General features: G+C 56.3%; 54 protein-coding genes and 1 tRNA gene (1 of these 55 cut by a window edge). 8 read left to right on the forward strand and 47 right to left on the reverse strand.

The genetic code is table 11. From position 1 onward, the window contains the following. Positions 1-342: the start of a DUF3182 family protein gene (locus tag PMI37_RS14175; RefSeq protein ID WP_008081889.1), read on the reverse strand. Its footprint begins 768 nt before the window's first position; 342 of the gene's 1,110 nt are visible here — the first part of the coding sequence; it begins with the start codon at positions 340-342; the stop codon falls past the left edge of the window. A 298-nt stretch (positions 343-640) separates the two neighbouring features. Continuing rightward, complete coding sequence (locus PMI37_RS14180) at positions 641-1,621, reverse strand: GlxA family transcriptional regulator (RefSeq protein ID WP_008081890.1); 981 nt, start codon at positions 1,619-1,621, stop codon at positions 641-643. Positions 1,622-1,722: 101 nt separating this feature from the next. Here PMI37_RS14180 and PMI37_RS14185 point away from each other — a divergent pair, with 101 nt between their 5' ends. From PMI37_RS14185 to PMI37_RS14215, 7 genes are all read left to right on the forward strand, one after another. Beyond that, the gene (locus tag PMI37_RS14185; protein ID WP_008081891.1) at positions 1,723-2,277 is read left to right on the forward strand and encodes a cysteine hydrolase family protein; all 555 of its coding nucleotides are present in this window, start codon (positions 1,723-1,725) and stop codon (positions 2,275-2,277) included. 243 nt (positions 2,278-2,520) lie between these two features. Continuing rightward, positions 2,521-3,102, forward strand: coding sequence for a YjfI family protein (locus tag PMI37_RS14190; protein WP_238552708.1), 582 nt, complete (start codon positions 2,521-2,523; stop codon positions 3,100-3,102). Between the two features lie 17 nt (positions 3,103-3,119). Further along, positions 3,120-3,818 (forward strand): PspA/IM30 family protein, encoded by a 699-nt coding sequence (locus tag PMI37_RS14195; RefSeq protein ID WP_008081893.1) that lies wholly within the window; start codon positions 3,120-3,122, stop codon positions 3,816-3,818. 175 nt (positions 3,819-3,993) lie between these two features. Continuing rightward, the gene (locus PMI37_RS14200; protein WP_008081894.1) at positions 3,994-4,632 is read left to right on the forward strand and encodes a DUF2491 family protein; all 639 of its coding nucleotides are present in this window, start codon (positions 3,994-3,996) and stop codon (positions 4,630-4,632) included. Positions 4,633-4,646: 14 nt separating this feature from the next. Then, positions 4,647-5,072 carry a DUF350 domain-containing protein gene (locus PMI37_RS14205; RefSeq protein WP_008081895.1) on the forward strand — a complete coding sequence of 142 codons (426 nt, stop codon included), beginning with the start codon at positions 4,647-4,649 and terminating at the stop codon, positions 5,070-5,072. A gap of 17 nt (positions 5,073-5,089) precedes the next feature. Continuing rightward, positions 5,090-5,779 carry a DUF1190 domain-containing protein gene (locus PMI37_RS14210; RefSeq protein ID WP_008081896.1) on the forward strand — a complete coding sequence of 230 codons (690 nt, stop codon included), beginning with the start codon at positions 5,090-5,092 and terminating at the stop codon, positions 5,777-5,779. 2 nt (positions 5,780-5,781) lie between these two features. Then, complete coding sequence (locus PMI37_RS14215) at positions 5,782-6,939, forward strand: glutathionylspermidine synthase family protein (RefSeq protein ID WP_008081897.1); 1,158 nt, start codon at positions 5,782-5,784, stop codon at positions 6,937-6,939. A gap of 171 nt (positions 6,940-7,110) precedes the next feature. On the opposite strand, the gene PMI37_RS14220 is transcribed toward PMI37_RS14215, so the two are convergent. Then, positions 7,111-7,635: a single-stranded DNA-binding protein gene (locus tag PMI37_RS14220; protein WP_008081898.1), complete on the reverse strand. Its 525-nt coding sequence runs from the start codon at positions 7,633-7,635 to the stop codon at positions 7,111-7,113. 9 nt (positions 7,636-7,644) lie between these two features. Next, entirely contained in the window at positions 7,645-9,042 is a 1,398-nt protein-coding gene (locus PMI37_RS14225) for an MFS transporter (protein WP_008081902.1), read from the reverse strand. 191 nt (positions 9,043-9,233) lie between these two features. On the opposite strand from PMI37_RS14225, the gene uvrA reads away from it, so the two are divergent. Then, positions 9,234-12,068 carry an excinuclease ABC subunit UvrA gene (uvrA, locus tag PMI37_RS14230; RefSeq protein ID WP_008081903.1) on the forward strand — a complete coding sequence of 945 codons (2,835 nt, stop codon included), beginning with the start codon at positions 9,234-9,236 and terminating at the stop codon, positions 12,066-12,068. Between the two features lie 69 nt (positions 12,069-12,137). On the opposite strand, the gene bfr is transcribed toward uvrA, so the two are convergent. The 43 genes from bfr to PMI37_RS14445 form a co-directional block, all read right to left on the reverse strand. Continuing rightward, positions 12,138-12,605, reverse strand: a complete 468-nt coding sequence (gene bfr / locus PMI37_RS14235) for a bacterioferritin (protein WP_007918444.1) — start codon at positions 12,603-12,605, stop codon at positions 12,138-12,140. Between the two features lie 149 nt (positions 12,606-12,754). Continuing rightward, entirely contained in the window at positions 12,755-14,209 is a 1,455-nt protein-coding gene (locus tag PMI37_RS14240; protein ID WP_008081904.1) for a catalase, read from the reverse strand. A gap of 240 nt (positions 14,210-14,449) precedes the next feature. Continuing rightward, positions 14,450-14,836: a 50S ribosomal protein L17 gene (gene rplQ, locus PMI37_RS14245; RefSeq protein WP_003176402.1), complete on the reverse strand. Its 387-nt coding sequence runs from the start codon at positions 14,834-14,836 to the stop codon at positions 14,450-14,452. Positions 14,837-14,878: 42 nt separating this feature from the next. Further along, positions 14,879-15,880 (reverse strand): DNA-directed RNA polymerase subunit alpha, encoded by a 1,002-nt coding sequence (locus PMI37_RS14250; RefSeq protein WP_003186012.1) that lies wholly within the window; start codon positions 15,878-15,880, stop codon positions 14,879-14,881. Between the two features lie 22 nt (positions 15,881-15,902). After that, entirely contained in the window at positions 15,903-16,523 is a 621-nt protein-coding gene (rpsD, locus tag PMI37_RS14255) for a 30S ribosomal protein S4 (RefSeq protein ID WP_003176404.1), read from the reverse strand. A gap of 18 nt (positions 16,524-16,541) precedes the next feature. Next, positions 16,542-16,931 carry a 30S ribosomal protein S11 gene (gene rpsK, locus PMI37_RS14260; RefSeq protein WP_002555466.1) on the reverse strand — a complete coding sequence of 130 codons (390 nt, stop codon included), beginning with the start codon at positions 16,929-16,931 and terminating at the stop codon, positions 16,542-16,544. Positions 16,932-16,961: 30 nt separating this feature from the next. Next, a complete protein-coding gene (gene rpsM, locus PMI37_RS14265) occupies positions 16,962-17,318 on the reverse strand; it encodes a 30S ribosomal protein S13 (RefSeq protein ID WP_003186020.1) in 357 nt (118 codons plus the stop codon). Between the two features lie 129 nt (positions 17,319-17,447). Further along, the gene (gene rpmJ / locus PMI37_RS14270; RefSeq protein ID WP_002555468.1) at positions 17,448-17,564 is read right to left on the reverse strand and encodes a 50S ribosomal protein L36; all 117 of its coding nucleotides are present in this window, start codon (positions 17,562-17,564) and stop codon (positions 17,448-17,450) included. Between the two features lie 28 nt (positions 17,565-17,592). After that, positions 17,593-18,921, reverse strand: a complete 1,329-nt coding sequence (secY, locus tag PMI37_RS14275) for a preprotein translocase subunit SecY (protein ID WP_003228718.1) — start codon at positions 18,919-18,921, stop codon at positions 17,593-17,595. Next, positions 18,922-19,359, reverse strand: a complete 438-nt coding sequence (gene rplO, locus PMI37_RS14280) for a 50S ribosomal protein L15 (protein WP_003228720.1) — start codon at positions 19,357-19,359, stop codon at positions 18,922-18,924. A 3-nt stretch (positions 19,360-19,362) separates the two neighbouring features. Further along, positions 19,363-19,539 carry a 50S ribosomal protein L30 gene (gene rpmD, locus PMI37_RS14285; protein WP_003176408.1) on the reverse strand — a complete coding sequence of 59 codons (177 nt, stop codon included), beginning with the start codon at positions 19,537-19,539 and terminating at the stop codon, positions 19,363-19,365. Between the two features lie 2 nt (positions 19,540-19,541). Beyond that, the gene (gene rpsE / locus PMI37_RS14290; RefSeq protein WP_007943782.1) at positions 19,542-20,042 is read right to left on the reverse strand and encodes a 30S ribosomal protein S5; all 501 of its coding nucleotides are present in this window, start codon (positions 20,040-20,042) and stop codon (positions 19,542-19,544) included. Between the two features lie 3 nt (positions 20,043-20,045). After that, complete coding sequence (gene rplR / locus PMI37_RS14295) at positions 20,046-20,396, reverse strand: 50S ribosomal protein L18 (RefSeq protein WP_003186037.1); 351 nt, start codon at positions 20,394-20,396, stop codon at positions 20,046-20,048. Between the two features lie 10 nt (positions 20,397-20,406). Next, positions 20,407-20,940: a 50S ribosomal protein L6 gene (gene rplF, locus PMI37_RS14300; RefSeq protein WP_003176412.1), complete on the reverse strand. Its 534-nt coding sequence runs from the start codon at positions 20,938-20,940 to the stop codon at positions 20,407-20,409. Between the two features lie 12 nt (positions 20,941-20,952). Further along, positions 20,953-21,345 (reverse strand): 30S ribosomal protein S8, encoded by a 393-nt coding sequence (gene rpsH, locus PMI37_RS14305; protein WP_007918458.1) that lies wholly within the window; start codon positions 21,343-21,345, stop codon positions 20,953-20,955. A gap of 209 nt (positions 21,346-21,554) precedes the next feature. Continuing rightward, entirely contained in the window at positions 21,555-21,860 is a 306-nt protein-coding gene (gene rpsN, locus PMI37_RS14310) for a 30S ribosomal protein S14 (protein WP_003228726.1), read from the reverse strand. A gap of 13 nt (positions 21,861-21,873) precedes the next feature. Beyond that, the gene (rplE, locus tag PMI37_RS14315) at positions 21,874-22,413 is read right to left on the reverse strand and encodes a 50S ribosomal protein L5 (protein WP_003176415.1); all 540 of its coding nucleotides are present in this window, start codon (positions 22,411-22,413) and stop codon (positions 21,874-21,876) included. Between the two features lie 20 nt (positions 22,414-22,433). Next, a complete protein-coding gene (rplX, locus tag PMI37_RS14320; protein WP_008081905.1) occupies positions 22,434-22,748 on the reverse strand; it encodes a 50S ribosomal protein L24 in 315 nt (104 codons plus the stop codon). An 11-nt stretch (positions 22,749-22,759) separates the two neighbouring features. Further along, positions 22,760-23,128 carry a 50S ribosomal protein L14 gene (gene rplN / locus PMI37_RS14325; RefSeq protein WP_002555479.1) on the reverse strand — a complete coding sequence of 123 codons (369 nt, stop codon included), beginning with the start codon at positions 23,126-23,128 and terminating at the stop codon, positions 22,760-22,762. A 23-nt stretch (positions 23,129-23,151) separates the two neighbouring features. Continuing rightward, positions 23,152-23,418 carry a 30S ribosomal protein S17 gene (gene rpsQ / locus PMI37_RS14330; protein ID WP_003176419.1) on the reverse strand — a complete coding sequence of 89 codons (267 nt, stop codon included), beginning with the start codon at positions 23,416-23,418 and terminating at the stop codon, positions 23,152-23,154. Between the two features lie 2 nt (positions 23,419-23,420). Beyond that, the gene (gene rpmC / locus PMI37_RS14335; RefSeq protein ID WP_002555481.1) at positions 23,421-23,612 is read right to left on the reverse strand and encodes a 50S ribosomal protein L29; all 192 of its coding nucleotides are present in this window, start codon (positions 23,610-23,612) and stop codon (positions 23,421-23,423) included. Beyond that, a complete protein-coding gene (rplP, locus tag PMI37_RS14340) occupies positions 23,612-24,025 on the reverse strand; it encodes a 50S ribosomal protein L16 (protein WP_007896757.1) in 414 nt (137 codons plus the stop codon). Before rplP ends, rpmC begins: the two co-directional genes overlap by 1 nt. A 12-nt stretch (positions 24,026-24,037) precedes the next feature. Continuing rightward, on the reverse strand, positions 24,038-24,724 hold the full coding sequence (gene rpsC, locus PMI37_RS14345; RefSeq protein WP_003176422.1) for a 30S ribosomal protein S3: 687 nt from the start codon (positions 24,722-24,724) through the stop codon (positions 24,038-24,040). 13 nt (positions 24,725-24,737) lie between these two features. Beyond that, positions 24,738-25,070, reverse strand: a complete 333-nt coding sequence (rplV, locus tag PMI37_RS14350) for a 50S ribosomal protein L22 (RefSeq protein ID WP_003103908.1) — start codon at positions 25,068-25,070, stop codon at positions 24,738-24,740. Positions 25,071-25,081: 11 nt separating this feature from the next. Next, the gene (rpsS, locus tag PMI37_RS14355; RefSeq protein WP_003228731.1) at positions 25,082-25,357 is read right to left on the reverse strand and encodes a 30S ribosomal protein S19; all 276 of its coding nucleotides are present in this window, start codon (positions 25,355-25,357) and stop codon (positions 25,082-25,084) included. Between the two features lie 16 nt (positions 25,358-25,373). After that, entirely contained in the window at positions 25,374-26,198 is an 825-nt protein-coding gene (gene rplB / locus PMI37_RS14360) for a 50S ribosomal protein L2 (RefSeq protein ID WP_003228734.1), read from the reverse strand. A gap of 14 nt (positions 26,199-26,212) precedes the next feature. Beyond that, positions 26,213-26,512 (reverse strand): 50S ribosomal protein L23, encoded by a 300-nt coding sequence (rplW, locus tag PMI37_RS14365; protein WP_002555488.1) that lies wholly within the window; start codon positions 26,510-26,512, stop codon positions 26,213-26,215. Continuing rightward, positions 26,509-27,111: a 50S ribosomal protein L4 gene (rplD, locus tag PMI37_RS14370; RefSeq protein WP_007918468.1), complete on the reverse strand. Its 603-nt coding sequence runs from the start codon at positions 27,109-27,111 to the stop codon at positions 26,509-26,511. Before rplD ends, rplW begins: the two co-directional genes overlap by 4 nt. Before the next feature lie 12 nt (positions 27,112-27,123). Continuing rightward, positions 27,124-27,759: a 50S ribosomal protein L3 gene (gene rplC, locus PMI37_RS14375; RefSeq protein ID WP_003228738.1), complete on the reverse strand. Its 636-nt coding sequence runs from the start codon at positions 27,757-27,759 to the stop codon at positions 27,124-27,126. Positions 27,760-27,839: 80 nt separating this feature from the next. Beyond that, complete coding sequence (gene rpsJ / locus PMI37_RS14380; protein WP_003186070.1) at positions 27,840-28,151, reverse strand: 30S ribosomal protein S10; 312 nt, start codon at positions 28,149-28,151, stop codon at positions 27,840-27,842. Between the two features lie 159 nt (positions 28,152-28,310). Then, the gene (gene tuf / locus PMI37_RS14385) at positions 28,311-29,504 is read right to left on the reverse strand and encodes an elongation factor Tu (protein WP_007918472.1); all 1,194 of its coding nucleotides are present in this window, start codon (positions 29,502-29,504) and stop codon (positions 28,311-28,313) included. A 31-nt stretch (positions 29,505-29,535) separates the two neighbouring features. Further along, positions 29,536-31,641, reverse strand: coding sequence for an elongation factor G (gene fusA / locus PMI37_RS14390; RefSeq protein WP_008081907.1), 2,106 nt, complete (start codon positions 31,639-31,641; stop codon positions 29,536-29,538). A 30-nt stretch (positions 31,642-31,671) separates the two neighbouring features. Then, positions 31,672-32,145 (reverse strand): 30S ribosomal protein S7, encoded by a 474-nt coding sequence (gene rpsG, locus PMI37_RS14395; RefSeq protein WP_007916467.1) that lies wholly within the window; start codon positions 32,143-32,145, stop codon positions 31,672-31,674. Positions 32,146-32,252: 107 nt separating this feature from the next. Next, a complete protein-coding gene (gene rpsL / locus PMI37_RS14400) occupies positions 32,253-32,624 on the reverse strand; it encodes a 30S ribosomal protein S12 (protein ID WP_003186084.1) in 372 nt (123 codons plus the stop codon). A 216-nt stretch (positions 32,625-32,840) separates the two neighbouring features. After that, a complete protein-coding gene (gene rpoC, locus PMI37_RS14405) occupies positions 32,841-37,040 on the reverse strand; it encodes a DNA-directed RNA polymerase subunit beta' (RefSeq protein WP_007916472.1) in 4,200 nt (1,399 codons plus the stop codon). A gap of 64 nt (positions 37,041-37,104) precedes the next feature. Further along, on the reverse strand, positions 37,105-41,178 hold the full coding sequence (rpoB, locus tag PMI37_RS14410; protein ID WP_008081909.1) for a DNA-directed RNA polymerase subunit beta: 4,074 nt from the start codon (positions 41,176-41,178) through the stop codon (positions 37,105-37,107). Between the two features lie 221 nt (positions 41,179-41,399). Continuing rightward, positions 41,400-41,765, reverse strand: a complete 366-nt coding sequence (rplL, locus tag PMI37_RS14415; RefSeq protein ID WP_003228750.1) for a 50S ribosomal protein L7/L12 — start codon at positions 41,763-41,765, stop codon at positions 41,400-41,402. A 74-nt stretch (positions 41,766-41,839) separates the two neighbouring features. Continuing rightward, a complete protein-coding gene (rplJ, locus tag PMI37_RS14420; RefSeq protein WP_008081912.1) occupies positions 41,840-42,340 on the reverse strand; it encodes a 50S ribosomal protein L10 in 501 nt (166 codons plus the stop codon). Positions 42,341-42,538: 198 nt separating this feature from the next. Continuing rightward, positions 42,539-43,234 (reverse strand): 50S ribosomal protein L1, encoded by a 696-nt coding sequence (gene rplA, locus PMI37_RS14425; protein WP_007916481.1) that lies wholly within the window; start codon positions 43,232-43,234, stop codon positions 42,539-42,541. Beyond that, a complete protein-coding gene (gene rplK, locus PMI37_RS14430) occupies positions 43,234-43,665 on the reverse strand; it encodes a 50S ribosomal protein L11 (RefSeq protein ID WP_003228756.1) in 432 nt (143 codons plus the stop codon). Before rplK ends, rplA begins: the two co-directional genes overlap by 1 nt. A 117-nt stretch (positions 43,666-43,782) precedes the next feature. Then, positions 43,783-44,316, reverse strand: coding sequence for a transcription termination/antitermination protein NusG (gene nusG / locus PMI37_RS14435; RefSeq protein WP_007916492.1), 534 nt, complete (start codon positions 44,314-44,316; stop codon positions 43,783-43,785). A gap of 9 nt (positions 44,317-44,325) precedes the next feature. Continuing rightward, a complete protein-coding gene (gene secE, locus PMI37_RS14440) occupies positions 44,326-44,694 on the reverse strand; it encodes a preprotein translocase subunit SecE (protein WP_008081915.1) in 369 nt (122 codons plus the stop codon). Positions 44,695-44,739: 45 nt separating this feature from the next. Further along, a tRNA-Trp gene (locus PMI37_RS14445) sits at positions 44,740-44,815 on the reverse strand. Positions 44,816-44,926: the final 111 nt, after the last annotated feature.

A 44,926-nucleotide genomic window follows, 5' to 3' on the forward strand; every position in this document is an offset into this window, starting at 1 on the left:
CAGCGGAGACCATCCTTGCGGCGCATGGGCCAGATGACTGCGCAGGCCGTGACTGATGGCTTTGGTGCAGATGAAATCGTGCTCGACAAAACCGCCCCACAAATCCTCCGGCCCCCTGATGCCCAATTCATGAGCGTGGGTAGCGCCGACGATGGTTTGTGTGGGCAACAGGTAGAGGTCCCGACCGCGGTGTTTTTCCGGGTCGTAACTACCACCGAATTTAAGCCCGAGGATCTGCGCCAGCCAACGGGCCAGGGCCTTGTTGGTCTGCACTTCGTGTTTCGGCGCGTCGGACCGCACGGAGTGGGCGACGACGATTTTCCTGCGGGGTGTCGGGGTCATGCGTCCCCCTTCCATCGGTTCGATGACTGTAGCGGTGAACGGTGCAGAGATCAGGCCAACGGCCGCTCTGCGAAAATCTGTGGCTAATCAAAAACTTGGCAAAATCATACTGGCACCACGCCTGCTTCAATCTGCACGACGCTCGATAAAACCTCGGCAATTTGCACGATTCTCCAACCCATGGAGAACCTTGTGGGAGCTGGCTTGCCAGCGATAGCGGTGGCTCAGTCACCGACGTATGAACTGAAAGACCCAATCGCGGGCAAGCCCGCTCCCACAGGGTAATGCAGTGTCTGGACTAACGCATCAAACCGAATCGCGCCCGGTAATCACTCGGCGCCAGCCCGGTGATCTTCTTGAAGATCGCCCGGAACGCGCCAGGGTCCTGATACCCGACCGTCCACGCAATATGGTCGATGGTGCCATTGCTGAATTCGAGCATCTCGCGGGCCTTGCCGACGCGCAAATGCTGGCAATACTCGGTCGGTTTCAACCCGCTCGCCGCGCGAAACCTGCGCAGGAACGTACGTTCCTCAAGCCCCGCCCGCTGCGCCATCGCCGTCAATGAAACATCCGTCGCGCCAGTGCTTTGCAACCAGTGCTGGACCTTGAGAATAGCCGCATCGCCATGATTTAGAATCGGCGCAAAATTGCTCCCGCACTCACTGGCGCTGTCGCTGTGTTCGATCACCAGAAACCGTGCCGTGCCGGAGGCAATGCTCGGCCCGAGCAACCTGTCGACGAGGCGCAACCCCAGCTCCGACCAAGCCATCAAGCCAGCGGTGGTAATCAGGTCGCCGTCATCGACGATTGGCGTATCGGCTTTCAATTTGATCTTCGGGTATTGCTCGGCGAACGCCTTGGCTGATGTCCAGTGGGTGGTGGCGCTCCGGCCATCGAGCAAACCGCTTTCCGCCAACATCAGCGAACCGACGCAGACGCCACCCAGCGTCGCGCCACGGGCATGTTGATCGCGCAACCATTGCGCGAGGCTGGCCGGCATTTGCGCGGCGTTGAAGCCGGCAATTGACGGCGGAATCAACACCGCCAGCAGCTCACTTTCGGTATCGGGATGACTGTCAAAGACCCGCGCCGGCGGTTGATCACCGTCGACCTGCCAATGGCTGACCCGCAGTACCGGCAATTGCGCCGCCTGATGTTCAGCGGCAATCCGGTTGGCCACGCCGAACAGATCGGTCAAGCCATGCACCGCCGCCATCTGCGCGCCGGGATAGATCAGCACGCCGAGTTCAGCGATGGCGGCTTTTTCTGCGCCCATTGTCAGTTTTCCCCTGTCTATTGTCGGTGCGGCCAATCCCCGAGTCGCTGACCAGCGCCAATACTGAAGCCACTTCCAGCCAACCTGTCGAGGACACCACCATGGCCAAGCAAGCGCTCATCGTAGTCGATATCCAGAATGACTACTTCCCTCAAGGCAAGTGGCCGCTGGCCGGCGCCGACGCCGCTGCGGACAACGCCGCACGACTGATCGAAACGTTCCGCACAGCAGGCGATTCAGTGGTGCATATCCGCCACGAATTCACCTCGCCCGATGCGCCGTTTTTCACCCCGGGTTCGGAGGGTGCCAAGCTGCACCCGAAAGTGCTCAATCGCGCCGACGAACCGGTAGTGCTCAAGCATTTCGTCAATTCCTTCCGCGAAACCGAACTGCAAGCGATCCTTGATGAACAAGGCATCAAGGAGCTGGTGGTGGTCGGCAGCATGAGCCACATGTGCGTCGACGGCATCACCCGCGCAGCGGCCGATCTGGGCTACAGCGTGACGGTGATTCACGATGCCTGCGCCAGCCGCGATCTGCAGTTCAACGGCCTGACCGTGCCGGCGGCGCACGTCCATGCGGCGTTCATGTCGGCACTCGGTTTTGCCTACGCCAGCGTAGTCTCCACCGATGAATTCATCAGCGCCCAGAGCTGATTGAGCGCACGGCAATACCTCGTAAACACTCAGGCCCGCCTCGCTGCGGGCCTTCTTTTTGGCTGCCATGAAAATCTCACGCGTGAGTCATTGATGGCCATTTGATTTGGTTGTAGTGTGGCTCACGCGTGAGAGGGTCATAACGGAGTCAGTGCCATGAAAAGCCGCTCGCCCACAACGAAGTCAGAGCGTCCAAAGGGAGAGCACTCGAAAGCGTCCGCGAAAAAACCGTCGAGTTTCTATATGAAGCAGATGCGCGCGGGCCTGGCGGCCGCCGGTTATGTGAAACACGAAACTTGGGTGCTTCCGGAAAACCGAAGCTTGCTCAAGCAGATGGAGCAACAGCTACGCCAACCGATTCTGGCTGGCTCATTCATGTCGGAGAATTACATGAGCGCAGGCAACAACTGGAACATCGATAGCCTCTTCAACGCCCTCAAGGCCCTGGACGAGGTGGCTTCGCAAGAGATCACGCTGTCGCTGATCCAGAGCTCCGAAGCCAGCATCAAGCTGGAAATGAACGAATTCGGCGGCCTGCCGATTCACATCGCCCTGGCCGGCGCGCAGATCATCGTCGACACCGTGCTGGTGGACATCGACTCGATCTCTGACGTGCACGCCTTCAACGACGCCGTGCTGCGCAGCCGGGAAATGTTCCCGCTGTCGTCGATCGGGATCGAGTCGATGCCGAACGGCCAGACCGTTTACAACATGTTTGGCGCCCTCAGCGCCGACTCGAGCCTGACCAACGTGGTCACCGAGGTGAAAACCCTGGTCGACAACGTGCAGCGCGCGAGCGAAGCCTTCGAACACTTCTTCAAGTAATCCACAGGGAAAATCCAATGACTCAGTCCATCTGGAGCAAATTGTTCACCGCACTGCGCGGCGGTGCCAATGAAGTCGGCGAAGCCATCGTCGACCAGCAAGCCCTGCGTATTCTCGATCAGGAAATCCGCGACGCCGACACCGCGCTGTCGAACGCCCGTCGTGAGCTGGTCACCATCATGGCCAAGCACAAACTGGCCGCCGACCGCGTGAGCGAGTACGACGCCAAGATCAAGGATCTCGAAGCCAAGGCTGTCGCGGCCCTCAACGCCGGCCGTGAAGACCTGGCGCTGGAAGTGGCGGAAGCGATTTCGACCCTGACCAACGATCTGGACACCGAGAAAAAACAAAGCGACGAGTTCGGCACCTACGCCGACAACATGCGCAAGGACATCAACAAGGCGGAAGCGCGGATCAAGAGCCTGCGCCAGCAAGTGGACATGGCCAAGGCCCGTGAAAGCGTGCAGAAAGCGCAGGTCAGCGCCTCGATCGCCAGCGGCGGTGCCAACGGCAAACTGGAAACCGCAGTGGGCACGCTGAACCGTCTGCAAGCCAAGCAGCAGCAACGCGCTGCCGAGCTGAGCGCGGCGGACGAACTGGCCGACGCCTCGAGCGGCAACGATCTGGATCGCAAACTGCGCGAGGCCGGCATCACGCCGAACGAAGGCAGCGCCAATGCGATTCTCGAGCGTCTGAAGCAAAAGTCCGCCCAATAACACCGCAACCTGGTCTGTGTAGGAACTGCCGCAGGCTGCGATCTTTTGATCTTGATCTCAAAAGACAAAATCAAAAGATCGCAGCCTGCGGCAGCTCCTACATGAGGGCTGGGCCGGTACACTGGCCGCGCTTTTTTGCCGACGAATACCTCCACCCGCTTCAAGGAATGTACCCATGGGATGGTTCAAAGATTTGCTGGGCAGCCACGCGGCGCCAACGCCAACCGTTGCCATCGGCCCGCTCGGGATGGCTCAGGGCAAAGGCCTCAGGTTCGATTCGACCCTGGCGCTGTTGCTCGACGGTTCTAGCTCGGTAAGGGTGCCTGTCGATCAGGCAATCTGGAGCGCCGGCTGGGTCGACCTCGGCCAGTCCAACAAACTGCACCGCTATTACACCAACGACGAGGATTTCTGGGTACAGATCCACGTCACCGGTGACGATCAGATCGAATCGGTGATCCTGTTCAATTACCTCAGCTACGTCACCGTCAACAGCGACGCTGAACTGCAGCGCCTGGCCGGCGCCAACAGCGCAATCGGCCTGCCGACGTATACCCACGAAGGTGTCGAGTACACCCGCGAATGGGGCACTGAACAAGGCCAGACCGAACTGGTACCGCTGACCGAGCACGTGGCCAATCCCGACGAGAGCTACACCGTCGAACATCGCTCGATGCTCTATGCGCGTGAAACCGGCTTGACCGATCGCCGTGAATTGCTGCTGTTCTCCGTCGAACAGGACGAAGAAGGCACCGTCAGCCTGAGCACTTCGCTGGGCATTTCGCTGTACACCACTGACTTGAGCACCATCTAAAAAGGAAGTTCTTCATGCTGGAAGTGCTGGCCGTTTCCCTGAACAAGACCGCTTTGGTCGGCTTCATCGTCTACCTGTTCGGCGCCGTAGTGCTGTTCATGCTGTTCCAATTCGTCTATACCCGCCTGACCCCGCACAAGGAGTTCGAGCTGATTCGCTCGGGCAACAACGCTGCGGCCATTGCGCTGTCTGGCGCAATCATCGGTTTCGCGATTCCGGCGAGCAATGTCATCGCCTTTTCGGCCAACGTCCTCGATTTCGTGCTCTGGGCCGTGATTGCTGCTGTCGTGCAGTTGCTGGCGTTCCTCGCGACCGGGCTGGTGCTCAAAGACACGTCCCAGCGCATCGCCAACGGTGAAGTCGCTTCCGGCATCTACGTTGCAGCGGTGGCGATCAGCGTCGGCATGCTCAATGCCGCGTGCATGACACCGTCCAACTGATCGGCAGGAAGCCTTAGATGAAACGAAGCAAATACGTTCAGTTGTCCCTCGCCGCATCGGTGGCCTTGGCCATCTCCGGCGAAGTGGCCGCCGTCGATCAGCCGCGCAGTTTCCAGAGCGTGGAACAGTGCATCGATGCCGAAGTGGCCGCCGATGCCTGCTCGAACGCCTACGTCGCCGCCCTGACCGAACACCGGCGCATTGCCCCGGCGTACGACGACAAGGACAAATGCGATGCGGACTTCGCCGCCGGCTGGTGTCAGAAAAATTCCGCCGGCCGTTTCGTGCCCAAGCTTGGCGGCTTCAAGGTTGCGCAAAACGCTGAAGCAACGCAGGACCTCGATGCCCTCGCCGACGCGCAAATGCCCGCAGGCGACGCGGCCGCGGCGCAAAATGTGCAAAGCACCTCGCACAGCTCCAGCGGCTCGAACAATGGTTTGCTCACCGGTTGGCTGATCGGCAACGCGATGAGCAACAACGCCAATCGCACGGTTTACCGCGATCGCGACACCCGGCAAACCTACGACACCTCGGCGCAGTACCGCAAAATCGAAAGCGCACCACGCAGTCAGCCGGATTACGAGAGCACGAAAAGCAAACCGGTGAATGTCGCAGCGTCGACCTCCCGTGGCGGATTCGGCAGCCAGTCCACTGCACGCAGTGGCTGGGGTGGCTGGGGCAGCAGTTCCGGTCGTTCGAGCAGCTGACCATGAAAAAGGTCCATTGCGCCGAGCGCCCCGACTGGAAACAGACTGCCGAGAGCCTCGGTTTCATGTTTCACACCATCGACGACGAGCCTTACTGGGACGAAAGCGCGTATTACCAGTTCACGCTCGCGCAGATCGAAAACGATCTGGAAGACCCGACCACCGAACTGCACGAGATGTGCATGGATCTGGTCGACCGCGTGGTCAATAGCGAGGAACTGCTGGATCGCCTGAGCATTCCGGCGCCGTACTACGACATGATCAGAACCTCCTGGCGCGAAGGTCATCCGCATCTGTATGGGCGCATGGACTTTTCCTACAGCGGCAACGGCCCGGCGAAATTGCTCGAGCTCAACTACGACACGCCCACCAGTCTTTACGAAGCGGCGGCGTTTCAATGGGGCTGGCTGGAACAATGCATCGAACGCGGGACCCTGCCGCCTCACGCCGACCAGTTCAACAGCATAGATACCCAACTGCATCAGGCGTTTGCCGAGTTGCAACTGAAGCGGCCGTTCTACTTTGCCTCGATGAAAGATTCGGTCGAAGACAAAGGCACCACGGATTACCTGCGGCTGATCGCGGAAAAGGTCGGCATCGAATCGCGGCACATCGATATTGAAGACATCGGTCTGACGAGCGAGGGTCGTTTTGTCGACCTGGAAGATCGCTGGATCCCGCACCTGTTCAAGCTGCATGCCTGGGAGTTCATCTTCCACGAACCGTTTGGCGCTGCGATTGCCGAGTGCGACACGCAGTTTTTCGAACCGGCGTGGAAGGCGATCCTGTCGAACAAAGGCGCATTGCCGTTGCTGTGGGAAATGCACAAGGGCCATCCGAATCTGCTGGCGGCGCATCTCGATCCGAACCCGGCCAGTGCGGTGCCCAAGGGCTGGGTGCGCAAGCCGTACTTTTCCCGCGAAGGTGCGAACATTGAGTTGCAGACGGCTGAAGGCCTGATCGTCAAAGAGGACGGGCCCTACACCGATGCGCCCTTTATCCTGCAGGAATTTGCGCCGTTGCCGAAATTTGGCGACAGCTACACGCTGATTGGCTCCTGGGTGATTGGCGACCAGGCGGCGGGGATTGGCGTGCGCGAAGACAACAGCCTTATCACCAAAGACTCCAGCCGCTTTCTGCCGCACCTGATCCTCGATTGAACCACGCGCCCTGTAGGAGCTGCGGCACGCTGCGATCTTTTGCCTTTGTTTTTAAGATCAAAAGATCGCAGCGTGCCGCAGCTCCTACAGGGATCGCGTGTTTTGCAGGCACAAAAAAGGCCCGTCGTATAAGCGACGGGCCTTTTTATTTGCAGCGGTTACAACAGCAAATCAGAACGGGATATCGTCATCAAAGCTGTCGAAATCCGGAGCCGGTTGCGGTGCGGCCTGCTGTGGAGCCGGGGCCGAACGCTGTTGTGGAGCCGACTGCTGCGGACGCGGCGCCTGCTGGCGCGGGGCCGGAGCGGACTGCTGGTAGTTGTTGCCACCGCCTTGTTGGTCGCCCTGTTGTGGACGGCCGCCGAGCAGTTGCATGGTGCCTTGCATGTCGACCACGATTTCGGTGGTGTAACGCTTGATACCGTCTTTTTCCCACTCACGGGTCTGCAGCTTGCCTTCGATGTAAACCTGCGAACCCTTGCGCAGGTATTCGCCGGCGATTTCGGCCACTTTGCCGAACATCGAAACACGGTGCCACTCGGTCTTCTCGACCTTCTGACCGGTTTGCTTGTCGGTCCACTGTTCGCTGGTTGCCAGACTCAGGTTGGTCACGGCGTTACCGTTAGGCAGGTAGCGAACTTCGGGATCCTGGCCGCAAGTGCCGACCAATATGACTTTGTTAACCCCACGGGCCATAACGTTCTCCTAAGCGCCGCAAGCAGCCTCGGCCGGGTTGTTCACCAGGCGTTCGAGGGTGTCGCGATCCACTAATTCTTTGTCCAGTTTGATGTAAACAGCCGCTTCGTCAGCAACTATCACTGCATCGGTTACCCCTACGAGGGCCTTGAGGCGCTCGACCAGACCCGCTTCGCGGATCGCCTCGGGCGACAACGGCAAGCGCAGGCTCGTCACGTAGGGAGGTTCGCGCATGGTAACAGCAAAGGCCAGCCAAAGTGCAGCCAGCCCGGCACATCCAAGGAACACAACCGACAGACCGCCATGCTGAAACAACCAGCCGCCGAGTATCCCGCCAAGAGCCGAACCGAGGAACTGACTGGTGGAATACACGCCCATGGCCGTGCCCTTCCCGCCCGCCGGTGAAACTTTGCTGATCAGCGACGGCAATGAAGCCTCCAGCAGATTGAACGCGGTGAAAAACACCACCGTACCGATCACCAGAGCCCGCAAGCTGTCACCGAACTGCCAGAAGAATAGCTCAGTGAGCATCAACGTCATGACGGCGCCGAGCAAAACTCGTTTCATTTTGCGTTTCTTCTCGCCATAGATGATGAACGGGATCATGGCGAAGAACGAAATCAGCAGCGCCGTAAGGTAGACCCACCAGTGCTGCTCCTTGGGTAGCCCGGCTTTTTCCACCAGCGCCAGAGGCAGCGCGACGAAGCTCGACATCAACATGGCATGTAACACAAAGATGCCCAGATCGAGGCGCAACAAGTCAGGATGCTTGAGCGTCGGCATCAGAGCCTGACGTGCCACACCGGACTCGCGGTGCGTCAGCGGTCCAGTGGACTTGGGCACCATGAACATCACGATGACGATACCCACCAGCGCCATGCCACCGGTGGCCAGAAACAACCCGGACAAGCCGAACGCACGGGTCAGCAAAGGCCCGACGACCATGGCCACGGCGAACGACAGGCCAATGGTCATGCCGATCATCGCCATGGCTTTGGTGCGGTGTTGCTCGCGGGTGAGGTCCGACAGTAATGCCATGACCGCCGCCGAAATCGCGCCGGCACCTTGCAGGATCCGGCCGGCAATCACGCCCCAGATCGAATCGGCTTGCGAGGCCAGCACACTGCCGAGGGCGAAGACGATCAGCCCGAGGTAAATCACCGGGCGACGGCCAATACGGTCGGAAATGACCCCGAACGGGATCTGGAAAATCGCCTGGGTCAGGCCGTAAGCGCCGATGGCCAACCCGATCAGGGCCGGGGTCGCTCCCGCCAGATCCATGCCATAGGTTGCCAGGACCGGCAACACCATGAACATGCCCAGCATACGGAAGGCGAACACCAGGGCCAGACCGCTCGCTGCGCGGGTCTCGCTGCCACTCATGCGTTCGCTGTGGGGATCATGCATGGAAAAACCTCGTGTGAACCGGCGGCGATTCTACCAGTCCCATCGAAAGACGGGGTAGATCGCGACGCTTTGACGCGTACAGATGAAACACTCTTCATTCAGGGCAAACAACGCTACGCTTGATAGTGTGCATCCATCCAGTATTTGCCCGTATACTCTTACGCTTTCGACGCCCGCCGAGCGAGGCCACTTTGGACAAGATCCTGATACGTGGGGCCCGTACCCACAACCTGAAGAACATCGACCTGACCCTGCCACGGGACAAACTGATCGTCATCACCGGCCTGTCCGGATCCGGCAAGTCGTCCCTGGCCTTCGACACACTGTACGCCGAAGGTCAGCGCCGCTATGTCGAATCGCTGTCGGCCTATGCACGCCAGTTCCTGTCGATGATGGAAAAACCCGACGTCGACACTATCGAAGGCCTGTCGCCGGCGATCTCCATCGAACAAAAGTCGACCTCGCACAACCCGCGATCCACGGTCGGCACCATCACCGAAATCTACGACTACCTGCGCCTGCTCTATGCACGCGTTGGTACGCCGCGCTGCCCGGATCACGACATTCCGCTGGAAGCGCAGACCGTCAGCCAGATGGTCGACCTGGTGCTGGCACAGCCCGAAGGCAGCAAACTGATGCTGCTGGCGCCGGTGATCCGCGAGCGCAAAGGCGAGCATCTCTCGGTCTTCGAAGAGCTGCGTGCGCAAGGTTTTGTCCGCGCCCGGGTCAATGGCCGGATCTGCGAGCTCGACGAGCTGCCGAAACTGGATAAACAGAAGAAGCACTCGATCGACGTGATTGTCGACCGCTTCAAGGTTCGCGCCGATCTGCAACAGCGTCTGGCCGAATCGTTCGAAACCGCGCTGAAACTGGCGGACGGCATTGCACTCGTGGCGCCGATGGACGACGAGCCAGGCGAAGAGATGATCTTCTCCGCGCGCTTCGCCTGCCCGATCTGCGGCCACGCGATCAGCGAGCTGGAACCGAAGCTGTTCTCCTTCAACAACCCGGCCGGTGCCTGCCCGACGTGCGATGGTCTGGGGGTGAAGCAGTTCTTCGACATCAAGCGACTGGTCAATGGCGAACTGACGCTGGCCGAAGGCGCGATACGCGGCTGGGACCGGCGCAACGTCTATTACTTCCAGATGCTGGGTTCACTGGCGTCGCACTACAAGTTCAGCCTGGAAAAACCGTTCAACGAACTGACCGCCGAGCAGCAGAAACAAATCCTCCACGGCAGCGGCTCGCAGAACGTCGACTTCAAATACCTGAACGACCGTGGCGATATCGTCAAACGATCGCACCCGTTCGAAGGCATCGTGCCAAACCTGGAGCGTCGCTACCGCGAGACCGAGTCGGCCAGCGTGCGCGAAGAGCTGGCCAAGTTCCTCAGCACTCAGTCGTGCCCGGATTGCCGTGGTACGCGTTTGCGTCGTGAAGCGCGACATGTATGGGTAGGCGAGAAGACCCTGCCTGCGGTAACCAACCTGCCGATCGGCGATGCCTGCGTTTACTTCGGCGAGCTGAAGATGACTGGTCGTCGCGGTGAAATTGCCGACAAGATCCTCAAGGAAATCCGTGAGCGTCTGCAGTTCCTCGTCAACGTCGGTCTCGATTACCTATCGCTGGATCGCAGCGCCGACACGCTGTCCGGTGGTGAAGCACAACGTATTCGTCTGGCCAGCCAGATTGGTGCGGGCCTCGTCGGTGTTTTGTACATCCTCGATGAACCGTCCATTGGCTTGCACCAGCGCGATAACGATCGGCTGCTTGGCACGCTCAAGCACCTGCGCGACATCGGTAATACGGTGATCGTGGTCGAGCACGACGAGGACGCGATTCGCCTTGCCGACTATGTCGTCGATATCGGCCCGGGTGCCGGTGTGCACGGCGGGCAGATTGTTGCCGAAGGTACGCCGGCCGAAGTCATGGCGCATCCGGATTCCCTGACCGGTAAATACCTGTCGGGCCGAGTGAAGATTGAAGTGCCGGCCAAACGTACGCCACGCAACAAAAAGCTGACCCTGTCGCTCAAGGGCGCACGCGGTAACAACCTGCGCAATGTCGATCTCGAAATCCCGATCGGCCTGCTGACCTGCGTGACTGGCGTGTCCGGCTCGGGCAAGTCGACGCTGATCAACAACACCCTGTTTCCGCTGAGCGCCACGGCCCTCAATGGCGCGACGACGCTGGAAGCCGCCGCGCACGACAGCATCAAAGGCCTGGAACATCTCGACAAAGTCGTCGACATCGACCAGAGCCCGATCGGTCGCACGCCTCGTTCCAACCCGGCGACGTATACCGGGCTGTTCACGCCAATCCGCGAATTGTTCGCCGGCGTACCCGAGTCGCGCTCCCGTGGTTACGGCCCGGGGCGTTTCTCGTTCAACGTCAAGGGCGGTCGCTGCGAGGCGTGCCAGGGCGACGGTCTGATCAAGGTCGAAATGCATTTCTTGCCGGACATCTATGTGCCGTGCGACGTGTGCAAGAGCAAGCGCTACAACCGCGAAACCCTTGAGATCAAATACAAGGGCAAGAACATCCACGAAACTCTCGAAATGACGATCGAGGAAGCCCGGGTGTTCTTCGACGCGGTGCCGGCGCTCGCGCGCAAGCTGCAAACCTTAATGGATGTAGGTTTGTCGTACATCAAGCTCGGACAGTCGGCGACCACGTTGTCCGGCGGTGAAGCGCAGCGGGTCAAGTTGTCCCGCGAACTGTCCAAGCGCGATACCGGCAAGACCCTGTACATCCTCGATGAGCCGACGACTGGCCTGCACTTTGCGGATATCCAGCAGTTGCTCGATGTGCTGCATCGCCTGCGCGACCACGGCAACACCGTGGTGGTGATCGAACACAACCTCGACGTGATCAAGACGGCCGACTGGCTGGTGGATCTCGGGCCGGAGGGTGGTTCCAAGGGTGGACAGATCATTGCCGTGGGTACGCCGGAGCAAGTGGCCGAGATGAAACAGTCTCACACCGGCCATTACCTCAAGCCGTTGCTGATCCGCGATCGGGCGTAAACGCCTGGCATGAAAAAGCCCCTGTCACTTCAACAGTGACAGGGGCTATTTTTTTTGTCTCTACTGCGATCAGGAGGTGTGCGATTGTAGGTAGTTCTCGAGACCGATCAGTTTGATCAGGCCCAACTGCTTTTCGAGCCAGTAGGTGTGATCTTCTTCGGTGTCATTCAACTGAACCCGCAGGATCTCACGGCTGACGTAGTCTTTGTGCTGCTCGCAAAGTTCGATGCCTTTGCACAGCGCAGCGCGAACCTTGTACTCAAGGCGCAGATCCGCTTCGAGCATCTCCGGCACGGTGGTGCCGACATCCAGGTCATCCGGACGCATGCGCGGCGTGCCTTCGAGCATCAGAATCCGGCGCATCAATGCATCAGCGTGACCGGCTTCTTCTTCCATCTCGTGGTTGATTCGCTCGTAGAGCTTGGTGAACCCCCAGTCCTCATACATCCGCGAATGAACGAAATATTGATCACGCGCGGCCAGTTCGCCGGTCAGCAACGTGTTGAGGTAATCGATTACGTCTGGGTGGCCTTGCATCGCCCTACATCTCCCTACTTGAAAGTCTGTAGTTTGAACCAACCTGACTGGAAGGTCACCCGCTTAGCGCAATAAAAGCGAAGATATTCTGAGAAAAGCAGCCTAAATAACGCAAAAACCGCCCAAATGAGGGCGGTTCTGCTTCTCGTTTAGACTTCGTTAAGCTGTACGTTGAGCAGCTTTGCGATTGCTTCTCCATACGCCGGGTCGGCTTTGTAGAAATGCTGCAGTTGGCGATCGACCACATCAGTCGAAACTCCGCCCATCGCACCGGCGATGTTGCTGACCAGCAAGGATTTCTGCTCGTCGCCCATCAAACGGAACAGCGCGCCTGCATGGCTGTAGTAATCGGTGTCTTCGCGATGATCGTACCGATCAGCCGCACCGCTCAGGGCCAACGCCGGCTCAGCGTAATGCGGAGCCTGTTTCGGCGATTCGATGTAGCTGTTCGGCTCGTAATTCGGTGCTGCGCCGCCATTGCTGCCGAACGCCATCGAACCGTCGCGCTGGTAAGTATTCACCGGGCTGCGTGGCGCGTTCACCGGCAGTTGCTGGTGATTGGTGCCTACGCGGTAGCGATGCGCATCGGCGTAGGCGAATACGCGACCTTGCAGCATGCGATCCGGCGAAAGACCAACGCCTGGCACCATGTTGCTTGGGCCGAACGCGGCTTGCTCAACTTCAGCGAAATAGTTCTGCGGGTTGCGGTTCAATTCCAGTTCGCCCACCTCGATCAGCGGGAATTCCTTCTGCGACCAGGTCTTGGTCACGTCGAACGGATTCTCGTAATGCGCTGCCGCCTGGGCTTCAGTCATGATCTGAATGCATACGCGCCATTTCGGGAAGTCACCGCGCTCGATTGCCTCGAACAAATCGCGCTGGGCGTAATCCGGATCGGTCCCGGCAAGACGGGCTGCATCCGCTGGCGCGAGGTTCTTGATCCCTTGCTTGGTCTTGTAGTGCCACTTCACCCAGTGACGCTCGCCTTCAGCGCTGATCAGGCTGTAAGTGTGGCTGCCGAAGCCGTGCATGTGACGGTAGCCGTCTGGAATACCGCGATCGGAGAAGAGGATGGTCACCTGGTGCAGCGCTTCAGGCGAATGCGACCAGAAGTCCCACATCATCTGCGCGCTTTTCAGGTTGCTTTGCGGCAGACGTTTTTGCGTGTGGATGAAATCAGGGAATTTCAGTGGATCGCGAATAAAGAATACCGGCGTGTTGTTGCCAACAATGTCCCAGTTACCTTCTTCGGTGTAGAACTTCAGCGCAAAGCCGCGCGGATCACGCTCAGTGTCGGCAGAGCCGCGCTCGCCACCCACTGTGGAGAAGCGCAGGAAAGTCGGAGTTTGTTTGCCGACCGTTTCGAACAGCTTGGCGCTGGTGTACTCGGTAATGTCACGAGTCACTGTAAACGTGCCGTATGCGCCCGAGCCCTTGGCGTGCACGCGACGCTCAGGGATGTTTTCACGGTTGAAATGGGCGAGCTTCTCGATGAGGTGAAAATCGTCGAGCAGCAGCGGGCCACGTGGGCCGGCGGAGCGAGAATTCTGGTTATCAGCGACAGGTGCGCCACTGGCGGTCGTAAGCGTTTTGATCTGGCTCATACGGTCTTCTTCCTCTGTCAGTCTTGAAACTGCCGGCTAATCGGCTTGCTGGGAAGTATTGATCATCCATGTGACAGCCACAAATTCATTAACTTGCAGACATCGATAGATAATTACTAATTATGATTCCCAGCGCATAGTGACAACAGAACAGGGTCAGATACTTGTACGAACAGCGCATTTTCTTGCGGACACAAAAAACCGGGCACTAGGCCCGGTTCTTCGTTTCAGACTGACGTCTTACTCGGCGGATACAGCTTCGCCAGCAGTAGCACGATCAACCAACTCGACGTACGCCATAGGCGCGTTGTCGCCAGCGCGGAAACCGCACTTGAGGATGCGCAGGTAGCCACCCTCACGGGTAGCGTAACGCTTGCCCAGGTCGTTGAAGAGCTTACCAACGATAGCTTTCGAACGAGTACGGTCGAAAGCCAGACGGCGGTTAGCCAGGCTGTCTGTCTTGGCCAGAGTGATCAGCGGCTCAGCAACGCGACGCAGTTCTTTGGCTTTCGGCAGTGTAGTTTTGATCAGCTCGTGCTCGAACAGCGACACCGCCATGTTTTGGAACATGGCCTTGCGGTGCGAGCTGGTGCGGCTCAGGTGACGACCACTTTTACGATGACGCATGGTTCATTCCTTACCAAACACTACGTTCGGTGATTACGACGATCAGGCAGTCGCCTTGTCGTCCTTCTTAAGACTTGCAGGCGGCCAGTTGTCGAGGCGCATGCCGAGGGACAGACCGCGGGAGGCCAGAACGTCCTTGATTTCAGTCAAGGATTTCTTGCCCAGGTTCGGAGTCTTCAACAGCTCTACTTCGGTACGCTGAATCAGGTCACCGATGTAGTAGATGTTTTCCGCCTTAAGGCAGTTAGCCGAACGTACAGTCAGTTCCAGATCGTCAACCGGGCGAAGCAGGATCGGATCGATCTCGTCTTCCTGCTCGACAACCACTGGCTCACTGTCACCTTTGAGGTCGACGAACGCAGCCAACTGCTGTTGCAGGATGGTTGCAGCGCGGCGAATAGCCTCTTCAGGATCCAGAGTACCGTTGGTTTCCAGATCAATAACCAGCTTGTCCAGGTTGGTACGCTGCTCGACACGGGCGTTTTCCACCACGTATGCGATACGGCGAACCGGGCTGAACGAAGAGTCAAGCTGCAAGCGACCGATGCTGCGGCTTTCGTCTTCATCGCTCTGACGCGAGTCGGCTGGTTCATAACCACGACCACGAGCTACGGTGAGCTTCATGTTCAGGGCGCCGTTAGACGCCAGGTTAGCGATTACGTGATCGGGATTAACGATCTCGACATCATGATCCAGCTGAATATCGGCAGCGGTAACCACCCCCGAACCCTTCTTCGACAAGGTCAGCGTAACTTCGTCACGACCGTGCAGCTTGATGGCCAGACCTTTAAGGTTCAACAGGATTTCAATTACGTCTTCCTGTACACCTTCGATGGCGCTGTACTCGTGGAGCACACCGTCAATCTCGGCCTCGACTACTGCGCAGCCGGGCATTGAGGACAACAGGATGCGTCGCAGCGCGTTGCCCAGGGTGTGGCCAAAACCACGCTCGAGAGGCTCGAGAGTGATCTTGGCGCGGGTTGGACTGACAACCTGCACATCAATATGGCGGGGTGTCAGGAACTCATTTACCGAAATCTGCATGGATGCACCTATTTTCTAGCCCTTACTTGGAGTAGAGCTCGACAATCAGGCTTTCGTTGATGTCGGCGGACAGATCACTGCGAGCAGGAACGTTCTTGAAAACGCCCGACTTCTTCTCAGTGTCTACTTCTACCCATTCTACGCGGCCACGTTGGGCACACAGATCGAGAGCTTGGACAATGCGAAGTTGGTTTTTTGCTTTCTCGCGAACTGCAACCACGTCACCAGCACGAACCTGATACGACGGAACGTTTACGGTCTGACCGTTAACGCTGATCGACTTGTGCGATACCAGCTGACGGGATTCGGCACGAGTCGAACCAAAGCCCATACGGTATACAACGTTGTCCAGACGGCATTCGAGCAGTTGCAGCAGGTTTTCACCGGTTGCACCTTTCTTGCCAGCAGCTTCTTTGTAGTAGCCGCTGAATTGACGCTCGAGAACGCCGTAGATACGACGGACCTTCTGCTTTTCACGCAGTTGGGTGCCGTAATCGGACTGGCGACCGCGGCGTTGGCCGTGGATACCAGGTGCTGCTTCAATGTTGCACTTCGATTCGATCGCGCGCACGCCGCTCTTCAGGAAGAGATCGGTGCCCTCGCGACGAGCGAGTTTGCATTTTGGACCAATGTAACGAGCCATTCTTTACAATCTCCTGGATTACACGCGGCGCTTCTTCGGCGGACGGCACCCGTTGTGCGGGATTGGCGTCACGTCGGTGATGCTGGCGATCTTATAGCCACAGCCGTTCAATGCACGGACAGCAGACTCACGACCTGGACCTGGACCTTTGACGTTAACGTCGAGGTTTTTCAGGCCATATTCCAGCGCAGCTTGACCAGCACGTTCAGCAGCTACTTGAGCAGCAAACGGGGTGGACTTGCGGGAACCGCGGAAACCCGAACCACCGGAGGTAGCCCAAGAAAGCGCGTTACCTTGACGGTCGGTGATGGTCACGATGGTGTTGTTAAAAGAAGCATGGATGTGGGCGATGCCATCAACCACTGTCTTTTTAACTTTTTTACGAGGACGAGCAGCAGGTTTTGCCATGATTAATTTCCTGTCGATTCGCGTGGGCGATTACTTGCGGATCGGCTTACGCGGACCTTTACGGGTACGCGCGTTAGTCTTGGTACGCTGACCGCGTACTGGAAGACCACGACGATGACGCAGACCACGGTAGCAACCGAGGTCCATCAAACGCTTGATTTTCATGTTGATTTCGCGACGCAGGTCACCTTCAGTGGTGAACTTCGCCACTTCGCCACGCAACTGCTCAATCTGCTCGTCGCTCAGATCTTTGATCTTTGCGGCTGGGTTTACCCCAGTCACTGCGCAAATTTTCTGCGCAGTAGTGCGACCAACACCATAGATGTAGGTCAGCGAGATAACAGTGTGCTTGTTATCTGGAATGTTAACGCCTGCAATACGGGCCATTCAGTGGGACTCCAATTGACAGCTACCTACGCCCCGGAAGCCAAGAAATAGGGCGCGAGATAATATCGCTGTAATAACAAATAATCAACCCGGCAGCGCACTAGCTGCCGGGCTTCAAGCGGATCACACTCAGCCTTGGCGCTGTTTGTGACGCGGTTCCGCGCTGCAAATTACTCGAACAACACCTTCGCGGCGAATAATCTTGCAGTTACGGCACAGCTTTTTCACCGATGCACGAACTTTCATCACCAACTCCTCGAACCTTATGGGGTACTCAGCGCAACATGCCGCTGCCGTAGCCCTTCAGGTTGGCTTTCTTCATCAGGGATTCGTACTGGTGCGAAACGAGGTGCGATTGTACTTGGGACATGAAGTCCATCACAACCACGACCACGATCAGCAACGAGGTCCCGCCAAGGTAGAACGGTACGTTTGCTGCGACCACCAGGAACTGGGGAAGCAGACACACGGCCGTCATGTAAAGAGCACCGAACATGGTCAAGCGAGTCAGAACGCCATCAATGTAGCGCGCAGACTGCTCACCTGGACGGATGCCCGGAATAAAGGCACCGGACTTCTTCAGGTTTTCCGCTACGTCTTTCGGATTGAACATCAACGCCGTATAGAAGAAGCAGAAGAAAATAATCCCTGCACTAAACAGCAGAATATTCAACGGCTGACCAGGAGCGATCGACTGCGAGATGTCCTGCAACCAGCCCATACCTTCAGACTGACCAAACCAGGCACCCAGCGAAGCCGGGAACAGCAAAATGCTGCTCGCGAAAATAGCCGGAATAACACCAGCCATGTTCACTTTCAGCGGCAAGTGGCTTGTCTGCGCAGCAAAAACCTTGCGGCCCTGCTGACGCTTGGCGTAGTGAACAGCGATACGACGCTGACCACGCTCAATGAACACCACAAAACCGATAATCGCTACTGCCAGCAAACCGATGGCAACCAGGGCGAAGATGTTGATATCACCCTGACGCGCAGACTCAAAAGACTGCCCGATTGCTCTCGGAAGACCGGCGACGATACCCGAAAAAATCAACATCGAGATACCGTTACCTACACCGCGCTCAGTAATCTGCTCACCCAGCCACATCATGAACATCGCGCCAGCCACAAACGTGGATACCGCAACGAAATGGAAGCCAAAGTCACCAGTGAACGCAACGCCCTGCCCCGCCAGACCAATGGACATGCCAATAGCCTGAACGAGAGCGAGAACGACGGTGCCGTAGCGGGTGTACTGGCTGATCTTGCGACGGCCAGCTTCACCTTCCTTCTTCAACTGCTCCAGCTGCGGGCTGACGGCGGTCATCAGTTGCATGATGATCGATGCCGAAATGTACGGCATGATCCCCAGTGCAAAGATGCTCATCCGTTCCAGCGCGCCGCCGGAGAACATGTTGAACAAGCTAAGAATGGTCCCCTCATTCTGTCGAAACAGGTCTGCGAGTCGGTCCGGGTTGATACCTGGAACCGGGATGTGTGCGCCTATTCGGTAGACGATAATCGCCAGGAACAGAAAACGCAGACGAGCCCAGAGTTCAGACATACCGCCTTTGCCGAGCGCAGAGAGAGCACCTTGCTTAGCCATTTATTCCTCGAACTTGCCGCCAGCTGCTTCGATAGCCGCACGCGCACCTTTGGTGGCGCCGATTCCCTTGCCGATAGTGACAGCGCGAGTCACTTCACCGGACAGCATGATTTTCACACGCTGTACGTTGACGTTGATCACGTTGGCATCTTTCAGGGATTGCACGGTGACGATGTCGCCTTCCACTTTAGCCAGCTCGGACAGACGCACTTCTGCGCGATCCATGGCTTTCAGGGAAACGAAACCGAACTTCGGCAGGCGACGATGCAGCGGCTGTTGACCGCCTTCAAAGCCTGGAGCAATGGTGCCACCGGAGCGGGAGGTTTGACCTTTGTGGCCACGGCCACCAGTCTTACCCAAACCGCTACCGATACCACGGCCCGGACGATGCTTTTCGCGACGGGAACCCGGCGCTGGACTCAGATCATTGAGTTTCATCGATTAACCCTCGACACGCAGCATGTAGTAAGCCTTGTTGATCATCCCGCGATTCTCGGGAGTATCCTGGACTTCTACAGTGTGACCGATGCGACGCAGACCCAGACCCTTAACGCACAGTTTGTGGTTAGGGATGCGGCCGGTCATGCTTTTGATCAGCGTTACTTTAACGGTAGCCATGATCAGAAGATCTCCTTGACGCTTTTGCCACGCTTGGCGGCAATGGATTCAGGAGATTGCATAGCTTTCAAACCTTTGAAAGTGGCGTGAACCACGTTTACCGGGTTAGTCGAGCCATAGCACTTGGCCAGAACGTTCTGAACGCCAGCAACTTCGAGGACAGCACGCATAGCGCCGCCAGCGATGATACCGGTACCTTCAGAAGCAGGCTGCATGTACACCTTCGAAGCGCCGTGACCGGACTTCATTGCGTACTGCAGAGTGGTGCCGTTCAGGTCAACTTGGATCATGTTGCGGCGAGCAGCTTCCATTGCCTTCTGGATCGCAGCAGGCACTTCACGCGACTTGCCACGGCCGAAGCCAACACGCCCTTTACCATCACCAACCACGGTCAACGCGGTGAAAGTGAAGATACGGCCGCCTTTAACGGTTTTGGCTACGCGGTTAACTTGAACCAGCTTCTCAATGTAGCCTTCGTCGCGCTTTTGGTCGTTATTTGACATAACTTAGAACTCCAGCCCAGCTTCACGAGCAGCATCAGCCAGCGCTTTAACGCGGCCGTGGTACTTGAAGCCAGAGCGGTCGAAAGCCACTTGCGAGACGCCAGCGGCCTTAGCACGCGTAGCGACCAGCTGGCCAACCTTTGTGGCCGCGTCGATGTTGCCAGTGGCGCCATCACGCAGTTCTTTATCCAAAGTCGAGGCAGATGCCAGGACTTTGTTGCCGTCGGCCGAGATGACCTGGGCGTAGATGTGCTGCGACGAGCGGAACACGCAGAGACGCACGACTTCTAGTTCGTGCATTTTCAGGCGTGCTTTGCGAGCGCGACGCAGTCGAGTAACTTTTTTGTCGGTCATTTGCTATGCCCTACTTCTTCTTGGCTTCTTTACGACGGACGACTTCGTCCGCGTAGCGCACACCTTTGCCTTTGTACGGCTCTGGTGGACGGAAGTCGCGGATCTCAGCGGCCACTTGACCTACCAGCTGCTTATCGATGCCCTTGATCAGGATATCGGTCTGGCTAGGAGTCTCAGCGGTGATGCCTTCCGGCAGTTCGTAATCCACTGGGTGCGAGAAGCCAAGGGCAAGGTTCAGAACCGTGCCTTTTGCTTGCGCTTTGTAACCAACACCGACCAGCTGGAGCTTACGCTCGAAGCCTTGGCTTACGCCTTGGACCATGTTGTTTACCAACGCACGCGTGGTACCGGCCATTGCGCGAGTTTGTTGATCGCCATTGCGAGCAGCGAAACGCAGCTCACCAGCTTCTTCAACAATCTCAACGGACGAATGGATGTTCAGTTCGAGAGTGCCCTTGGCACCCTTCACCGAAAGCTGTTGGCCTGCGAATTTTACTTCGACACCGGCTGGCAGCTTAACGGGGTTCTTAGCGACGCGAGACATGCTTATCCCCCCTTAGAACACAGTGCAAAGAACTTCGCCGCCGACACCGGCAGCGCGCGCAGCACGATCCGTCATCACACCTTTGTTGGTGGAGACGATAGACACGCCAAGACCGCCACGAACTTTCGGCAGATCTTCAACGGACTTGTACTGACGCAGGCCTGGACGACTAACGCGCTTCACTTCTTCGATAACCGGACGGCCTTCGAAGTACTTCAGCTCGATGGACAACGACGGCTTAGCGTCGGTGGTGATCTGAAAATCCGCGATGTAACCTTCGTCCTTCAGGACTTTTGCTACAGCCACCTTCAACGTGGAAGACGGCATGCTTACGACAGACTTTTCAGCCATCTGGGCATTACGGATTCGAGTTAGCATGTCCGCTAACGGGTCCTGCATACTCATGGGCTAGACGCTCCTAATACAGAAAAATTAGCCTTGCGGCTACTACTTGTCGCCGAGAACTTCCGGGCATGAAAAACACGGGCTCAGGCGAGCCGGTCATTCTAGACACACCCCAGAAATGAATCAAGCCCCAAAAGGGGCTTGATTCAGATTCAAGGCCACCGATGGTCAGGTTCTTGCGAACCCGAGCATCGAGACTTTGACAGCAATTACCAGCTGGCTTTAACCAGACCTGGCACGTCACCACGCATTGCAGCTTCACGCAGCTTGTTACGGCCAAGGCCGAACTTGCGGTAAACGCCGTGCGGACGACCAGTCAGGCGGCAACGGTTACGCATGCGCGAAGCGCTTGCGTCACGTGGTTGCTTCTGCAGAGCTACGGTAGCTTCCCAACGTGCTTCTGGACTTGCGTTCAGATCAACGATGATAGCTTTCAGCGCTGCACGCTTGGTGGCGTACTTGGCAACAGTGAGCTGACGCTTCAGCTCACGGTTTTTCATGCTCTTCTTGGCCATTTTCCTACTCCAATCAGTTGCGGAACGGGAATTTGAAAGCACGCAGCAGAGCGCGGCCTTCATCATCGTTCTTGGCAGTGGTGGTCAGGGTAATGTCCAGACCGCGGAGAGCATCGATCTTGTCGTAGTCGATTTCCGGGAAAATGATCTGCTCTTTCACGCCCATGCTGTAGTTACCACGACCATCGAAGGACTTGGCATTCAGGCCGCGGAAGTCGCGAACCCGAGGCAGGGAGATCGACAGCAGACGATCCAGGAACTCGTACATACGCTCACGGCGCAGAGTCACTTTGACGCCGATCGGCCATCCTTCACGGACTTTAAAGCCAGCGATGGATTTACGAGCGTAGGTCACAACGACTTTTTGGCCGGTGATCTTTTCCAGGTCAGCAACAGCGTGCTCGATGACTTTCTTGTCACCAACAGCTTCGCCCAGACCCATGTTCAGGGTGATCTTTGTAACGCGTGGAACTTCCATCACGTTCGAAAGCTTAAGTTCTTCCTTAAGCTTCGGTGCGATTTCCTTCCAGTAAATCTCTTTTAGTCGTGCCATGGTCTTCTACCTAGCAGTGTTCAAGCATCAACCGCTTTTTGGGTCGACTTGAAGACACGAATTTTCTTGCCGTCTTCTACTTTGAAACCAACGCGGTCAGCCTTGTTGGTTTCGCCGTTGAAAATGGCGACGTTAGAAGCGTCCAGTGGAGCTTCTTTTTCGACGATACCGCCTTGCACGCCCGACATCGGGTTAGGCTTGGTATGACGCTTTACCAGGTTCAGACCGCTGATAACCAGACGGTTATTAGCAAGAACCTTAAGCACCTTACCGCGCTTACCTTTGTCTTTGCCGGCGATCACGATGATCTCGTCGTCACGACGAATCTTTTGCATGTCGGATCTCCTTACAGCACTTCTGGGGCGAGCGAGACGATCTTCATGAACTTCTCAGTACGAAGTTCACGGGTCACTGGCCCAAAGATACGGGTGCCGATCGGCTCTTGCTTGTTGTTCAGAAGAACAGCAGCGTTGCCATCAAAGCGGATAATGGAGCCATCAGCACGACGTACGCCGTGACGAGTGCGGACTACAACAGCAGTCATCACTTGGCCTTTTTTCACTTTACCGCGAGGAATTGCTTCCTTGACGGTAACTTTGATGATGTCACCGATACCAGCGTAACGACGATGGGAGCCACCCAGCACCTTGATGCACATAACACGGCGAGCGCCGCTGTTATCGGCCACATCGAGCATGGATTGAGTCTGAATCATATAATTTCTCCGACCCCTAGTCCTTAGACTTCCACAGCGCGTTCGAGAACATCAACCAGCGCCCAAGACTTGGTCTTGGCCAAAGGACGAGTTTCACGAATAGTGACTTTGTCGCCGATGTGGCACTGATTGGTTTCGTCGTGCGCGTGCAGCTTAGTCGAACGCTTAACGTATTTACCGTAGATCGGGTGCTTAACGCGACGCTCGATCAGAACGGTGATGGTTTTGTCCATCTTGTCGCTGACAACACGGCCAGTCAGCGTACGGACAGTTTTTTCGGCTTCAGCCATGATCACTTACCTGCCTGCTGGTTGAGCACAGTCTTCACGCGAGCGATGTCACGCTTAACTTGCGAGAGCAGATGAGACTGCCCCAACTGGCCAGTTGCTTTCTGCATACGCAGATTGAACTGGTCGCGCAGCAAGCCGAGCAGTTGCTCGTTCAGCTGCTGTGCGGATTTTTCACGAAGTTCATTCGCTTTCATCACATCACCGTCCGTTTAACAAAGGCGGTGGCGAGCGGCAGCTTTGCAGCAGCCAGGGCAAAAGCCTCACGCGCCAGCTCTTCAGAAACACCCTCGATTTCATACAGGACTTTGCCTGGCTGAATCTGGGCAACCCAGTACTCCACACTACCCTTACCTTTACCCATACGAACTTCGAGGGGCTTTTTGGAAATAGGCTTGTCCGGGAATACACGGATCCAGATCTTGCCGCCACGTTTAACGTGACGGGTCAGTGCACGACGCGCTGACTCGATCTGACGAGCGGTGAGACGACCACGAGCTACAGACTTCAGCGCGAACTCGCCGAAGCTGACTTTGCTACCGCGCTGAGCCAGACCACGGTTGTGGCCTGTCATCTGCTTGCGGAACTTCGTACGCTTAGGTTGCAACATTTGGCGTACCCCTTACTTAGCAGCTTTTTTACGAGGCGCTGGTGCTTGTGGTTTCAGCTCTTCTTGGCGACCACCAATTACTTCGCCTTTGAAGATCCAAACCTTTACACCGATCACACCGTAAGTGGTGTGAGCTTCGTAGTTGGCATAGTCGATGTCGGCACGCAGGGTGTGCAATGGCACACGACCTTCGCGATACCATTCAGTACGTGCGATTTCAGCACCGCCGAGACGACCGCTCACTTGGATTTTGATGCCCTTGGCACCAATGCGCATGGCGTTCTGTACTGCGCGCTTCATCGCGCGACGGAACATTACACGACGCTCCAGCTGCTGAGCTACGCTCTGCGCAACCAGCATACCGTCGAGTTCCGGCTTGCGGATCTCTTCGATATTGATGTGCACAGGCACACCCATTTGCTTGGTCAGGTCCTGACGCAGTTTCTCAACATCTTCACCTTTCTTCCCGATAACGATACCTGGACGAGCGGTGTGGATGGTGATACGTGCAGTTTGGGCCGGACGATGGATATCGATACGGCTTACGGACGCGCTTTTTAGTTTGTCTTGGAGATACTCACGCACTTTCAGATCTGCGAACAAGTAGTCCGCATAAGTCCGACCGTCTGCGTACCAGACGGAGGTGTGCTCCTTGACGATTCCCAGGCGAATGCCAATGGGATGTACTTTCTGACCCATCTCTTCGACTCCGTTACTTGTCAGCAACCTTGACAGTGATATGGCAAGACCGCTTGACGATGCGATCAGCACGGCCTTTGGCACGTGGCATGATGCGCTTCAGCGAACGCCCTTCGTTGACGAAAACGGTGCTGACCTTCAGGTCATCAACGTCTGCGCCTTCGTTATGCTCGGCGTTGGCTACGGCCGACTCCAGCACTTTCTTCATGATCTCGGCGGCTTTCTTACTGCTGAAAGCCAACAAGTTGAGCGCTTCGCCCACCTTCTTCCCGCGGATCTGGTCGGCGACCAAGCGGGCTTTCTGGGCGGAGATTCGAGCGCCCGACAACTTAGCGGCTACTTCCATTTCCTAACCCCTTAACGCTTGGCTTTCTTGTCAGCCACGTGCCCACGATAAGTGCGGGTACCGGCGAACTCGCCCAGTTTATGGCCGACCATGTCTTCGTTCACGAGAACTGGGACGTGCTGACGACCGTTATGTACGGCGATGGTCAGACCGACCATCTGTGGCAGGATCATCGAACGACGCGACCAAGTCTTAATTGGTTTGCGATCGTTCTTTTCCGCCGCCACTTCGATCTTCTTCAGTAGGTGAAGATCAATAAAAGGACCTTTTTTCAGAGAACGTGGCACTGTCGTATCCCTCTATTTACTTGCGACGACGGACGATCATTTTGTCGGTACGCTTATTACCACGAGTCTTCGCGCCCTTAGTCGGGAAGCCCCATGGCGATACCGGATGACGACCACCAGAGGTACGACCTTCACCACCACCATGTGGGTGGTCAACCGGGTTCATGGCAACACCACGAACGGTTGGGCGAACGCCACGCCAGCGTTTGGCACCAGCTTTACCCAGCGAACGCAGGCTGTGCTCGGAGTTCGAGACTTCGCCCAGGGTCGCACGGCATTCAGCCAGGACTTTACGCATTTCACCGGAACGCAGACGCAGGGTTACGTACACACCTTCACGAGCGATCAGCTGAGCCGAAGCACCAGCGGAACGAGCGATCTGTGCGCCTTTACCTGGCTTCAGTTCGATGCCGTGTACAGTAGAACCCACTGGAATGTTGCGCAGTTGCAGAGCGTTGCCTGGCTTGATTGGAGCCAGAGCGCCTGCGATCAGCTGGTCGCCTGCACTCACGCCTTTAGGGGCGATGATGTAGCGGCGCTCGCCGTCTGCGTAGCAGAGCAGTGCGATGTGAGCAGTACGGTTTGGATCGTATTCGATACGCTCGACAGTGGCGACGATGCCATCTTTGTCGTTGCGACGGAAATCGACCATACGATAATGCTGCTTATGACCACCACCGATGTGACGCGTGGTAATACGGCCATTGTTGTTACGACCACCAGTCTTCGATTTTTTCTCGAGCAGCGGTGCGTGAGGAGCGCCTTTATGCAGCTCCTGGTTGACCACCTTGACCACAAAACGGCGGCCAGGGGAAGTCGGTTTGCATTTAACGATTGCCATGATGCACCCCTTCCTTACTCAGCACTGCTGCTGAAATCGAGATCTTGGCCTGGCTGAAGGGAGATAACTGCCTTCTTCCAGTCATTACGCTTGCCCAGACCGCGAGCTGTGCGCTTGCTCTTACCCAGAACGTTCAGGGTAGTAACACGCTCAACTTTCACGCTGAACAGGCTTTCGACGGCCTTCTTGATTTCCAGCTTGGTTGCGTCAGTTGCAACCTTGAAAACGAACTGGCCTTTCTTGTCAGCCAGAACCGTAGCCTTCTCGGAAACGTGCGGGCCAAGCAGAACTTTAAATACGCGTTCCTGGTTCATCCCAGCAGCTCCTCGAATTTCTTCACGGCCGACACGGTGATCAACACCTTGTCGTATGCGATCAGACTAACTGGATCGGAACCTTGAACGTCACGTACATCTACGTGCGGCAGGTTACGAGCAGCCAGGTACAGGTTCTGATCAACAGCGTCCGACACGATCAAAACGTCGGTCAGGCTCATGTTGTTCAGCTTGCCCAGCAGATCTTTGGTTTTCGGAGTTTCAACAGCGAAATCCTGAACCACGACCAGACGATCAGTACGCACCAGCTCAGCAAGGATGGAACGCATTGCTGCGCGATACATCTTCTTGTTCAGCTTCTGGGAGTGATCCTGTGGACGTGCTGCAAAAGTGGTACCGCCGCCACGCCAGATTGGGCTACGGATAGTACCGGCACGAGCACGGCCAGTACCTTTCTGACGCCATGGGCGCTTACCGCCACCACGAACGTCGGAACGGGTCTTTTGCTGCTTGGTACCTTGACGGCCGCCGGCCATGTAGGCCACGACTGCTTGGTGAACCAGCGTCTCGTTGAATTCGCCGCCAAATGTCAGTTCGGAAACTTCGATCGCTTGAGCGTCATTTACATTTAATTGCATGTCAGCTTCCCCTTAACCGCGAGCCTTGGCTGCTGGACGTACAACCAGATTGCCGCCAGTAGCGCCAGGAACAGCACCCTTGACCAACAACAGATTGCGTTCAGCGTCCACGCGCACTACTTCCAGGGACTGCACGGTCACGCGCTCAGCGCCCATATGACCGGACATTTTTTTGCCCTTGAATACACGACCAGGAGTCTGGCACTGGCCGATAGAGCCTGGGACGCGGTGGGATACGGAGTTACCGTGGGTGTTATCTTGCCCGCGGAAATTCCAACGCTTGATCGTACCCTGGAAGCCTTTACCCTTGGACTGACCGGTTACATCAACCAGTTGACCAGCGGCGAAGATTTCAGCGTTGATCAGATCGCCAGCCTGGTACTCGCCTTCTTCAAGACGGAATTCCATGGTGGTGCGACCAGCGGCAACGTTCGCTTTAGCGAAGTGGCCAGCTTGAGCTGCTGTTACACGCGAAGCACGACGCTCGCCGACAGTGACTTGCACTGCACGATAGCCATCGGTCTCTTCAGTTTTGAACTGGGTGACGCGATTCGGTTCGATCTCAATGACCGTGACCGGAATGGAGACACCTTCTTCGGTGAAAATACGGGTCATACCGCATTTACGACCGACTACACCAATAGTCATGTTGTAAACCTCATGAGTGTACGGGGCTTTCACCCGCTATGGCCGCCCATTTCAGAGCGTTACACGACTAAGACCGAGTCTTAGCCGAGGCTGATCTGCACTTCCACACCGGCCGCAAGATCAAGCTTCATAAGAGCATCAACGGTTTTATCCGTTGGCTGGACGATGTCCAGAACGCGCTTATGAGTGCGGATTTCGTACTGGTCGCGCGCGTCTTTGTTGACGTGCGGAGAAACCAGAACGGTGAACCGCTCTTTACGGGTAGGCAGTGGAATTGGACCACGCACTTGAGCACCAGTACGTTTCGCGGTTTCCACGATTTCCTGGGTTGATTGGTCGATCAGGCGATGGTCAAAAGCCTTCAACCTGATACGGATTTGCTGATTTTGCATTGGATTTCAGACTCCGGCTGCTATTCCCACCGAGCGCAATACGCCCGTTAAAAGGAGGCGCAATTCTATAGACGCCCCATATAGGTGTCAACCCAATAAAAAAAGCCCCCGCTGAGCGGGGGCTTTTTCAAAGCATCGAGCAATCTCTATAAAAGAGAATTACGCGATGATTTTGGCTACGACGCCAGCGCCGACGGTACGACCGCCTTCACGGATAGCGAAACGCAGACCATCTTCCATTGCGATGGTTTTGATCAGGGTAACAGTCATCTGAATGTTGTCACCTGGCATTACCATTTCAACGCCTTCTGGCAGCTCGCAGTTACCGGTCACGTCAGTCGTACGGAAGTAGAACTGTGGACGGTAGCCTTTGAAGAACGGAGTGTGACGACCGCCTTCTTCCTTGCTCAGAACGTAAACCTCTGCGGTGAAAGTGGTGTGCGGCTTAACCGAACCCGGCTTAACCAAAACCTGGCCACGCTCAACGTCGTCACGCTTGGTACCACGCAGCAGAACGCCGCAGTTCTCGCCAGCACGACCTTCGTCGAGCAGCTTGCGGAACATTTCAACACCGGTGCAAGTAGTAACGGTGGTGTCACGCAGACCAACGATTTCCAGCGGATCTTGAACGCGAACGATACCGCGCTCGATACGACCAGTTACAACAGTACCGCGACCGGAGATCGAGAATACGTCTTCGATTGGCATCAGGAACGGCTTGTCAGTCACACGAACTGGTTCTGGGATGTAGCTGTCCAGAGTCTCAACCAGTTTCTTGACGGCAGTGGTGCCCATCTCGTTGTCGTCTTTGCCTTCCAGAGCCATACGAGCCGAACCGATGATGATTGGAGTGTCATCGCCCGGGAAGTCGTAGGTGGACAGCAGGTCGCGAACTTCCATCTCAACCAGTTCCAGCAGCTCAGCGTCGTCTACCAGGTCAGCCTTGTTCAGGAAAACCACGATGTACGGAACGCCTACCTGACGGGACAGCAGGATGTGCTCACGGGTTTGTGGCATCGGACCATCAGCGGCCGAGCAAACCAGAATAGCGCCGTCCATTTGAGCAGCACCGGTGATCATGTTCTTCACATAGTCAGCGTGACCTGGGCAGTCAACGTGAGCGTAGTGACGGATCTTCGAGTTGTACTCAACGTGTGCGGTGTTGATGGTGATACCGCGAGCTTTCTCTTCTGGTGCGCTGTCGATCTTGTCGAAGTCAACGATTGCCGAACCGAAAACTTCGGAGCAAACGCGAGTCAGAGCAGCAGTCAGAGTGGTTTTACCGTGGTCAACGTGACCGATGGTGCCAACGTTGACGTGCGGTAGGGAACGATCAAATTTTTCTTTAGCCACGACAATTAACTCCTAGCCTAAAGGGGCTGAATCAGCCTTGTTTTTTGGTTACGGATTCGACGATGTGCGACGGAGCCGTATCGTATTTTTTGAATTCCATAGAGTAGCTTGCGCGACCCTGGGACATGGAACGAACGTCGGTCGCATAACCGAACATCTCACCCAGTGGAACCTCGGCACGGATAACCTTGCCGGACACTGTGTCTTCCATACCCTGGATCATGCCACGACGACGGTTAAGGTCGCCCATCACATCACCCATATAGTCTTCAGGCGTAACAACCTCTACAGCCATGATCGGCTCAAGCAACTCACCACCGCCCTTCTGGGCCAGTTGCTTGGTCGCCATGGAGGCAGCCACTTTAAACGCCATCTCGTTGGAGTCGACGTCGTGGTAAGAACCATCGAACACGGTAGCCTTCAGGCCGATCAGCGGATAGCCGGCAACAACGCCGTTCTTCATCTGCTCTTCGATACCCTTCTGGATAGCCGGGATGTATTCCTTAGGAACCACACCACCTACAACTTCGTTCACGAATTGCAGACCTTCCTGACCTTCGTCAGCAGGAGCAAAACGGATCCAGCAGTGACCGAACTGGCCACGACCGCCGGACTGACGAACGAACTTGCCTTCGATTTCACAGTTCTTCGTGATGCGCTCACGATACGAAACCTGAGGCTTGCCGATGTTGGCTTCGACGTTGAACTCACGGCGCATCCGGTCAACCAGGATGTCCAGGTGCAACTCGCCCATGCCGGAGATGATCGTCTGACCAGTCTCTTCATCAGTTTTTACGCGGAAAGACGGGTCTTCCTGAGCAAGTTTGCCCAGAGCGATACCCATTTTTTCCTGGTCATCCTTGGTTTTAGGCTCTACGGCAACCGAAATAACCGGCTCCGGGAAGTCCATACGAACCAGGATGATTGGCTTGTCAGCGTTGCAGAGGGTTTCACCAGTGGTGACGTCCTTCATGCCGATCAGGGCCGCGATGTCACCAGCGCGTACTTCCTTGATCTCTTCACGGGCGTTTGCGTGCATTTGCACCATACGACCCACGCGCTCTTTCTTGCCTTTAACCGAGTTGATTACGCCGTCGCCGGAGTTCAACACGCCCGAGTAAACGCGGACGAAGGTCAAAGTACCCACGAATGGGTCGGTAGCGATCTTGAACGCCAGAGCCGAGAACGGCTCCGCATCGTCTGCATGACGCTCCAGCTCGACTTCTTCGTTATCCGGGTCAGTACCCTTGATAGCGGGAATGTCGGTTGGTGCAGGCAGGAAGTCGATAACGGCGTCGAGAACCAGGGGAACACCCTTGTTCTTGAAAGACGAACCGCAAACAGCCAGAACGATTTCGCCGGCGATAGTACGCTGACGCAAAGCAGCTTTGATCTCTTCGATCGACAGCTCTTCGCCTTCCAGGTACTTGTTCATCAGCTCTTCGTTGGCTTCGGCAGCAGCCTCAACCATGTTGTTGCGCCACTCGTCAGCCAGCTCTTTCAGCTCGGCAGGAATGTCCTTGCGAACAGGGACCATACCTTTGTCAGAGTCGTTCCAGTACACAGCTTGCATGTTGATCAGATCGATCTGACCCTGGAAGTTGTCTTCCGAACCGATAGCCAACTGGATCGGCACCGGAGTGTGACCCAGACGCTGTTTGATCTGAGCGATCACGCGCAGGAAGTTGGCGCCAGCACGGTCCATCTTGTTTACGTAAACAAGACGTGGAACACCGTATTTGTTGGCTTGACGCCATACGGTTTCCGACTGAGGCTCAACACCCGAAGTACCGCAGAACACAACGACAGCGCCGTCGAGTACGCGCAGGGAACGCTCAACTTCAATGGTGAAGTCAACGTGACCCGGGGTATCGATTACGTTGAAACGGTGCTCGTGCGAGTACTGCTTCTCGGAACCTTTCCAGAAGGCGGTGATGGCAGCAGAAGTAATGGTAATACCACGCTCCTGCTCCTGCACCATCCAGTCTGTGGTCGCGGCGCCGTCATGCACCTCGCCCATTTTGTGACTTTTGCCGGTGTAAAAAAGGACGCGCTCGGTGGTGGTGGTTTTACCAGCATCCACGTGAGCGACGATACCGATGTTACGGTAGCGACTAATCGGAGTAGTACGAGCCATAAAGCCCTCGCAAAATTAGTGAAGCTAAAATTAGAAGCGGTAGTGCGAGAAAGCTTTGTTGGCTTCGGCCATACGGTGCACGTCTTCACGCTTCTTAACAGCAGCACCTTTACCTTCAGCAGCATCCAGCAGTTCGCCAGCCAAACGCAGAGCCATAGACTTCTCGCCACGCTTACGTGCGAAGTCTACCAACCAGCGCATTGCCAGAGCGTTACGACGGGAAGGACGAACCTCGACCGGAACCTGGTAAGTAGCACCACCAACGCGGCGCGACTTCACTTCGACCAGCGGAGCGATGGCGTCGAGTGCTTTTTCGAAGAGTTCCAGGGGATCGGTGCCAGCCTTACGGGTCGCAACGGTTTCCAGGGCACCATAAACGATACGCTCGGCAACGGCTTTCTTGCCGCTTTCCATAACGTGGTTCATGAATTTGGCGAGGATCTGGCTTCCGTATTTCGGATCGTCCAGAATCTCACGCTTTGCTGCTACGCGACGTCTTGGCATGATAAGCCCTCAAGCGGTCTTCAGGTTAGCTCGGGACAGATCCAATGGATGCGTGCCCGACCTTACTCTTATCGACTCAATAAAATGAAAATCTGCAAAACGGCCGATTACTTCGGACGCTTGGTACCGTACTTCGAACGACCTTGGTTACGACCTTTAACGCCGGAAGTATCCAAAGAACCGCGAACGGTGTGGTAACGAACACCTGGCAAGTCTTTTACACGACCGCCGCGGATCAGTACCACGCTGTGCTCTTGCAGGTTGTGACCTTCACCACCGATGTACGAAGAAACTTCGAAACCGTTGGTCAGGCGCACACGGCATACTTTACGCAGTGCCGAGTTAGGTTTTTTCGGCGTAGTGGTGTACACACGGGTGCACACGCCACGACGTTGCGGGCAGTTCTGCAGCGCAGGTACGTCGGATTTCTCGACGATACGCTTACGCGGCTGACGTACCAGCTGGTTGATAGTTGCCATCTACTAGCTCCACTGTTGTCTTGCGACGCTATTGTCTTGCAAGAAAAGCAAAATGGCAGGAACGAATTCCCGCCAAATTTAGGGGATCAAGAGTCTAAAGAGGATCTTGTCCCCAGTCAAGGCAAGGCCCCGACCTCCCCGCCCCTCGAACCTCGACAAAATGTCTCGATTCGACGAACGGGGTGATCAGGGCCTTACACTCATTTATCGCAGAACTCAGTTACCGCTCGAGTTCAGCGCTTCGGTCAGTGCAGCTTCCACTTCACTGGCGCTTACGCGCAACGGCTTGTCTGCTTCACGACGACGCTTGCGCTCGCTGTGATATGCCAGGCCGGTACCTGCCGGGATCAGACGACCCACGACAACGTTTTCTTTCAGGCCGCGCAGGTAATCGCGCTTGCCGGTGACTGCCGCTTCGGTCAGTACGCGGGTGGTTTCCTGGAAGGAAGCCGCCGAGATGAACGATTCGGTGGACAACGACGCCTTGGTGATACCGAGCAGAACGCGAGTGTACTTGGAGACGAACTTGTCTTCGCCGCCCAGACGCTCGTTCTCTACCAGTACGTGAGTCAGTTCCATCTGGTCGCCCTTGATGAAACTCGAATCGCCGGATTCAGCGATTTCAACTTTACGCAGCATCTGACGCAGGATGGTCTCGATGTGCTTGTCGTTGATCTTCACGCCTTGCAGACGGTAAACGTCCTGGATCTCGTTCACGATGTACTTGGCCAGCGCGCTCACACCCAGCAGACGCAGGATGTCGTGCGGATCGCTTGGGCCGTCGGAGATAACTTCGCCGCGGTTTACCTGTTCGCCTTCGAACACGTTCAGGTGACGCCACTTCGGAATCAGCTCTTCGTACGGATCGGTACCGTCGTTCGGGGTAATAACCAGACGGCGCTTGCCTTTGGTTTCTTTACCGAACGCGATGGTGCCGCTGACTTCAGCCAGAATCGACGCTTCTTTCGGACGACGAGCTTCGAACAAGTCGGCAACACGCGGCAGACCACCGGTGATGTCGCGGGTCTTCGAAGTTTCTTGCGGGATACGCGCGATAACATCACCGATCGCGATCTTCGCACCGTCCGCTACACCGACCAGGGCGTTGGCTGGCAGGAAGTACTGAGCGATAACGTCAGTGCCTGGCAGCAACAGATCCTTGCCGTTGTCGTCGACCATCTTCACTGCTGGACGGATTTCTTTGCCCGCAGCTGGACGATCTTTCGCGTCGAGGACTTCAATGTTGGTCATACCGGTCAATTCGTCGGTCTGACGCTTGATCGTGATGCCTTCTTCCATGCCCACATAGGTCACGGTACCTTTCATTTCGGTAACGATTGGGTGAGTGTGCGGATCCCACTTGGCCACGATTGCGCCAGCGTCGACCTTGTCACCTTCTTTAACCGAAATCACAGCACCGTACGGCAGCTTGTAACGCTCACGCTCACGACCGAAGTCATCAGCGATGGCCAGCTCACCGGAACGGGACACAGCAACCAGGTGACCATCCACTCGCTCAACATGCTTCAGATTGTGCAGACGAACGGTACCGCCATTCTTCACCTGAACGCTGTCCGCAGCGGAAGTCCGGCTTGCCGCACCACCGATGTGGAACGTACGCATCGTCAGCTGGGTACCCGGCTCACCGATGGACTGGGCAGCGATAACGCCGACCGCTTCACCGATGTTCACCTGGTGACCACGAGCCAAGTCACGGCCGTAGCACTTGGCGCAAATGCCATAGCGGGTTTCGCAGCTGATCGGCGAACGCACGATCACTTCGTCGATGCTGTTCAGCTCGATGAACTCAACCCACTTCTCGTCGACTAGAGTACCGGCCGGAACGATAACGTCCTCGGTGCCTGGCTTGAATACGTCACGGGCAATAACACGACCCAATACGCGCTCACCCAACGGCTCTACAACGTCACCGCCTTCAATGTGCGGAGTCATCAGCAGACCGTGTTCGGTGCCGCAATCGATCTCGGTTACAACCAGATCCTGCGCCACGTCTACCAGACGACGAGTCAGGTAACCGGAGTTCGCAGTTTTCAACGCGGTATCCGCCAGACCTTTACGAGCACCGTGAGTCGAGATGAAGTACTGAAGTACGCTCAAACCTTCACGGAAGTTCGCAGTAATCGGCGTTTCAATGATGGAACCGTCCGGCTTGGCCATCAGACCACGCATACCGGCCAGCTGACGAATCTGTGCTGCGGAACCCCGCGCACCCGAGTCAGCCATCATGTACATCGAGTTGAAAGACTCTTGATCGACTTCAACGCCGTGACGGTCGATAACCTTCTCTTTCGAGAGGTTGGCCATCATTGCCTTGGAAACTTCGTCGTTCGCTTTCGACCAAAGGTCGATCACTTTGTTGTACTTCTCGCCCTGGGTTACCAGGCCGGAGGCGTACTGGCTCTCGATCTCTTTCACTTCGTCGGTGGCGGCACCGATGATGCGGGCTTTCTCGTCCGGGATAACGAAGTCGTTAACACCGATGGAAACGCCGGAGATGGTCGAGTAAGCGAAACCGGTGTACATCAACTGATCAGCGAAGATAACAGTCTCTTTCAAACCAACCACGCGGTAGCACTGGTTGATCAGCTTGGAGATCGCCTTTTTCTTCATCGGCAGGTTGACGACGTCGTACGAGAGACCTTTTGGCACAACCTGGAACAGCAGCGCACGGCCGACAGTGGTGTCGACGATACGGGTGCCGCTCACGCTGTTGCCGTCACGGTCGTTGACGGTTTCGTTGATACGAACTTTAACCTTGGCGTGCAGTGCGGCTTCGCCGGCACGGAACACACGGTCAACTTCCTGCAGATCCGCGAATACACGACCTTCGCCTTTGGCGTTGATCGCTTCACGAGTCATGTAGTACAGACCCAATACAACGTCCTGCGACGGAACGATGATTGGCTCACCGTTGGCTGGCGACAGAATGTTGTTGGTCGACATCATCAACGCACGCGCTTCGAGCTGGGCTTCCAGCGTCAGCGGTACGTGCACGGCCATTTGGTCGCCGTCGAAGTCGGCGTTGTACGCGGCGCAGACCAGAGGGTGCAGCTGGATAGCCTTACCTTCGATCAGTACCGGTTCAAACGCCTGGATACCCAGACGGTGAAGGGTCGGTGCACGGTTGAGAAGAACCGGGTGTTCGCGAATCACTTCAGCGAGAACGTCCCAAACCTCTGGCAGTTCGCGCTCGACCATTTTCTTGGCCGCTTTGATGGTGGTCGCGAGACCACGCATTTCCAGCTTGCCGAAAATGAACGGTTTGAACAGCTCGAGAGCCATCTTCTTCGGCAGACCGCACTGGTGCAGACGCAGGGTCGGACCTACGGTAATTACCGAACGACCAGAGTAGTCAACACGCTTACCGAGCAAGTTCTGACGGAAACGACCTTGCTTACCCTTGATCATGTCAGCCAGGGATTTCAGAGGACGCTTGTTCGAACCGGTGATAGCGCGGCCACGACGGCCGTTGTCGAGCAGCGCATCGACAGCTTCCTGCAACATACGCTTTTCGTTGCGCACGATGATGTCCGGAGCGGACAAATCCAGCAGGCGCTTCAAACGGTTGTTACGGTTGATCACTCGACGATACAGATCGTTGAGGTCGGAAGTCGCGAAACGACCGCCATCCAGCGGGACCAGTGGACGCAGATCTGGCGGCAGAACCGGCAGAACGGTCAGCACCATCCACTCTGGCAGGTTGCCGGAACCCTGGAAGGCTTCCATCAACTTCAGACGCTTGGACAGCTTCTTGATCTTGGTTTCGGAGTTGGTTTGCGGAATTTCTTCGCGCAGACGGCCAATCTCGTGCTCCAGGTCGATAGCGTGCAGCAGTTCACGGACAGCTTCAGCACCCATACGGGCGTCGAAGTCGTCACCGAACTCTTCCAGCGCTTCGAAGTACTGCTCGTCGTTCAGCAGCTGACCTTTCTCAAGGGTGGTCATGCCTGGGTCGATAACGACATAGCTCTCGAAGTAGAGAACGCGTTCGATATCACGCAGGGTCATGTCCATCAGCAAGCCGATACGGGACGGCAGCGATTTCAGGAACCAGATGTGGGCAACCGGCGAAGCCAGTTCGATGTGCGCCATGCGCTCACGACGAACCTTGGCCAGTGCAACTTCAACGCCGCACTTCTCGCAGATCACACCACGGTGCTTCAAGCGCTTGTACTTACCGCACAGGCACTCGTAATCCTTTACCGGGCCAAAGATCTTGGCGCAGAACAGGCCGTCACGCTCAGGTTTGAACGTACGGTAGTTGATGGTTTCCGGCTTTTTAACTTCACCGAACGACCATGAGCGGATCATCTCAGGCGAGGCCAATCCGATACGGATGGCGTCGAACTCTTCGACTTGACCCTGGTTTTTCAGCAAATTCAGTAGGTCTTTCAAGGCCTTTCCTCCTGGCGGAGCAGAGAGCGGGCAATCCTGCCCCGCTCTCGATTCGCGTCACGTGTTATTCGGTTTCCAGATCGATATCGATGCCGAGGGAACGAATTTCCTTGATCAACACGTTGAAGGACTCGGGCATGCCCGGCTCCATACGGTGATCGCCATCCACGATGTTTTTGTACATCTTGGTACGGCCGTTCACATCGTCCGACTTCACTGTGAGCATTTCTTGCAGAGTGTAAGCAGCACCGTATGCTTCCAGTGCCCAGACCTCCATCTCCCCGAAACGCTGACCACCGAACTGCGCCTTACCACCCAGCGGCTGCTGGGTAACCAGGCTGTACGAACCGGTAGAACGCGCGTGCATCTTGTCGTCTACCAAGTGGTTCAGCTTCAGCATGTACATGTAGCCAACGGTAACTGGACGCTCGAACTTGTTGCCGGTACGGCCGTCAGTCAGCTGCATCTGGCCGCTTTCCGGCAGGTCTGCCAGTTTCAGCATGGCCTTGATTTCGCTTTCCTTGGCGCCGTCGAACACTGGAGTGGCCATTGGAACGCCGCCACGCAGGTTCTTCGCCAGATCCAGGATTTCCTGATCGGAGAAGCTGTCCAGATCTTCGTTACGACCGCCGATCTGGTTGTAGATCTCGTCCAGGAAGGTACGCAGTTCAGCGACTTTACGCTGCTCTTCGATCATCCGGTTGATCTTCTCGCCCAGACCTTTGGCCGCGAGGCCCAGGTGGGTTTCAAGGATCTGACCAACGTTCATACGCGAAGGTACGCCCAGTGGGTTGAGGACGACGTCGACCGGGGTGCCATTGGCATCGTGCGGCATGTCTTCAACCGGCATGATCACGGAGACCACACCTTTGTTACCGTGACGACCGGCCATCTTGTCGCCCGGCTGGATGCGACGACGGATTGCCAGGTAAACCTTGACGATTTTCAGCACACCTGGAGCCAGGTCATCGCCCTGCTGCAGTTTGCGCTTCTTGTCTTCGAACTTGTCGTCCAGCAGACGGCGGCGATCAACGATGTAGGCCTGAGCCTTCTCGAGCTGCTCGTTCAGAGCATCTTCAGCCATGCGCAGTTTGAACCACTGACCATGCTCAAGACCGTCGAGTACTTCGTCGGTGATGTCCTGACCTTTCTTCAGACCTGCGCCGCCTTCAGCCTTGTGGCCTACCAGAGCGGAACGCAGACGTTCGAAAGTCGCGCCTTCAACGATACGGAACTCTTCGTTCAGATCCTTGCGGATCTCGTCGAGCTGAGTCTTCTCGATCGACAGCGCACGAGCATCACGCTCAACGCCGTCACGGGTGAAGACCTGTACGTCGATGACAGTACCTTTGGTACCGGTAGGTACGCGCAGGGAAGTGTCTTTAACGTCGCTGGCTTTTTCACCGAAGATTGCACGCAGCAGTTTTTCTTCCGGAGTCAGTTGGGTCTCGCCTTTCGGAGTGACCTTACCTACCAGGATGTCGCCTGCGCCAACTTCAGCACCTACGTAAACGATACCGGCTTCGTCCAGTTTGTTCAGTGCAGCTTCACCCACGTTCGGGATGTCTGCAGTGATCTCTTCAGGCCCAAGCTTGGTGTCACGAGCCACACAGGTCAGTTCCTGAATGTGGATCGTGGTGAAACGGTCTTCTTGTACAACACGCTCGGACAGGCAGATGGAGTCTTCGAAGTTGAAGCCGTTCCATGCCATGAAGGCGATGCGCATGTTCTGACCCAGCGCCAGTTCACCCATATCGGTGGACGGACCGTCGGCCATGATGTCGCTGCGCTGAACGCGATCACCCTTACGCACCAGCGGACGCTGGTTGATGCAGGTGTTCTGGTTCGAGCGGGTGTATTTGGTCAGGTTGTAGATGTCGACACCAGCTTCGCCGGTTTCAACTTCGTCATCAGCAACACGAACCACGATACGGCTGGCGTCGACGGAATCGATCACGCCGCCACGACGAGCCACGACGCAAACGCCGGAGTCACGGGCTACGTTACGCTCCATGCCGGTACCTACCAACGGCTTGTCAGCACGCAGGGTTGGTACAGCTTGACGCTGCATGTTCGAACCCATCAACGCACGGTTGGCGTCGTCGTGCTCGAGGAACGGAATCAGCGACGCTGCAACCGAAACTACCTGCTTCGGCGAAACGTCCATCAAGGTGACTTCTTCAGGCGCCTTAACGGTGAATTCGTTCAAGTGACGTACGGCTACCAGTTCGTCGATCAGGACTTTCTGGTCGTTCATGGTCGCCGAAGCCTGCGCGATCACGTGATCGGCTTCTTCAATAGCGGACAGGAACACGATCTCGTCGGTGACCACACCCTCTTTCACCACGCGGTACGGGCTTTCCAGGAAGCCGTACTGGTTGGTGCGAGCGTACGCAGCCAGGGAGTTGATCAGACCGATGTTCGGACCTTCCGGCGTTTCAATCGGGCATACACGACCGTAGTGAGTCGGGTGTACGTCACGAACTTCAAAGCCTGCGCGCTCACGAGTCAGACCGCCAGGGCCGAGTGCAGAGACACGACGCTTGTGGGTGATCTCGGACAGCGGGTTGTTCTGGTCCATGAACTGCGAGAGCTGGCTGGAACCGAAGAACTCTTTCACCGCCGCAGCCACTGGCTTGGCGTTGATCAGGTCTTGCGGCATCAGGCCTTCGCTTTCAGCCATCGACAGACGCTCTTTGACCGCACGCTCAACACGTACCAGGCCAACGCGGAACTGGTTCTCGGCCATTTCGCCTACGCAGCGAACACGACGGTTACCCAGGTGGTCGATGTCATCGACGATGCCTTTACCGTTACGGATGTCGACCAGAGTCTTCAGTACCGCGACGATGTCTTCCTTGCACAGCACGCCCGAACCTTCGATCTCGGTACGACCGATACGACGGTTGAACTTCATCCGGCCGACCGCAGACAGGTCATAGCGCTCAGGGCTGAAGAACAGGTTGTTGAACAGGGTTTCGGCAGCGTCTTTGGTTGGCGGCTCGCCTGGACGCATCATGCGATAGATCTCGACCAGCGCTTCCAATTGGTTGCTGGTGGAGTCGATCTTCAGCGTGTCGGAGACGAACGGACCGCAGTCGATGTCGTTGGTGTACAGAGTTTCGATGCGAACAACGCCGGACTTGGCAATTTTTGCCAGGACTTCAGTGTTCAGCTCGGTGTTGCACTCTGCCAGGATTTCGCCGGTAGCCGGGTGCACGATGACCTTGGCGGTAGTGCGACCGAGGACGTAGTCCAGAGGCACTTCCAGGGTCTTGATGCCGGCTTTTTCGATCTGGTTGATGTGGCGCGCGGTAATACGGCGGCCCGCTTCAACGATGACCTTGCCCTTCTCGTCCTGAATATCCAGAACCGCAATTTCACCACGCAGACGCGAAGCAATCAGTTCCAGGCTGAGGGTTTCGCCGCTCAGGTGGAAAACGTTGGTGGTGTAGAAAGCGTCGAGCACTTCTTCAGTGGTATAGCCGAGCGCGCGCAACAGTACCGATGCCGGCAGCTTGCGACGACGGTCGATACGCACGAACACACAGTCTTTCGGGTCGAACTCGAAGTCCAGCCACGAACCGCGGTAAGGAATGATGCGCGCGGAGTACAGCAGTTTGCCGGAGCTATGCGTCTTGCCGCGGTCGTGGTCGAAGAACACGCCCGGGGAACGGTGCAGCTGGGAAACGATTACACGCTCGGTACCGTTGATTACGAAGGTACCGTTCTCAGTCATCAGGGGGATTTCACCCATGTAGACTTCTTGCTCTTTGATGTCCTTGATCGCTTTGTTCGACGATTCTTTGTCGAAAATGATCAGGCGCACTTTTACCCGCAAAGGTACGGCGAAAGTTACACCGCGCAATACGCATTCTTTGACATCAAATGCCGGTTCGCCCAGGCGATAACCGACGTACTCCAGCGCAGCATTGCCGGAGTAGCTGATGATCGGGAAAACGGATTTGAAGGCCGCATGCAGGCCCACGTCGCGGAACTGATCTTTAGTCGCTCCCGCTTGCAAGAATTCACGATACGAATCCAGCTGGATGGCCAGGAGGTACGGCACATCCATGACGTCCGGCAACTTGCTAAAGTCCTTGCGGATACGTTTTTTCTCAGTATATGAGTAAGCCATCAGCGTTCCCCAGCTTGGTCACCTGCTTGTTTGGCCCCTCCCGACGGGAGCAGCCAGAAAATCGTGCAAACCCCATGGTTTGCGCCACCGCATCGGGTGGTTACAGCGCCTTTATCAGCACCGACCCAGTCGGCTGCCAATAACGGAAAAAGGCCGGTGGCAAGAGCCACCAGCCATCAGCCTGTCGCTTGACGCTCGGGCTGGAGGAGCAAAGTCGATGCTTATTTCAGCTCGACTTTAGCGCCTGCTTCTTCCAGCTTCTTCTTGGCGTCTTCAGCCGCTTCTTTCGAAACGCCTTCAGCTACAACCTGAGGAGCGCCGTCTACTTTCTCTTTGGCTTCTTTCAGGCCCAGACCAGTCAGTTCACGAACTGCCTTGATCACGTTAACCTTCTTCTCGCCAGCTTCCAGCAGAACAACGTTGAACTCGGTTTGCTCTTCAACAACAGCGGCAGCAGCAGCTGGACCAGCCGAAGCAGCAGCAGCGGTAACGCCGAAGGTTTCTTCCATCGCTTTGATCAGCTCAACGATTTCCACTACGGATTTCTGGCCGATTGCTTCGATGATTTGTTCGTTAGTCAGAGACATGACTCAATTCCTGAATTGGGGGACGGCCTACGCGACCATCGAAATAAACAAAAAACGCGAGAAGTTGACGAGCCTTAGGCTGCAGCAGCTTCTTTCTGGTCGCGAATTGCCGCCAGAGTACGAGCCAATTTGCTGGTAGCGCCTTGAATCACGCTCATCAGCTGAGAAATTGCTTCGTCACGGGTCGGCAGAGTTGCCAGTACGTCGATCTGATTAGCTGCGAGGAACTTGCCCTCGAACGCAGCTGCCTTGATCTCGAACTTGTCCTGACCCTTGGCAAACTCTTTGAAGATACGGGCAGCAGCGCCCGGATGTTCGTTCGAGAATGCAATCAGGGTCGGGCCGGTGAACACGTCGTTGAGGACACTGTATTGAGTGTCAGCAACAGCGCGCTTGAGCAGGGTGTTACGTACAACGCGTACGTAAACGCCAGCTTCACGAGCCTCTTTACGGAGTCCGGTCATTGCGCCTACTGTTACGCCACGTGCATCAACCACGACAGCGGACAGAGCGACTTTGGCAGCCTCGTTGACTTCAGCGACGATGGCCTTCTTGTCTTCGAGATTAATTGCCACGGGTTTAACTCCTGCTTGTTACCGTTTCATTCGATCGAAACCGAATGTCGTTTTGGTGTCTGATTCGGTAAGGAACCGGGAGCACCATCTGCGTAGGCTGATGGTTTAAGACTTGCGCCGCCTACGGTCTTGGATAGCCCCCGCCAGGCAGGGACCCCAATCTTTCAATTGGTGCGATGACTCGCACCAATTTTTGTCTTACGCGTCCAGCGAGCTCTGGTCGATAACCAGACCTGGGCCCATAGTGGTGCTCAGGGTAACGCGCTTGACGTAGATACCTTTCGAGGAAGCTGGCTTGATACGCTTCAGATCAGCGATCAGGGCTTCAACGTTTTCCTTCAGCTTGACGGCATCGAAGCCCATCTTGCCAACGGAAGTGTGAATGATGCCGTTTTTGTCGGTGCGATAACGAACCTGACCAGCTTTAGCGTTCTTGACCGCGGTAGCTACGTCTGGAGTTACAGTACCAACCTTAGGGTTAGGCATCAGACCACGTGGACCGAGGATCTGACCCAACTGACCTACAACGCGCATTGCATCCGGGGATGCGATCACTACGTCATAGTTCAGGTCGCCGCCTTTCATTTCGGCAGCCAGGTCGTCCATACCTACACGGTCAGCGCCGGCAGCCAAAGCGGCCTCAGCAGCTGGACCCTGGGTGAACACAGCAACGCGAACAGTCTTGCCAGTGCCGTGTGGCAGCACAGTAGCGCTACGAACAACCTGGTCGGATTTACGCGGGTCAACACCCAGGTTTACAGCAACGTCGAACGACTCGCTGAACTTGACAGTCGACAGCTCAGCCAGCAGAGCGGCGGCATCTACAATGTTGTAGGCCTTGCCTGCTTCGATTTTGCCGGCGATAGCCTTTTGACGCTTGGTCAGCTTAGCCATTACACACCCTCCACGTTAAGGCCCATGCTACGAGCAGAACCGGCGATAGTACGCACGGCTGCATCCATATCAGCTGCAGTCAGATCCGCGTTTTTGGTTTTCGCGATTTCTTCCAGCTGAGCACGGGTAACGGTGCCAACCTTAACGGTGTTCGGACGAGCGGAACCGCTGGTCAGACCGGCCGCTTTCTTCAGCAGAACCGAAGCAGGGGTGGATTTTGTTTCGAAAGTGAAGCTACGGTCGCTGTAGACAGTGATGATCACTGGAGTCGGCAGACCAGCTTCCAGACCCTGGGTACGGGCGTTGAAAGCTTTGCAGAATTCCATGATGTTCACGCCGTGCTGACCCAGTGCAGGACCAACAGGTGGGCTTGGGTTAGCCTGAGCGGCCTTCACTTGCAGCTTGATGTAAGCGGTAATCTTCTTGGCCATGAGGCACTCCAATTACGGGTTCGAACGCCTCGAAAGGCTCCCCGGTTACTTGCGCGTTTATCCCAGTGACGACAAAACCCCACAGCCTATGGCTGTGGGGTTGGGATGCTTTTTCAGCTAGACCTTTTCGACCTGACTGAACTCCAACTCTACCGGAGTAGAGCGACCGAAAATGAGCACTGCCACTTGGATCCGGCTCTTTTCGTAGTTAACTTCTTCAACAACGCCATTGAAATCAGCGAATGGACCGTCGTTGACTCGCACCGTCTCGCCTGGCTCGAAGAGAGTCTTCGGCTTCGGCTTGTCGCTACCATCAGCAACACGACGCAGAATTGCTTCCGCCTCTTTATCGGTGATTGGCGCTGGCTTATCAGCAGTACCGCCGATAAAACCCATCACCCGAGGAGTGTCCTTGACCAAGTGCCAAGTACCCTCATTCATATCCATCTGAACCAGCACGTAGCCTGGAAAGAATTTGCGCTCGCTTTTGCGCTTCTGGCCATTACGCATTTCAACCACTTCTTCAGTGGGAACCAGAATCTCGCCGAAGCCATCTTCCATGCCAGCCAGCTTTACGCGCTCGACCAGCGAGCGCATCACATGCTTCTCGTAACCCGAGTAAGCATGCACAACATACCAACGCTTAGCCACGGGACACCCTTAGCCGACAATCAAGGAAACAAGCCAGCCGAGCAGGGAATCAAGCCCCCACAACAGCAACGCCATAACCAAAACAACAGCCACCACAATAAGGGTGGTCTGCGTGGTTTCTTGGCGAGTTGGCCACACGACTTTACGAATCTCGGTGCGAGCTTCCTTAACCAGTACAAAGAAAGACTTGCCCTTCGCAGTCTGCAGGCCTACAAAGGCAGCTACAGCAGCTAAGGCCAGCAAAGCAAGTACACGGTACAGGATCGGCGAAGCAGAGTAATACTGATTGCCAACAACGCCAACAACCACCAAAGCGACAACTACAAGCCACTTGAGCAGATCGAAGCGAGAGCCTTGAGCTTCAGCTTTAGGAGTCATCTATGAAGATCCTGTGAAAAGAAAGCCAGACACACCAAGTGAATCTGGCAGGTCAGGAGGGAATCGAACCCCCAACCTACGGTTTTGGAGACCGTCGCTCTGCCAATTGAGCTACTGACCTAAAACAAAATCAGGCCGACCATTATGCCGGCCCGAAAAATACATTACAACCACTTACTCGATGATTTTGGCTACGACACCAGCGCCGACGGTACGACCGCCTTCACGGATA

The organism is Pseudomonas sp. GM80 (genome assembly GCF_000282515.1).
Classification (GTDB): Bacteria; Pseudomonadota; Gammaproteobacteria; order Pseudomonadales; family Pseudomonadaceae; genus Aquipseudomonas.

What these genes read in the sequence shown, in the direction of transcription:
- rpsL (WP_003186084.1), bottom strand. Translation starts at nt 32,624, where the DNA reads ATGGCAACTATCAACCAGCTGGTACGTCAGCCGCGTAAGCGTATCGTC.
- rpmD (WP_003176408.1), bottom strand. Translation starts at nt 19,539, where the DNA reads ATGGCTACCGTTAAAGTAACGCTGATCAAAAGCATGACCGGCCGCATC.
- rplK (WP_003228756.1), bottom strand. Translation starts at nt 43,665, where the DNA reads ATGGCCAAGAAGATTACCGCTTACATCAAGCTGCAAGTGAAGGCCGCT.
- rpsD (WP_003176404.1), bottom strand. Translation starts at nt 16,523, where the DNA reads ATGGCTCGTTACATTGGTCCAAAATGCAAACTCGCTCGTCGCGAGGGC.
- fusA (WP_008081907.1), bottom strand. Translation starts at nt 31,641, where the DNA reads ATGGCTCGTACTACTCCGATTAGTCGCTACCGTAACATCGGTATCGTC.
- PMI37_RS14205 (WP_008081895.1), top strand. Translation starts at nt 4,647, where the DNA reads ATGCTGGAAGTGCTGGCCGTTTCCCTGAACAAGACCGCTTTGGTCGGC.
- rplP (WP_007896757.1), bottom strand. Translation starts at nt 24,025, where the DNA reads ATGTTGCAACCTAAGCGTACGAAGTTCCGCAAGCAGATGACAGGCCAC.
- PMI37_RS14185 (WP_008081891.1), top strand. Translation starts at nt 1,723, where the DNA reads ATGGCCAAGCAAGCGCTCATCGTAGTCGATATCCAGAATGACTACTTC.
- PMI37_RS14195 (WP_008081893.1), top strand. Translation starts at nt 3,120, where the DNA reads ATGACTCAGTCCATCTGGAGCAAATTGTTCACCGCACTGCGCGGCGGT.
- PMI37_RS14200 (WP_008081894.1), top strand. Translation starts at nt 3,994, where the DNA reads ATGGGATGGTTCAAAGATTTGCTGGGCAGCCACGCGGCGCCAACGCCA.
- PMI37_RS14250 (WP_003186012.1), bottom strand. Translation starts at nt 15,880, where the DNA reads ATGCAGATTTCGGTAAATGAGTTCCTGACACCCCGCCATATTGATGTG.
- rplL (WP_003228750.1), bottom strand. Translation starts at nt 41,765, where the DNA reads ATGTCTCTGACTAACGAACAAATCATCGAAGCAATCGGCCAGAAATCC.
- rpsH (WP_007918458.1), bottom strand. Translation starts at nt 21,345, where the DNA reads ATGAGTATGCAGGACCCGTTAGCGGACATGCTAACTCGAATCCGTAAT.
- rplO (WP_003228720.1), bottom strand. Translation starts at nt 19,359, where the DNA reads ATGAAACTCAATGATCTGAGTCCAGCGCCGGGTTCCCGTCGCGAAAAG.
- rplN (WP_002555479.1), bottom strand. Translation starts at nt 23,128, where the DNA reads ATGATTCAGACTCAATCCATGCTCGATGTGGCCGATAACAGCGGCGCT.
- rplX (WP_008081905.1), bottom strand. Translation starts at nt 22,748, where the DNA reads ATGCAAAAGATTCGTCGTGACGACGAGATCATCGTGATCGCCGGCAAA.
- rplE (WP_003176415.1), bottom strand. Translation starts at nt 22,413, where the DNA reads ATGGCACGACTAAAAGAGATTTACTGGAAGGAAATCGCACCGAAGCTT.
- PMI37_RS14240 (WP_008081904.1), bottom strand. Translation starts at nt 14,209, where the DNA reads ATGAGCCAGATCAAAACGCTTACGACCGCCAGTGGCGCACCTGTCGCT.
- rplV (WP_003103908.1), bottom strand. Translation starts at nt 25,070, where the DNA reads ATGGAAGTAGCCGCTAAGTTGTCGGGCGCTCGAATCTCCGCCCAGAAA.
- PMI37_RS14190 (WP_238552708.1), top strand. Translation starts at nt 2,521, where the DNA reads ATGAAGCAGATGCGCGCGGGCCTGGCGGCCGCCGGTTATGTGAAACAC.
- secY (WP_003228718.1), bottom strand. Translation starts at nt 18,921, where the DNA reads ATGGCTAAGCAAGGTGCTCTCTCTGCGCTCGGCAAAGGCGGTATGTCT.
- rpsM (WP_003186020.1), bottom strand. Translation starts at nt 17,318, where the DNA reads ATGGCCCGTATTGCAGGCGTTAACATTCCAGATAACAAGCACACTGTT.
- rplR (WP_003186037.1), bottom strand. Translation starts at nt 20,396, where the DNA reads ATGACCGACAAAAAAGTTACTCGACTGCGTCGCGCTCGCAAAGCACGC.
- secE (WP_008081915.1), bottom strand. Translation starts at nt 44,694, where the DNA reads ATGACTCCTAAAGCTGAAGCTCAAGGCTCTCGCTTCGATCTGCTCAAG.
- PMI37_RS14180 (WP_008081890.1), bottom strand. Translation starts at nt 1,621, where the DNA reads ATGGGCGCAGAAAAAGCCGCCATCGCTGAACTCGGCGTGCTGATCTAT.
- rplB (WP_003228734.1), bottom strand. Translation starts at nt 26,198, where the DNA reads ATGGCAATCGTTAAATGCAAACCGACTTCCCCTGGCCGCCGTTTTGTG.
- rpsQ (WP_003176419.1), bottom strand. Translation starts at nt 23,418, where the DNA reads ATGGCTGAAGCCGAAAAAACTGTCCGTACGCTGACTGGCCGTGTTGTC.
- rplW (WP_002555488.1), bottom strand. Translation starts at nt 26,512, where the DNA reads ATGAACCAGGAACGCGTATTTAAAGTTCTGCTTGGCCCGCACGTTTCC.
- rpsK (WP_002555466.1), bottom strand. Translation starts at nt 16,931, where the DNA reads ATGGCAAAACCTGCTGCTCGTCCTCGTAAAAAAGTTAAAAAGACAGTG.
- rpsN (WP_003228726.1), bottom strand. Translation starts at nt 21,860, where the DNA reads ATGGCCAAGAAGAGCATGAAAAACCGTGAGCTGAAGCGTCAGCTCACT.
- bfr (WP_007918444.1), bottom strand. Translation starts at nt 12,605, where the DNA reads ATGCAAGGCCACCCAGACGTAATCGATTACCTCAACACGTTGCTGACC.
- rpsC (WP_003176422.1), bottom strand. Translation starts at nt 24,724, where the DNA reads ATGGGTCAGAAAGTACATCCCATTGGCATTCGCCTGGGAATCGTCAAG.
- rpoB (WP_008081909.1), bottom strand. Translation starts at nt 41,178, where the DNA reads ATGGCTTACTCATATACTGAGAAAAAACGTATCCGCAAGGACTTTAGC.
- PMI37_RS14215 (WP_008081897.1), top strand. Translation starts at nt 5,782, where the DNA reads ATGAAAAAGGTCCATTGCGCCGAGCGCCCCGACTGGAAACAGACTGCC.
- rplA (WP_007916481.1), bottom strand. Translation starts at nt 43,234, where the DNA reads ATGGCTAAGCTGACCAAGCGTCAAAAGGCTATCGCCGGCAAAATCGAA.
- rpsJ (WP_003186070.1), bottom strand. Translation starts at nt 28,151, where the DNA reads ATGCAAAATCAGCAAATCCGTATCAGGTTGAAGGCTTTTGACCATCGC.
- rpsG (WP_007916467.1), bottom strand. Translation starts at nt 32,145, where the DNA reads ATGCCAAGACGTCGCGTAGCAGCAAAGCGTGAGATTCTGGACGATCCG.
- rplC (WP_003228738.1), bottom strand. Translation starts at nt 27,759, where the DNA reads ATGACTATTGGTGTAGTCGGTCGTAAATGCGGTATGACCCGTATTTTC.
- rplF (WP_003176412.1), bottom strand. Translation starts at nt 20,940, where the DNA reads ATGTCTCGCGTCGCTAAGAACCCCGTTAAGCTGCCAGCCGGTGTCGAA.
- rpmJ (WP_002555468.1), bottom strand. Translation starts at nt 17,564, where the DNA reads ATGAAAGTTCGTGCATCGGTGAAAAAGCTGTGCCGTAACTGCAAGATT.
- PMI37_RS14220 (WP_008081898.1), bottom strand. Translation starts at nt 7,635, where the DNA reads ATGGCCCGTGGGGTTAACAAAGTCATATTGGTCGGCACTTGCGGCCAG.
- rpmC (WP_002555481.1), bottom strand. Translation starts at nt 23,612, where the DNA reads ATGAAAGCGAATGAACTTCGTGAAAAATCCGCACAGCAGCTGAACGAG.
- rplD (WP_007918468.1), bottom strand. Translation starts at nt 27,111, where the DNA reads ATGCAATTAAATGTAAATGACGCTCAAGCGATCGAAGTTTCCGAACTG.
- rpsE (WP_007943782.1), bottom strand. Translation starts at nt 20,042, where the DNA reads ATGTCAAATAACGACCAAAAGCGCGACGAAGGCTACATTGAGAAGCTG.
- PMI37_RS14210 (WP_008081896.1), top strand. Translation starts at nt 5,090, where the DNA reads ATGAAACGAAGCAAATACGTTCAGTTGTCCCTCGCCGCATCGGTGGCC.
- PMI37_RS14225 (WP_008081902.1), bottom strand. Translation starts at nt 9,042, where the DNA reads ATGCATGATCCCCACAGCGAACGCATGAGTGGCAGCGAGACCCGCGCA.
- rplQ (WP_003176402.1), bottom strand. Translation starts at nt 14,836, where the DNA reads ATGCGTCATCGTAAAAGTGGTCGTCACCTGAGCCGCACCAGCTCGCAC.